Annotated in this window: 56 protein-coding genes, 2 tRNA genes and 1 pseudogene (1 of these 59 cut by a window edge); 36 read left to right on the forward strand and 23 right to left on the reverse strand. The window is 64.0% G+C overall.

Annotated elements, in window-relative coordinates; translation table 11 throughout:
* Together AAIH46_RS20995 and AAIH46_RS21000 are read right to left on the reverse strand one after the other, a co-directional pair.
* Positions 1–658 carry the start of a bifunctional 2',3'-cyclic-nucleotide 2'-phosphodiesterase/3'-nucleotidase gene (locus tag AAIH46_RS20995; protein ID WP_430308085.1) on the reverse strand. 1,316 nt of this gene lie to the left of the window's left edge, so 658 of the gene's 1,974 nt are visible here — the first part of the coding sequence; the start codon lies at positions 656–658; its stop codon lies off the left edge, out of view.
* A 201-nt stretch (positions 659–859) separates the two neighbouring features.
* Positions 860–1,189 (reverse strand): PilZ domain-containing protein, encoded by a 330-nt coding sequence (locus AAIH46_RS21000; RefSeq protein WP_430308016.1) that lies wholly within the window; start codon positions 1,187–1,189, stop codon positions 860–862.
* A gap of 193 nt (positions 1,190–1,382) precedes the next feature.
* Between AAIH46_RS21000 and AAIH46_RS21005 the strand changes: the two genes are divergently transcribed.
* Entirely contained in the window at positions 1,383–2,087 is a 705-nt protein-coding gene (locus AAIH46_RS21005) for a PadR family transcriptional regulator (protein ID WP_430308017.1), read from the forward strand.
* A 61-nt stretch (positions 2,088–2,148) separates the two neighbouring features.
* On the opposite strand, the gene AAIH46_RS21010 is transcribed toward AAIH46_RS21005, so the two are convergent.
* From AAIH46_RS21010 to AAIH46_RS21040, 7 genes and pseudogenes are all read right to left on the reverse strand, one after another.
* Entirely contained in the window at positions 2,149–2,343 is a 195-nt protein-coding gene (locus tag AAIH46_RS21010) for a DUF1203 domain-containing protein (RefSeq protein WP_430308018.1), read from the reverse strand.
* 37 nt (positions 2,344–2,380) lie between these two features.
* Positions 2,381–2,653, reverse strand: a pseudogene (locus tag AAIH46_RS21015) (DUF1203 domain-containing protein); the annotation flags it as partial.
* Between the two features lie 49 nt (positions 2,654–2,702).
* Complete coding sequence (sseA, locus tag AAIH46_RS21020) at positions 2,703–4,127, reverse strand: 3-mercaptopyruvate sulfurtransferase (RefSeq protein WP_430308019.1); 1,425 nt, start codon at positions 4,125–4,127, stop codon at positions 2,703–2,705.
* A gap of 35 nt (positions 4,128–4,162) precedes the next feature.
* Positions 4,163–4,897, reverse strand: coding sequence for an alanyl-tRNA editing protein (locus tag AAIH46_RS21025; protein ID WP_430308020.1), 735 nt, complete (start codon positions 4,895–4,897; stop codon positions 4,163–4,165).
* Positions 4,898–4,907: 10 nt separating this feature from the next.
* On the reverse strand, positions 4,908–5,948 hold the full coding sequence (locus AAIH46_RS21030; RefSeq protein ID WP_430308021.1) for a cysteine synthase A: 1,041 nt from the start codon (positions 5,946–5,948) through the stop codon (positions 4,908–4,910).
* Between the two features lie 260 nt (positions 5,949–6,208).
* Positions 6,209–6,520 (reverse strand): hypothetical protein, encoded by a 312-nt coding sequence (locus AAIH46_RS21035; RefSeq protein WP_430308022.1) that lies wholly within the window; start codon positions 6,518–6,520, stop codon positions 6,209–6,211.
* Positions 6,521–6,663: 143 nt separating this feature from the next.
* Positions 6,664–6,837: a hypothetical protein gene (locus AAIH46_RS21040; RefSeq protein WP_430308023.1), complete on the reverse strand. Its 174-nt coding sequence runs from the start codon at positions 6,835–6,837 to the stop codon at positions 6,664–6,666.
* Positions 6,838–7,080: 243 nt separating this feature from the next.
* Between AAIH46_RS21040 and AAIH46_RS21045 the strand changes: the two genes are divergently transcribed.
* The gene (locus tag AAIH46_RS21045; RefSeq protein ID WP_430308024.1) at positions 7,081–7,611 is read left to right on the forward strand and encodes a DUF4142 domain-containing protein; all 531 of its coding nucleotides are present in this window, start codon (positions 7,081–7,083) and stop codon (positions 7,609–7,611) included.
* A 207-nt stretch (positions 7,612–7,818) separates the two neighbouring features.
* Here AAIH46_RS21045 and AAIH46_RS21050 read toward each other — a convergent pair.
* Positions 7,819–7,893: transfer RNA gene (locus AAIH46_RS21050), tRNA-Asn, on the reverse strand.
* 232 nt (positions 7,894–8,125) lie between these two features.
* Here AAIH46_RS21050 and AAIH46_RS21055 point away from each other — a divergent pair.
* On the forward strand, positions 8,126–8,329 hold the full coding sequence (locus AAIH46_RS21055; protein ID WP_430308086.1) for a hypothetical protein: 204 nt from the start codon (positions 8,126–8,128) through the stop codon (positions 8,327–8,329).
* 33 nt (positions 8,330–8,362) lie between these two features.
* On the opposite strand, the gene AAIH46_RS21060 is transcribed toward AAIH46_RS21055, so the two are convergent.
* Positions 8,363–9,004, reverse strand: a complete 642-nt coding sequence (locus tag AAIH46_RS21060; RefSeq protein WP_430308025.1) for an exopolysaccharide biosynthesis protein — start codon at positions 9,002–9,004, stop codon at positions 8,363–8,365.
* A gap of 397 nt (positions 9,005–9,401) precedes the next feature.
* Between AAIH46_RS21060 and AAIH46_RS21065 the strand changes: the two genes are divergently transcribed.
* Complete coding sequence (locus AAIH46_RS21065; protein WP_430308026.1) at positions 9,402–9,533, forward strand: hypothetical protein; 132 nt, start codon at positions 9,402–9,404, stop codon at positions 9,531–9,533.
* Positions 9,534–9,719: 186 nt separating this feature from the next.
* Entirely contained in the window at positions 9,720–9,914 is a 195-nt protein-coding gene (locus AAIH46_RS21070; RefSeq protein ID WP_430308027.1) for a hypothetical protein, read from the forward strand.
* An 86-nt stretch (positions 9,915–10,000) separates the two neighbouring features.
* Here AAIH46_RS21070 and AAIH46_RS21075 read toward each other — a convergent pair whose 3' ends face one another.
* Entirely contained in the window at positions 10,001–10,360 is a 360-nt protein-coding gene (locus AAIH46_RS21075; RefSeq protein ID WP_430308028.1) for a DUF4189 domain-containing protein, read from the reverse strand.
* Between the two features lie 305 nt (positions 10,361–10,665).
* Here AAIH46_RS21075 and AAIH46_RS21080 point away from each other — a divergent pair, with 305 nt between their 5' ends.
* Complete coding sequence (locus tag AAIH46_RS21080; RefSeq protein ID WP_430308029.1) at positions 10,666–10,908, forward strand: DUF6894 family protein; 243 nt, start codon at positions 10,666–10,668, stop codon at positions 10,906–10,908.
* A gap of 103 nt (positions 10,909–11,011) precedes the next feature.
* On the opposite strand, the gene AAIH46_RS21085 is transcribed toward AAIH46_RS21080, so the two are convergent.
* From AAIH46_RS21085 to AAIH46_RS21095, 3 genes are all read right to left on the reverse strand, one after another.
* Complete coding sequence (locus AAIH46_RS21085) at positions 11,012–11,263, reverse strand: hypothetical protein (protein ID WP_430308087.1); 252 nt, start codon at positions 11,261–11,263, stop codon at positions 11,012–11,014.
* Positions 11,264–11,433: 170 nt separating this feature from the next.
* Positions 11,434–11,507: transfer RNA gene (locus tag AAIH46_RS21090), tRNA-Cys, on the reverse strand.
* Positions 11,508–11,853: 346 nt separating this feature from the next.
* The gene (locus tag AAIH46_RS21095; RefSeq protein WP_430308030.1) at positions 11,854–12,045 is read right to left on the reverse strand and encodes a hypothetical protein; all 192 of its coding nucleotides are present in this window, start codon (positions 12,043–12,045) and stop codon (positions 11,854–11,856) included.
* A gap of 189 nt (positions 12,046–12,234) precedes the next feature.
* On the opposite strand from AAIH46_RS21095, the gene AAIH46_RS21100 reads away from it, so the two are divergent.
* From AAIH46_RS21100 to exoR, 5 genes are all read left to right on the forward strand, one after another.
* On the forward strand, positions 12,235–12,888 hold the full coding sequence (locus tag AAIH46_RS21100) for a protein-L-isoaspartate O-methyltransferase family protein (protein ID WP_430308031.1): 654 nt from the start codon (positions 12,235–12,237) through the stop codon (positions 12,886–12,888).
* 250 nt (positions 12,889–13,138) lie between these two features.
* On the forward strand, positions 13,139–14,179 hold the full coding sequence (locus AAIH46_RS21105; RefSeq protein WP_430308032.1) for a PopZ family protein: 1,041 nt from the start codon (positions 13,139–13,141) through the stop codon (positions 14,177–14,179).
* Positions 14,180–14,294: 115 nt separating this feature from the next.
* Positions 14,295–17,210 carry a valine--tRNA ligase gene (locus tag AAIH46_RS21110; protein ID WP_430308033.1) on the forward strand — a complete coding sequence of 972 codons (2,916 nt, stop codon included), beginning with the start codon at positions 14,295–14,297 and terminating at the stop codon, positions 17,208–17,210.
* 348 nt (positions 17,211–17,558) lie between these two features.
* Positions 17,559–18,806, forward strand: a complete 1,248-nt coding sequence (locus AAIH46_RS21115) for an OmpP1/FadL family transporter (RefSeq protein ID WP_430308034.1) — start codon at positions 17,559–17,561, stop codon at positions 18,804–18,806.
* A gap of 565 nt (positions 18,807–19,371) precedes the next feature.
* A complete protein-coding gene (gene exoR / locus AAIH46_RS21120) occupies positions 19,372–20,157 on the forward strand; it encodes an exopolysaccharide production regulator ExoR (protein WP_430308088.1) in 786 nt (261 codons plus the stop codon).
* 38 nt (positions 20,158–20,195) lie between these two features.
* On the opposite strand, the gene xth is transcribed toward exoR, so the two are convergent.
* Together xth and erpA are read right to left on the reverse strand one after the other, a co-directional pair.
* Positions 20,196–20,993 carry an exodeoxyribonuclease III gene (xth, locus tag AAIH46_RS21125; protein WP_430308035.1) on the reverse strand — a complete coding sequence of 266 codons (798 nt, stop codon included), beginning with the start codon at positions 20,991–20,993 and terminating at the stop codon, positions 20,196–20,198.
* 135 nt (positions 20,994–21,128) lie between these two features.
* Entirely contained in the window at positions 21,129–21,461 is a 333-nt protein-coding gene (gene erpA, locus AAIH46_RS21130; protein WP_430308036.1) for an iron-sulfur cluster insertion protein ErpA, read from the reverse strand.
* A 148-nt stretch (positions 21,462–21,609) separates the two neighbouring features.
* Here erpA and AAIH46_RS21135 point away from each other — a divergent pair, with 148 nt between their 5' ends.
* The 13 genes from AAIH46_RS21135 (at position 21,610) to AAIH46_RS21195 (ending at position 36,950) form a co-directional block, all read left to right on the forward strand.
* On the forward strand, positions 21,610–22,827 hold the full coding sequence (locus AAIH46_RS21135) for a deoxyguanosinetriphosphate triphosphohydrolase (protein WP_430308037.1): 1,218 nt from the start codon (positions 21,610–21,612) through the stop codon (positions 22,825–22,827).
* A 63-nt stretch (positions 22,828–22,890) separates the two neighbouring features.
* Complete coding sequence (gene argS, locus AAIH46_RS21140; RefSeq protein ID WP_430308038.1) at positions 22,891–24,648, forward strand: arginine--tRNA ligase; 1,758 nt, start codon at positions 22,891–22,893, stop codon at positions 24,646–24,648.
* A gap of 66 nt (positions 24,649–24,714) precedes the next feature.
* The gene (locus AAIH46_RS21145) at positions 24,715–27,708 is read left to right on the forward strand and encodes an SPOR domain-containing protein (RefSeq protein ID WP_430308039.1); all 2,994 of its coding nucleotides are present in this window, start codon (positions 24,715–24,717) and stop codon (positions 27,706–27,708) included.
* A 106-nt stretch (positions 27,709–27,814) separates the two neighbouring features.
* The gene (nagZ, locus tag AAIH46_RS21150; RefSeq protein ID WP_430308040.1) at positions 27,815–28,831 is read left to right on the forward strand and encodes a beta-N-acetylhexosaminidase; all 1,017 of its coding nucleotides are present in this window, start codon (positions 27,815–27,817) and stop codon (positions 28,829–28,831) included.
* Positions 28,832–28,869: 38 nt separating this feature from the next.
* Complete coding sequence (locus tag AAIH46_RS21155; RefSeq protein ID WP_430308041.1) at positions 28,870–29,700, forward strand: segregation and condensation protein A; 831 nt, start codon at positions 28,870–28,872, stop codon at positions 29,698–29,700.
* Positions 29,697–30,425 (forward strand): SMC-Scp complex subunit ScpB, encoded by a 729-nt coding sequence (gene scpB, locus AAIH46_RS21160; protein WP_430308042.1) that lies wholly within the window; start codon positions 29,697–29,699, stop codon positions 30,423–30,425. The genes AAIH46_RS21155 and scpB overlap by 4 nt, the downstream gene beginning before the upstream one ends.
* Before the next feature lie 198 nt (positions 30,426–30,623).
* Positions 30,624–30,836, forward strand: a complete 213-nt coding sequence (locus AAIH46_RS21165; RefSeq protein ID WP_430308043.1) for a twin-arginine translocase TatA/TatE family subunit — start codon at positions 30,624–30,626, stop codon at positions 30,834–30,836.
* A 48-nt stretch (positions 30,837–30,884) separates the two neighbouring features.
* Complete coding sequence (tatB, locus tag AAIH46_RS21170) at positions 30,885–31,604, forward strand: Sec-independent protein translocase protein TatB (protein WP_430308044.1); 720 nt, start codon at positions 30,885–30,887, stop codon at positions 31,602–31,604.
* The gene (tatC, locus tag AAIH46_RS21175; RefSeq protein ID WP_430308045.1) at positions 31,601–32,428 is read left to right on the forward strand and encodes a twin-arginine translocase subunit TatC; all 828 of its coding nucleotides are present in this window, start codon (positions 31,601–31,603) and stop codon (positions 32,426–32,428) included. The genes tatB and tatC overlap by 4 nt, the downstream gene beginning before the upstream one ends.
* A gap of 95 nt (positions 32,429–32,523) precedes the next feature.
* A complete protein-coding gene (gene serS, locus AAIH46_RS21180; RefSeq protein ID WP_430308046.1) occupies positions 32,524–33,807 on the forward strand; it encodes a serine--tRNA ligase in 1,284 nt (427 codons plus the stop codon).
* Between the two features lie 7 nt (positions 33,808–33,814).
* Positions 33,815–34,582, forward strand: a complete 768-nt coding sequence (surE, locus tag AAIH46_RS21185) for a 5'/3'-nucleotidase SurE (RefSeq protein ID WP_430308047.1) — start codon at positions 33,815–33,817, stop codon at positions 34,580–34,582.
* Between the two features lie 8 nt (positions 34,583–34,590).
* Positions 34,591–35,232: a protein-L-isoaspartate(D-aspartate) O-methyltransferase gene (locus tag AAIH46_RS21190; protein WP_430308048.1), complete on the forward strand. Its 642-nt coding sequence runs from the start codon at positions 34,591–34,593 to the stop codon at positions 35,230–35,232.
* A gap of 143 nt (positions 35,233–35,375) precedes the next feature.
* On the forward strand, positions 35,376–36,950 hold the full coding sequence (locus AAIH46_RS21195) for a peptidoglycan DD-metalloendopeptidase family protein (RefSeq protein WP_430308049.1): 1,575 nt from the start codon (positions 35,376–35,378) through the stop codon (positions 36,948–36,950).
* A 102-nt stretch (positions 36,951–37,052) separates the two neighbouring features.
* Here the strand turns inward: AAIH46_RS21195 and AAIH46_RS21200 are convergent, their stop codons facing one another.
* Positions 37,053–37,925, reverse strand: a complete 873-nt coding sequence (locus AAIH46_RS21200) for an ATP-binding protein (protein ID WP_430308050.1) — start codon at positions 37,923–37,925, stop codon at positions 37,053–37,055.
* Between the two features lie 199 nt (positions 37,926–38,124).
* Between AAIH46_RS21200 and yajC the strand changes: the two genes are divergently transcribed.
* From yajC to AAIH46_RS21225, 5 genes are all read left to right on the forward strand, one after another.
* Complete coding sequence (yajC, locus tag AAIH46_RS21205) at positions 38,125–38,475, forward strand: preprotein translocase subunit YajC (RefSeq protein ID WP_430308051.1); 351 nt, start codon at positions 38,125–38,127, stop codon at positions 38,473–38,475.
* Between the two features lie 67 nt (positions 38,476–38,542).
* The gene (secDF, locus tag AAIH46_RS21210) at positions 38,543–41,104 is read left to right on the forward strand and encodes a protein translocase subunit SecDF (protein ID WP_430308052.1); all 2,562 of its coding nucleotides are present in this window, start codon (positions 38,543–38,545) and stop codon (positions 41,102–41,104) included.
* Position 41,105: 1 nt separating this feature from the next.
* The gene (locus AAIH46_RS21215; RefSeq protein ID WP_430308053.1) at positions 41,106–41,492 is read left to right on the forward strand and encodes an Mth938-like domain-containing protein; all 387 of its coding nucleotides are present in this window, start codon (positions 41,106–41,108) and stop codon (positions 41,490–41,492) included.
* Between the two features lie 27 nt (positions 41,493–41,519).
* Complete coding sequence (locus AAIH46_RS21220; RefSeq protein ID WP_430308054.1) at positions 41,520–42,374, forward strand: phytoene/squalene synthase family protein; 855 nt, start codon at positions 41,520–41,522, stop codon at positions 42,372–42,374.
* 87 nt (positions 42,375–42,461) lie between these two features.
* Complete coding sequence (locus tag AAIH46_RS21225; RefSeq protein ID WP_430308055.1) at positions 42,462–42,932, forward strand: hypothetical protein; 471 nt, start codon at positions 42,462–42,464, stop codon at positions 42,930–42,932.
* Here AAIH46_RS21225 and trmFO read toward each other — a convergent pair.
* From trmFO to AAIH46_RS21240, 3 genes are all read right to left on the reverse strand, one after another.
* Positions 42,891–44,399 carry a methylenetetrahydrofolate--tRNA-(uracil(54)-C(5))-methyltransferase (FADH(2)-oxidizing) TrmFO gene (trmFO, locus tag AAIH46_RS21230; protein WP_430308056.1) on the reverse strand — a complete coding sequence of 503 codons (1,509 nt, stop codon included), beginning with the start codon at positions 44,397–44,399 and terminating at the stop codon, positions 42,891–42,893. The two genes, AAIH46_RS21225 and trmFO, sit on opposite strands and share 42 nt — an antisense overlap.
* 96 nt (positions 44,400–44,495) lie before the next feature.
* Entirely contained in the window at positions 44,496–45,134 is a 639-nt protein-coding gene (locus AAIH46_RS21235) for a glutathione S-transferase family protein (RefSeq protein ID WP_430308057.1), read from the reverse strand.
* Positions 45,135–45,256: 122 nt separating this feature from the next.
* Positions 45,257–46,471, reverse strand: a complete 1,215-nt coding sequence (locus AAIH46_RS21240; RefSeq protein ID WP_430308058.1) for an NADP-dependent isocitrate dehydrogenase — start codon at positions 46,469–46,471, stop codon at positions 45,257–45,259.
* A gap of 174 nt (positions 46,472–46,645) precedes the next feature.
* Here AAIH46_RS21240 and AAIH46_RS21245 point away from each other — a divergent pair, with 174 nt between their 5' ends.
* The 6 genes from AAIH46_RS21245 to AAIH46_RS21270 all read left to right on the forward strand — a co-directional run bounded on the left by AAIH46_RS21245 (position 46,646) and on the right by AAIH46_RS21270 (position 52,188).
* Positions 46,646–47,182, forward strand: coding sequence for a hypothetical protein (locus AAIH46_RS21245; protein WP_430308059.1), 537 nt, complete (start codon positions 46,646–46,648; stop codon positions 47,180–47,182).
* A 133-nt stretch (positions 47,183–47,315) separates the two neighbouring features.
* Complete coding sequence (locus tag AAIH46_RS21250) at positions 47,316–48,161, forward strand: RNA methyltransferase (RefSeq protein ID WP_430308060.1); 846 nt, start codon at positions 47,316–47,318, stop codon at positions 48,159–48,161.
* Positions 48,145–48,945: a glutamate racemase gene (gene murI, locus AAIH46_RS21255; protein WP_430308061.1), complete on the forward strand. Its 801-nt coding sequence runs from the start codon at positions 48,145–48,147 to the stop codon at positions 48,943–48,945. Before AAIH46_RS21250 ends, murI begins: the two co-directional genes overlap by 17 nt.
* Before the next feature lie 407 nt (positions 48,946–49,352).
* Positions 49,353–49,586 carry a DUF1127 domain-containing protein gene (locus AAIH46_RS21260; protein ID WP_430308062.1) on the forward strand — a complete coding sequence of 78 codons (234 nt, stop codon included), beginning with the start codon at positions 49,353–49,355 and terminating at the stop codon, positions 49,584–49,586.
* A 308-nt stretch (positions 49,587–49,894) separates the two neighbouring features.
* Positions 49,895–50,527, forward strand: coding sequence for a LysE family translocator (locus tag AAIH46_RS21265; protein ID WP_430308063.1), 633 nt, complete (start codon positions 49,895–49,897; stop codon positions 50,525–50,527).
* A 134-nt stretch (positions 50,528–50,661) separates the two neighbouring features.
* Positions 50,662–52,188 carry a helicase HerA domain-containing protein gene (locus tag AAIH46_RS21270; RefSeq protein ID WP_430308064.1) on the forward strand — a complete coding sequence of 509 codons (1,527 nt, stop codon included), beginning with the start codon at positions 50,662–50,664 and terminating at the stop codon, positions 52,186–52,188.
* A gap of 192 nt (positions 52,189–52,380) precedes the next feature.
* Here the strand turns inward: AAIH46_RS21270 and pepT are convergent, their stop codons facing one another.
* Both pepT and AAIH46_RS21280 read right to left on the reverse strand, forming a co-directional pair.
* Positions 52,381–53,622 carry a peptidase T gene (pepT, locus tag AAIH46_RS21275; RefSeq protein WP_430308065.1) on the reverse strand — a complete coding sequence of 414 codons (1,242 nt, stop codon included), beginning with the start codon at positions 53,620–53,622 and terminating at the stop codon, positions 52,381–52,383.
* Between the two features lie 127 nt (positions 53,623–53,749).
* Entirely contained in the window at positions 53,750–54,745 is a 996-nt protein-coding gene (locus AAIH46_RS21280; protein ID WP_430308089.1) for a TerC family protein, read from the reverse strand.
* An 82-nt stretch (positions 54,746–54,827) separates the two neighbouring features.
* Between AAIH46_RS21280 and AAIH46_RS21285 the strand changes: the two genes are divergently transcribed.
* Entirely contained in the window at positions 54,828–55,016 is a 189-nt protein-coding gene (locus AAIH46_RS21285; protein ID WP_430308067.1) for a hypothetical protein, read from the forward strand.
* Positions 55,017–55,151 lie beyond the last annotated feature (135 nt).

Raw genomic sequence — 55,151 nt, forward strand, 5'->3', positions numbered from 1 at the left:
CGCGCGTCTGCGCCTTGCCTTCGAGGTTCTTGGCGTCCCAGACCATGATCTGCGGCGGCACGAAGCCGATGAAGCCGACCTTAACCGGGCTGGTGGCGCCGGAGCCATCACGGATCTGCTTTTCGATGATCACGTAAGGCTTGAAGAACAGCTCATCCTTGCGCGCCTCCGAGGCCAGCTGGCCCTTGGTGAGGTTGGCGCAGACGATCGGGAATTTCGCCCCGTTGAGGACGTTGAACATGAACTCCAGACCGTAGTTGAACTCGTGGTTGCCGAGCGTGCCGCAATCATAGCCGAGCGCGTTCATCGCCTTCATCACCGGGTGCAGGTCGCCTGGCTTGATGCCCTTCTGATAGGCCATGTAATCGCCCATCGGGTTGCCCTGCAGAAGGTCGCCGTTGTCGATCAGCATCGAGTTTCCGGCCTCGGAGCGCACCTGGTCGATGAAGCTTGCGGTCCGCGTCAGTCCCATCGTGTCGTTGGGTTTGTCCGCATAGTAGTCGTAGGGCATGATGTTCACATGGATGTCCGTCGTCTCCATGATCCGCAGATGCGCCTGATTGGCCTGGGCGCGGGCTGCGAACGGATGCAGCATGACGAGCGCGGAGCCTGCAGCGATACCGCCGAGCAGCGAACGGCGCGTCATCGGGCGCGTCATGGAAGGTGGGGTGAACAGGGTTGACATGGACCTCTCCATCAGTCGGTTGCAGCGGAAGTGTAGGAGCTATGTCGCAGCGACGCATCAGGAAAATGACGAACGACGCCGTCGTACACCGCCGGTCAGCCAGGTGATGAAGAGGAACGCCGAGGCGCCCCTGCGAATGAAGGGGTGGGAATCGGGGTGAGGTGATGCAGCCGGTCAGAAACGACCGCCGGCGCGTCCGTGGTAGAAGCGGAAATACGACGACACCTTTGCCCAGGCATTCGAGCTGCGGTCGAACTGGACACCGATCCGAAGCCCCTGGCACCATTGCACCGTACCGTCGATCAGCCCCAACTCCTCGCTCTCGATGCGGATGCGGCTTCCGGTAGCTGCATGCAGCGGACGATCGAGCTGCAGCGCGAGGCCTGCGGCTGAGAGGTCGATCACCCGGCCCTGCGTCTTTTGCAGGCCGTAGCGAACGGTGCCGGTGATGCGCGTGCGCCTGCGTTCGGCGTTGCGGGCCTTGATGCCGGAGAAGGGAAGCATGGCTGGAGCTGATCCTGGTGACGTGCCGGAAGATCATGCACGCAAACCGTTTCCGAGCCCTTACGCCGATCGTTCGGAAGCCACTCCTGGAGCCTGACCAAGACCCATCTTAGATATATCTAAAGACGCTTGACATGCGCTGTGTTCGGCGTAACTTAGATATATCGAAAGACAGTCTCGAAAGGAGCTGAACATGTTCGGACACGAACACGACGCAAGACACGACGGACAGCATGGCGATCACGGACATGGCCGCGATCATCGACACCGCGACTGGGCCGGCCTTTTCGCTGCCCGCGGCGGATTTGGCCGCGGCTTCGGACGTTCTAGCCAGGGTGGCCCGGGTGGACCCGGCGGTCACGGTGACCATGGCGGCGACGATGGGGAAGGCCGGATCGGCCGTTTCCTGCTGCAGGGCGACCTCAGGCTGCTGGTTCTGGCACTGATCGAGAAGGAGCCGCGCCACGGCTACGAGATCATAAGATATATCGAAGATCTCACCTACGGCTTCTACGCGCCAAGCCCTGGCGTCGTCTATCCGACGCTCACCTATCTGGAGGAAGCCGGCTACGTGACCGCGGAAATGGACGGCACCAAAAAGCGCTACTCGATCACCGAAGAGGGGCGCGCCCATCTCGAGGACAATCGCAGCATGGCGGCGACCATCCTCGACCGCCTGTCGCAGCTCGCCGAGCGGATCCGCCAGAAGCAGGAGCGCCGCGGCCGCGGACGGGAAGATGCGCCGCATCTACCGCGCAGCCTCGAGGCCGCGATGCTGAACCTGCACGAGGTCGTGGCGCGGCGCATCCAAGCCGACGAGCGGCAGGCGGGCGAGCTGGTGAAGCAGCTGCTGCAATTTGCCGAGGAACTGGAACGCGGCGGCAACAGCCCCGCCTGAAGGCTGGCATTCCCGTCGACGGCGGCGGTGGCTTGGTCACCGCCGCCGTTTGCCGTTGAGCTCAGCCGCGTTCGATGCGGCACTGGTAGCAATTGTTGCGCGCCGAGCGGACATGCACATAGTCGATCTCCGGCCGGGCCAGCAGATCCTGCGCACGCGCAGCGATCCGGCCGGTCGGGGTGACGGCGCCGGTACCATAAACGATCCGGTTGTCCGACCCGTAGCCGCGCACGATGTAATCGGGGCTCTCCAGCATCGGCGGCAGGATCTCCTCGGCCGCATAGCGCGGGCAGGGGGCCGGCGTGCAGGAAGATCGGCCCGGTCTCGGCGTAGGGCTGGGGAGACGGGAAGGGGCGGTGGGCGAGAACCAGCATCTCTTCGCCCTCCGCGATGAAGCCCAGGCAGTGGCGGCACGGCATTGCGCCGCCCGGAGACAGCATGCGCTCGCAAGGCTGTCCGTTGGCATCCGGCGCGCCGGCCCGCAGGGCTTCAACGGTCTCTGTTGGCAGGGCCTGGAAGCGGATCGACGTCATGGGCATCTCCTTTGGATGGATCGATGCCTGCATTCTGAAGGATCGGATGGTGGTGCCGCCACCCGATCCTTGCCTTCAGGTCTCAGTCGCGCTTCAGCGCCGCCAGCCGTTCCTCGTCCGACATCGGTTCGACCCATGTCTCGACGGTCGCCACCGGCGCAAAGCCCATCATCTGGTAGAGGCTGAGCGCCCGCGGATGGTCGAGCGTGTTGGTCGAAACCGTGACCTTCTTCGGGCTCATCTGCCAGGCCGTGTAGAGCGCCTGCAGCAGGAACCACTTGCCGATGCCGAGCCCCAGCGCATGTTCGAACAGGCCGAAATAGGAGAGCTCGACCTCGTCTTCGCTCTTCTGGAACAGCTCGAAAAAGCCGGCCGGCGCGCCGTTGACGTAAAGCACCATGACGCAGTTGCGCTCGTCGGAGAGGATGTCCGCCAGATCCTCGTTGCTCAGCCGCAGGCGATTGTACCAGTGCCAGCGGCTGCCGACCTGCCGGTAGAGATAGCGGTAGTAGTGGAGCGGGATCGACGGCGCGCGGATGATCGCCGTCTGGATGTTGACCGGGATCGGCACACTGGCGCGCGGCGGCGACGTCATCTCCAGGAACGTGACGCGGGTGCGGATCGGCTCCGGCGGACCCGCGGGCGTGGCGGGCGTCGGCGGGCCGGTGACGACCGGCGTATCCTCAAGGCTGCCCCACTCCGACCACGAGCCGTCGTAAAGCGTCAGATCGGTCGCGCCAAGCGATTCCAGCGCCAGGCTGACCACTGCTGCCGTGACCCCGGAGCCGCAGCTGGTGGTGACGGGCTTGGTGAGGTCGACGCCGGCTTCGTCCATCAGCGTCTTCAGCGTCGCCAGGTCCTTGAAGTGGCCGTTCTCGGCAAACATCGTTGCCGGCATGCTGCGCGCGCCCGGCATATGTCCCGAGCGCATGCCCGGCCGCGGCTCGGCCTCGTCGCCGGAAAACCGGCCGGCACCGCGGGCATCGATCACCTGACGCGATCCCTCGGCGACGATGCGGCGCATTTCGGCAAGGCTGGTCACCGACTTGGCACGCAAGCGGGGCGTGAAGGTGGCCGGCTGCGGCTGTGTCTCGCCGGTCTCCAGCGGCCGGTTCTCCGCCTTCCAGCCGTCAAGGCCACCGTCGAGCACATAGACCTTGTCGACGCCCATGGTACGCAGCATCCACCAGACACGCGGTGCCGAGAAGAAGCCCGGCCCGTCATAGACGACAATCGTATCGTTTTCGGAGAGACCGAGCAGGCCGACGCTTTCGGCGAACTGGTCCGGCGTCGGCAGCGAGTGCGGCAGTCCCGTCGCGTGGTCGGCGATCTCGTCCTGGTCGAAGAACACCGCACCCGGCAGATGGCCGGCGACAAATTCTTCGAGCGGCCGGCGCTTGTGGACCGGCAGATACCACGAGGCATCGACCGGCTTGAAGCCTGCGCTGCCAAGCTGCGCCTCGACCCAGTCTGCCGATACGACGAAACGGCTTTTTTCTGCGTACATTCAAGTCCTCCGATTGAAGCCGGAGAACGGACCATTCACGCAGATTCGGCCGACGTGCCGAAGCGAATGCGAAAGCGCCTGTTCTCCTTGCCCTTCTTTTCGATCTTGGCGATGTGAATCGCACCGACTTCCTGAGTTTCGGAGACATGTGTGCCGCCGCACGGCTGGCTGTCAACGCTGGAGTTCTCGCCGATGGAGACGAGACTGACCCGACCGAGACCGACCGGCGGCCGGACGTTCTTGGATTTGACGATGTCGGGATTGGCGGCGAGCTCTTCGTCGGTGATCCAGGTGACGAACACCGGATGGTTTTCATCGACCAGCCGCATCAGCCGCGCGGTCACCTCGTCCTTGTCGATGACGTCGGTCATGTCGAAATCGACGCGCGATTCGTCCTCGCCCACCGCTGCACCGGTGATCGGGTACTGGCAGACGACCGACAGCAGGTGGCAGGCGGTGTGCATGCGCATCAGCCGGTAGCGGCGCGGCCAGTCGACATGCAGGGTCAGCGTCTCACCGACGTCCGGCCGCACCTCGCCGTCCTGCGGCACGTGTAGGATGATGTCTTTGGTTTCGCCATGGCGGGTCTGGACGAGCATGATCTTCGTGCCGTCGGCCCGCTCCAGGAAGCCTGTATCGCCCGGCTGGCCGCCGGACGTCGCATAGAAGCAGGTCTGGTCGAGCTCGATGGCGCCGTCCTCGTGGACGGCGGTGACCGTGCCCTCCGCCGTGGATAGATAGAAATCGTCGCGGTAGAGGGCTCGGGTCATGCGGGTCTGCTCAGCTGGTCGGCTCGAAAGGGACGGTGATGTCTGTTTTTTCTACCAGCCAGCCGGGGATCGGCAAGCCCTTCGATCGCAGGAAGTCGGGGTTGAACAGCTTTGACTGGTAGCGATTGCCGTAGTCGCAGAGGATCGTCACGATCGTATGGCCGGGGCCGAGATCACGGGCCAGTCGAATGGCGCCGGCAATGTTGATGCCCGACGAGCCGCCGAGGCAGAGCCCCTCCTGCTGCACCAGGTCGAATACAATCGGCAGCGCTTCGGCATCCGAAATGCGATAGGCGAAATCCGGCGTGAAGCCTTCGAGATTGGCGGTGATGCGGCCCTGGCCGATGCCCTCGGTGATCGACGAGCCTTCCGACTTCAGTTCGCCATGCGCATAATATTCGTAGAGGGCGGCACCTTCCGGATCGGCGATGCCGATCTTGACGTCGGGATTGCGCTCCTTCAGCCCCATGCCGGTGCCGGCCAGCGTGCCGCCGGACCCGACGGCGCAGATGAAGCCGTCGACCTTGCCGCCGGTCTGCTCCCAGATTTCCGGCGCGGTCGTTTCCAGATGCGCCTGGCGGTTGGCGACATTGTCGAACTGGTTTGCCCAGATCGCGCCGTTCGGCTCGGTCCTTGCCAGTTGCTCGGCGAGCCTGCCGGACAGTTTTACATAGTTGTTGGGGTTCTTGTAGGGAACCGCGGGGACCTCGACGAGCTCGGCGCCGAGCAACCGCAGCGCATCCTTCTTTTCCTCGCTCTGGGTCTCCGGAATGACGATGACGGTGCGGTAGCCGAGCGCCTTGGCAACCAGCGTCAGGCCGATGCCGGTATTGCCGGCCGTCCCCTCGACGATCACGCCGCCGGGACGCAGCAGGCCGCGCTTTTCCGCATCGCGAATGATGAAGAGCGCGGCACGATCCTTGACCGACTGGCCGGGATTGAGGAACTCGGCCTTGCCGAGGATCTCGCAGCCCGTCAGTTCCGAGGGGCCGTCGAGGCGCACCAGAGGCGTGTTGCCGATGATGCTGAGCACGGACGGATGAATGGTCATGGGGAATGCCTTATCTTGCAAACAAAAGCTGCCCTGCTTTTCCATCCTGCCGAGCCAAAGCGCAAGGAATTCCGTTTCCGATGCGGCCGTCGGCCGGCAAAATCTGAACTGTCGGCGTTTTGGCAAAGTGGTGGAATGCAGAGCGGCGCCACTCGGCGACGATGCGCGCACCCGGCATTCGACGGCGCTAACTCTGCGGACAGGTAATGGAAACGCAAAAAGGCCGGGATGAACCCGGCCTTCCGCTTGGGAGATGAGGATTAGTTCTGGCAGTCGTTGCGAGCGCCCTCGGTCACACCCTGTGAGACCTGGTTCTCATTGGAACCGCCGCAATTGGTGCCTTCGGTCGACGGAGCGTCGCTGGTGCCGGCAATGCTGCCGGTCGAACCCTGGTCGATGCTCGAATTGGAATCCATCGAGCCCGAGCCGGTCATGCTTTGGGATGCGCCGTCGGTGCCCTGTGTCGTCGAGGCGCCGCTGCCGACCGAGCTGCCGCCCGTAGCGGTTTGGGCGAGCGCGCCCGTTGCAAGACCAAGCGACAGGACGGATGCGGTGAGCAGTTTCGATAGCATGTGCTTTCTCCTTGTTTTTCTTAAGGATGGGCCTGTTTTTCGTTACCCGGTGACTGAACCGCGACCACCTGCGTGTTGTTCCGAAAAAAGTTAGATTAGCGCTCGCCGCCGCTCCGTCCCGGCGCCTGCCGAACCTCTCAAGATCAGGAAAGCCGCAGCGGCAACTGCACGCCCTTCGGCACGTAGATCGGCTTGCGGCTGGCGAGTTCGATCCGCTGGAACGTCTTCTTGCGATCTTCCGCTTCCCGCTCGCGGGCAGCTCTGGATGCCGCCACGGCGGCAAGCGCGTTCTGAACGGCCTGTTCTGCACTGGTCATGAGCATCTCCTCATTCGTTCTCTTTTTGTTCTATTCTGTTTTCACCTGTAGGTCAAGAGTCGCGGGCGCCGTTCAGCTGATGTGGCGATGGTCAAGAGGTCTTGCAAGGTTTTACCCAAGGCGGCGTCACGGGCTGAGCGTCCTTGGTTGCAGACGTGTAGCGAGCCAGCGATCCCCCAAGCGTCTGTGCGGGAACCAACTGGGGGGCATCCTTGTTCTCGATCCGCAAAAGGAGACAAGCAGATGAAAAAGATCGCACTCGCAGCCGCCGCGCTGATGGCAGCAACTTCCGCCCTGGCGCAGTCGGCAACGGAATCGACAGGCGTGAACTCGGTCCTGGGCGTCGCGCCGAAGACCGAGGATTTTGTCATGAAGGCCTCCGCCAGCGACATGTTCGAGATCGAATCGAGCAAGCTGGCGCTGCAGAAGGGCAATGATGCGACCAAGACATTCGCCCAGCAGATGATCACCGACCACGAGAAGACGACGATGGAGCTGAAGGGCCTCATCGACGGCGGCAAGGTGAAGGGGGCTCCGGTGACGGCGCTGCCTGAGGACCACCGCGAAGAGGTGGACGACCTGGCCAAGCTGAACGGCGCCGAATTCGACGAGGAATACATCGACGACCAGGTGGATGCCCACGAGGATGCCGTCGATCTCTTCAGGCGCTATGCGGCTGAAGGTGAGAACGCTGACTTGAAGGCCTGGGCCGCAAAGACCCTGCCGGCGCTCGAGCACCACTACAAGATGGCGCAGGAGCTCGACAAGAGCTGACCCCGCACCTGAGCCAGGCTGGCAGCGTTAGGCTGCCGGTTCCGCTCCACAACAAACCCGTCGATCAGCCGATCGGCGGGTTTTTTCGCGTCGCCGCTTCACAGCAAAGCTGTCGGAAGGCTGATCGTTATCGGGTCTGGAGGATGGAGAAGAATGAAAAATGCCCGCTTTCGGATCTCTCGACGAAAGTGGGCATTTCTTCTAAATTGGCTCCCCGGGCCGGATTCGAACCGGCGACCTGTCGATTAACAGTCGAATGCTCTACCGCTGAGCTACCAGGGATCACCGCTTGCCGCGGCGGTGAGCGGGGTAATACTCATGCTGGTTCGATTTGCCAAGCGCTTTTTTCGAAAAAATCGTGGTGCGCTTGCTTTATCCCCATGCGCTCCCCATCTCGCTGCAACACCGAAAATAGCGCAAGGACGTTCGATACGTGGAGAGCAAGGCAGGACAGCGCAGATTTGGCATCGACCCAAGGACCGGCCGCCTGCATGTCGGGTCCTGGCACGTGCCGATGCCGCGCTCGCGGGTCGGGCGGATCGGGATCGGCTCGGCGCTGATTGCCGGCGGCGTGCTGGGTTTCCTGCCGATCCTCGGCTTCTGGATGGTGCCGCTCGGCCTTGTGGTCCTGTCGCAGGATCTGGCCGTGGTACGCCGCAAGCGGCGCCAGCTGGCGGTCTGGTGGATGCGCCGGAAGGCCGATCGCCAGCGGCGCTGACGATCGACCGGACTGCAGTGATCAGGCGTTGCCTCAGCTGAGGAAGGTTGCCAGTCCCTGGCCGGCGGAAAACGCCATCAGCGCCAGCACGGCGAAATAGATGACAGTGATCACCAGGAACAGGTAGCCGCCGACCACCATCAGCCCGTCGCGCTGGATCATGCCTGTTGCCAGCAGCAGGATGGCGATTGCCGGCAGCGTATTGGAAAACGGCACCAGCCCCAGCGGAAACAGCAGCAGCACGCCGCCTGCGGTGATGCCGAGCGCATTGATGCGGTTGACCGCCGAGCCGCGGGTCATCGCCGGCCAGCGCGGCTTCAGGAAGCCATCGATGCGCGACACGATGCGGAGACCCTTTTCCAGCGCTGGTACGAGCTTGCCCGTGTCCAGCCGCCGGTCGAGGATGCGCTTCGGCAACCAGGGAAGGCGGTTGAGGAAGACGGCGATGCCGATCAGGATGATCGCTGCGCCGAACACCGTGCTGACGCCGGGGATAGAGACCGGGATGAGGAAGGGCAGCGAGGCGAGCGCGCAGATCAGCAGGAGACCCTGCTCGCCGACCGACTGCATCAATTCGCGCAGGCTGACGGTCGCGCCGTCAATGCCGTCGATCAGGCTTCGCAGGGTGTCGCTGAGAGGGCGCGACGTATCTTGAAATTCATCCGGTTGCAGCAAGCTCTCGTCTCCGTGCCGTGTGCGTTGGCGCGAAGCAATAGCAGCCTTTGGCCGGAGCTTGAAGTGTGCGTCAGTGCGGTCTGATCAACCAGTCGACCGCGCCGCAGGCAAGCACTGCCGCAAGCACGGCAAGTACGTACGGATTGATGGCGGTGAAAAAGCTCAGATAATGCATGACGGTTCTCCTCCAACCGTTGAACACGCTCTCCCCGCGCTCCTCCGCAGCGAGAACATTCAGCAATTTATCACGGTTTCGTCATGAACGCTACCGCGGGTTGACGCCGAGGCGTGGATGGAAGCGGGCGAAGAAATACGAAGAAAATTTCTGTCGCGCAGAAGTACTTGTGCGCATGGCCCTCTCATGTTGTTATGGCTTTCCATGCTCAGGGAGGTCAATATGAAGGCCGAATTCCTCGTTATGAGTATAATGCTGGCGCTGAGTATCGGCGGAGCCTTGCTGTTCGAGATGTGGAAGGTTTCCCTCTGTCAGTCCGGCGGCCAATCCATCATGCAATGCATCGTCGAATAGCTTTTCGGCGAAGAGCCACGGATAGAACTAGAGGCAGTCTCTGAGGGTGTAGAGAGAATTGTCGGCTGCTGCTGAGCAGGCATGCCAGCTTAGATACCTCCAACCCGTCCTCGGCATCGATTTACTTCCCGCTTGACCAGCGTTTGTGTTGCGCAGATCTTCACTCGGATAACGGGTGGAGGGGATATGAGTACCATTGACGAAAGTTTGCGCTCGATCGTGGAGCGCGTCCGAACACATTCCAGTACGATGGCGACCGAGGAGGCGGTGAAGACGGCGGTGGTGCTGCCTTTCCTGCGTGCCCTGGGCTACGATGTCTTCGATCCAACGGAAGTCGTGCCCGAGTTTACCGCAGATGCCGTCGGCAAGAAGGGCGAGTAATATCTCGAATCCTAGGCTGACTAAGCGCAAAAAAAAGACCCGCCGATTGAACCGGCGGGCCTTCCGTCACATCTGCGCCGTTGCCGTTACTGGCAGTCGGAAACCACCAGCTTGCAGTTCGGGCATTCGTCGAGGGCGGCCTTCTGGGCTGCCTTCTCGGTCGCGCCGATGCCGATCGCATAGTTCACCTTGTCGCCGACGTAAGCGCCGCACTGTTCGAAGGTCAGCATCACCTTGCAGGCCTCGTTACCGGCCGACTTGCATTCGCGCACGGCGTTGGCCGACGCTTCCTTCTTGGTGGTGCCGTAGCCGACGGCATAGCCGGCTTCATCGGCCGACATACCCTGTTCGTCGTTGACGGCGATGGCGCCCGTTGCAAAAGCGGATGTCGAGAAGGCGCAGGTAAGCATCGCTGCGGCGAACGCAGCGCGAAGGGTAGATGTCATGTGAAAAGGTCCCCAAGCCCCAAAAATGGCGGCGCGAGCGACACTATAGAAGGGTTTTGATATTACAAGCGCTGCACTTGGTTAACCTTGGAATTATTTTCGAGCCAAGATTAGCCCCCAGTTTTGCAGTGGATAGTGCAGGGGTGAGCGCTCGGTTGCTGCCCCGGCCCGGTGACTTTGCGGTCTGAGTTCGCCGGACTTTGCTCGTCAGGCATGCGCGACCCACCGGCTTGGCGGTGAAAGCTCGCAGGAACCCTTGCCGACCCGCTCAGTTCTGCCAGCATGGATTGCGGAGGTATTATATTATGCCCAACTACAGGCTTCAGATTTCCGACGGACATTCCGGCGAAACGGCGATCGATGCGCCGAATTCGCACGAGGCGCTGAATTCGGCTCTCAATGCGATGGCGCAGTTCGCCTGCCGCAATTTTCCGCCCCCCGAAAACGTCAGCATCACGGTGACCGAAGCCGATGGCGCGCCCGTCGCTACCCTCAACCTCGCCTTCTCGATCGACTACGCCGAGCGGGTGCGCGAGAGCCTGTCCTAGCCGAGTTCTAGGAACCGGGCCGGGTGAGCCGGACTCTGTTCGATCGACCGCGTGCTGGCATACGGAGGGAGATCAGCGTGGCGGACATTAGGTGTCCAGGCAATCAGTCTTCCGGATAGTTGATCCGCTGACGGTTCACCAGTTTCAGCGAGCGGTCCGGCTGAATGATGTATCGCTCGCTCCACTCCTGGCCGAACTGGTCCTGAAAACGGTTGCCGACGGCGCTGCCGATCGGTGCCTTGCTCAGGTGACCCGCCGGTTGACCGCCATAGGTGATGCTGCCGGGGACCGGCTCCAGTTCGCTCGTCGTGCATCCGGTGATGAAGATCGCGATGGCCGGTAGAAGAATGCGCAGCATGAAAAACTCCCTGAGCTTGCGGGGGCCGAACCATAAGTGGTGGCGGAGGTTCCATGGGCGCCGTGGCGTCACCGGGGTGGGCGATGGCGCGGGGTGGTGGCGTCGCAAACACGAACTGCGGTCGGCAGCTTCGCGCTCAATCGGATCTAGAAGATGAGGGAGAAGGATGGAGGCCTCGCCCGGAATCGAACCGGGGTGCAAGGATTTGCAGTCCTCTGCGTAACCACTCCGCCACGAGGCCATCCGGGTAGTAAGTGCGTGTGGTGACGGGCGTTTAGAACGAATCTTGAAAGCGCGCAAGAGGCGAGAACGGCTGCGGCGACAAATTCACAGGCGGCGCGTTGAGCGAGCGGGGCAGGCGCCAAGTCATGCGCAAGAGTTAAGCGCATTGCCGAGTGGCTGCGCGGCAGCGCCTCTCTATCACCGCGAGACACCCGGAGCACCGAGACCGCAAAATCCCTCAAGTGTCGAGATCGCGCCGCGGCGAACACGACCAAATGCCCGGCACCAAAAAGGCCGCCCCGCGGGACGGCCTTCGACAGCGGGTATATGGAGCCTCAGGTACAGCGGGTATATGGAGCCTCAGGTCAGGCGGCGCCGGCGGGATCACCGATCGGCAGCAGTGCCGGGTTGAGCGTCGGATCGTTGGGGTTCTTCGTGTCGCCCGGATCCTGTGCCGGGGTCAGCGGCGGTTTTTCCTGCGTGCGGTCCGGCACGCCGGGGGCAGGGGTCGGGCCGCGCGGCGTATCCACGGGGTTGTCGGGCAGGTTCGTCGGCATGGTGGCCTCCCTTCGGTTTCGTGTGGTTTCCCAGAAGCAACCCCTCGGCTCCGGCTTTGTTCCGTCATTTGACGTCTCCGGCAGGCCGGAATTGCCGAGCCGCTGCGCGAACCGTCTTGAAAGGTGCAAGCGGCCCCAGTAAGACGAGGGCCAGATAGATGCACAGACGCTTTGACGAGGCGAACCACAATGATCGATTTCGAAGCAGCACGGGTAAAGATGGTCGAGCACCAGGTGCGGACCACGGATGTGACCTCCCATTCGGTGCTGCGGGCCTTCTTTTCCGTGCCACGTGAAGCCTTCGTACCCGAGAAGCAGAAGATCCTCGCCTATGTCGACAACGACATTCAGCTGGCGCCGGGCCGCTTCCTGATGCAGGCCTCGCCGCTGGCAAAGCTTCTGCAGCTTGCCGCAATCACCAAGAACGACGTGGTGCTGGAGATCGGCTGCGGCACCGGCTATGCGACAGCGCTGCTGTCGCAGCTTGCCAGCGCCGTCGTGGCTCTCGAAAGCGATGCCGAGCTGGCAGCCGAGGCCTCCAAGACGCTCGCCGATCTCGGCTGCGACAATGTCGCGGTGGTGAGCGGCGACCTCGAAGCCGGTTATCCCGGCGAGGCGCCCTACGACCTGATCTTCATCAACGGTGCCGTCGAAGACGTGCCGGAGGCCCTGTTTGCGCAGCTGCGCGACGGCGGACGGCTGATGACGGTGGTCGGCTACGGCAATGCCTCCACGGCGCGCGTCTACCTGAAGGAGCACGGCGTCGTGTCGGAAAGCGTCTATTTCAACACCAGCGTCAAGCCGCTCCCCGGCTTCCGCAAGGCCAAGCAATTCGTATTCTGAGAACGCACTAGGGCGGCCACGAGCCGCCCTTTTCGCGACCGCTCGTGCCGCTCCATGCGGTGACGAGATGCGGCAGTTCCGTCGCATCGGCGCCAGGGTCACCGTCCCCATCCTCCGATAAACCTGTGTATGCGCTGCAGCACGCCACCGCCGGCGATTGTGAGGCGGGCGCCGGATCGCGTAGACTGGTCACCGATTCGTCCGTTCGTGCCGCGGCACCGGACGGCCTTAAGGCAGATCGGGGATGAAGATGGCCCAGCCGAGCGTAGCGCGTGAACCCTCCATGGAAGAGATCCTGGCCTCCATCCGCCGGATCATTGAAAGCAATGACCCGATCGGCGAGGGTGAGCTTCACGGACGTCCGCAGCAGGCGGTGTTCGACGAGGAGGACGACGATTTCGAGGTGACCGACACGCTCGACGCGCCCTTCCTGTCGCAGGTACCTGCAAACGACCCAGGTCGTCCCTTTGCTGGCGAAGCCATGAACCTGCGTCCCTCGATCGATCCTCCGACGCGTGCGCCGCAGGAGCCGGCAGCCCCGGCCCGTTACGCTCCGCCGGTCGAGCCTGTGGCTGCTGCTGCGGCGCCGCAGGAGCGGACGCTGTCGCTCGCCGATGTCGCTGCACGCGTGCGGGCCGCCGCCGGCCGTGTTCCGGAGCCGGTGGCGCAGCGCCCGGTGCCGGCCGCCATGGCATCCGCAGATGTGGCTCCGACGAACCTCGCGCCGTCGCGGCAGATGCCGCGCGACCTGCCGCCGCAGCCCTCCGTTCCGCCGCTGGTGCAGCCTGCCGCGCAGACCGGTTTCGAACCTGCGATCGCCACGCCGCCGGCAGCCGTGGTGATGGCCTCCGACCTGCCGCGCGAGCGCTTCGATGTACGGGCATCGGATCTGCAGCCGCGCGCCATGCCCTCATACGAGGCAGAACAGTTCGCGGCCGAGCCTGCCGCTCCAAAGGCGGTGACTGCCGCTGCCGAGCCGATGGCCGCCGAGCCGATGCGCGACGCCGAGCCCGCCGCTGACATGCTGCCGCCGGTCACCGCGATGTCGCTTCCGGCAAAGATCGAGGAGGCGGCGCTGCTGCTGTCGGCCGAGGCAGGCGAACAGGTCGCCCGCTCGTTCAAGGAGCTGGCCGATGTCTTCAACGGCATCGAGCGCCAGTCGCTGGAGGACATGGCCCGCGACATGCTGCAGCCGATGCTGCGCGAGTGGCTGGACGACAACCTGCCGACGCTCGTGGAGCGCCTGGTGCGCGAGGAGATCGAGCGCGTGGCGCGCGGTCCGAACCGCTGAAGCTGCCGGAGGCAGGCATAGTAGGGCCGCTCTTCGGAGCGGCCTTTTTTATTGACTCGCTAGGGTCACTCCTGTTTACACCCAAGCAACGAGAACTCGAGAAACTGGTCGGAAAATGCTCGAAAAAACCTACGATTCCGCCGCCGTCGAACCGAAGATCGCAACCGCCTGGGACGAGGCCGACGCCTTTCGCGCCGGTGCAAATGCCCGGCCCGATGCCGAGACCTTCACCATCGTCATCCCGCCGCCGAACGTTACCGGTTCGCTGCACATGGGCCATGCGCTGAACAACACGCTGCAGGACGTCATGGTGCGCTTCGAGCGGATGCGCGGCAAGGACGTGCTGTGGCAGCCGGGCATGGACCATGCGGGCATCGCCACGCAGATGGTCGTCGAGCGGAAGCTCGCCGAGACCCAGCAGCCCGGCCGTCGGGCGCTCGGGCGCGAGGCGTTCATCGACAAGGTCTGGGAGTGGAAGGACGAGTCCGGCGGGTTGATCTTCAACCAGCTGAAGCGGCTCGGCGCCTCGTGCGACTGGTCGCGCGAACGCTTCACCATGGACGAGGGCCTGTCGAAGGCCGTCCTCGAAGTGTTCGTCACGCTCTACAAGCAGGGCCTGATCTATCGTGGGAAGCGGCTGGTCAACTGGGACCCCAAGTTCGAGACGGCGATCTCCGACATCGAGGTGGAGAACCGCGAAGTCGACGGCCACATGTGGCACTTCAAGTACCCGCTGGCCGGTGGCGAGACCTATACCTATGTCGAGAAGGATGAGGACGGCAACGTCACCTTCCAGGAACAGCGCAATTACATCGCCATCGCCACGACGCGACCCGAGACGATGCTCGGCGACGGCGCGGTTGCCGTCAACCCGAAGGACGAGCGCTATCAGGCCATCGTCGGCAAGCTCTGCGAGATCCCCGTCGGGCCGAAGGAACACCGCCGGCTGATCCCGATCATCGCCGACGAGTACCCGGATCCGGCCTTTGGCTCCGGCGCCGTCAAGATCACCGGCGCCCATGACTTCAACGACTACCAGGTGGCCAAGCGCAACAACATCCCGCTGTACCGGCTGATGGACGGCACCGCGCATCTGCGTGACGACGGCGAGCCCTATGCCGCCTGTGCCGCCCAGGCACTTGCCGTCGCCCGCGGCGGCGAGGTTCCGTCGGAGTCCGAGGTCGACGACATCAACCTGGTTCCGGACGAATATCGCGGCCTCGACCGGCTGGAAGCCCGCAAGCGGATCGTCGATGCGATCAACGCCGAAGGTCTGAGCGTTACCGTCAAGGACGCCGAGGGCAATGACGTCCCTTACGTCGAGAACAAGAAGATCATGCAGCCGTTCGGCGACCGGTCGAACGTCGTCATCGAGCCGATGCTGACCGACCAGTGGTTCGTTGACGCCCAGACGCTGGCCGAGCCGGCGATCGCCTCGGTGCGCGAAGGCCGCACGAAGTTCGTGCCGAAGAACTGGGACAAGACCTATTTCGAGTGGATGGAGAACATCCAGCCCTGGTGCATTTCCCGCCAGCTGTGGTGGGGTCACCAGATCCCAGCCTGGTATGGTCCGGACGGCCAGTGCTTCGTCGAAAAGACCGAGGAAGAGGCGCTCAACGCGGCGATCCAGCATTATCTGGCGCATGAAGGTCCATGGAAGGCCTGGGTGCAGGAAAAGCTCGAAAACTTTGCGCCCGGCGAGATCCTCACGCGCGACGAAGACGTCCTCGACACCTGGTTCTCCTCGGCGCTCTGGCCGTTCTCGACGCTCGGCTGGCCGGACCAGACGCCGGAGCTTGCCCGCTACTATCCGACCAACGTCCTGGTGACCGGCTTCGACATCATCTTCTTCTGGGTTGCCCGGATGATGATGATGGGCCTGCATTTCATGAAGGACGAGAACGGCAACCCCGTAGAACCGTTCAACACCGTCTACGTCCACGCGCTGGTTCGCGACAAGAACGGCCAGAAGATGTCGAAGTCGAAGGGCAACGTCATCGACCCGCTGGAGCTGATCGACGAATACGGCGCCGATGCACTGCGCTTCACGCTGGCGATCATGGCAGCCCAGGGACGCGACGTGAAGCTCGACCCGGCACGTATTGCCGGCTATCGCAACTTCGGCACCAAGCTTTGGAATGCGACGCGCTTTGCCGAGATGAACGGCGTCAAGCGCGATCCGCATTTCGTGCCGGAAGCCGCGACGCTGACCATCAACCGCTGGATCCTCACCGAACTGTCAGCGACGATCCGCGAGGTGACGACCGCCATTGAGACGCAGCGGTTCAACGATGCGGCGAGCAGCCTCTACCGCTTCGTCTGGAACCAGGTCTGCGACTGGTATCTCGAATTCCTGAAGCCGGTGTTTGCCGGCGAAGACGAGGCGGCCAAGGCCGAGGCCCAGGGCTGCGTCGCCTACGTGCTGGAAGAGACCTACAAGCTGCTCCACCCGTTCATGCCGTTCATGACGGAAGAGTTGTGGGCGCACACGGCAGCGCGTGATGGTCTGCTGTGCCATGCCGATTGGCCGCAGCCGGGCTTCGAGGACGATGGTGCGGCAGCCGAGATCAACTGGCTGGTCGATCTGGTGACCGGTCTGCGCTCCGCCCGCTCCGAAATGAACGTGCCGCCGTCGGCGGTCGCGCCGCTGATCGTCGTCGGTGCAACCGCGCTGACGCAAGGACGCCTGCAACGCCATGAGCCGGCGATCAAGCGGCTGGCACGCGTCTCGACCATCGAGCTTGCCGATGCCGCTCCGCGCGGTGCAGCCCAGGTGGTGATCGGCGAGGCGACAGCCTGCCTGCCGCTCGGCAGCCTTATCGACGTGGCGGCCGAAAGGGCGCGAATCGAAAAGGCGCTGGGCAAGGTGGATGCCGACACAGAGCGGACCGAGAAGAAGCTCGGCAACGAGCGGTTCGTCGCCAATGCCGATCCGGAAGTGGTGGCCGCCGAACGTGAGCGGCTGGCCGAGCTTCAGGTGCAGCGCGCAAGCCTTCAGACGGCGCTGCAGCGGATCAACGAAGCCGGTTGAATCACCTGCAATAAACGGACAAGAGAGCGGCCCGCGGGATCCATTCCGCGGGCCGTTTTGCGTCCGGCCGCAAACGGTTCCCGGGGGCAGCAGACCGTGGCGAGAAATGCGCCTATGTGGCCGATGTGCAACGGACCGCGAACTTTGAGTACGTTTTTCTAATGAGCGCACCAGGGCGCAAGCTTGACGCAAAAAACACCAGCCATTCTGCGTCAACGCGCGAGAAGCTGAAGAACTTACGTAACTTTGAGACCTGCATGCTGCGCTGCACCGTTGCTAGCCGGCGTTGTTTTTCAGGCGTGCGTCACTAGGCTGGCCGGGGTCACTTACCTTGGGAGTGGGAGAGATATGGTAAGATACACAATTACGAGCGGCCTTCTGGCCGCGGTCGCGGTCGGCGCGCTTCACACCACGGCGATGGCCGGCGGCCTTGAGCGCGGCGGCTACAACATCGATTTGCTGTTCGATCCGGCCACGGTGGCGGGAGAGGCGTCGGCAACCTTCGTCGCGCCGCAGCGCGAGCTGAAGAACGCCCGCGACATCAACCCGGCGAATGGTCTGGGATCGGATGGCCGCAACGGCGGAACGACGACGGCAAACGATTCCGAGAACTACTGGGTGCCGCGCGTCGGCATCAAGGCCGGCCTTGGCGACAGCGTCGACTGCATGGCCGACTACTCGCAGCCATGGGGAGCACACACGAAGCCCGGCGCCAACTGGCGCGGCGCCAATGAGAACATCGAAACCAAGGTCGAGAGCGACAATTACGCTGTCACCTGTTCCTACCGCTTCGACGCGGGTCCGGGTCAGTTGCGTATCATCGGCGGCGGCTTCTACCAGGAGGTCGAAGGCTTCAAGGAGCGTCTGGTCGTTCCTCCGACCCCCCTTGGGAACGGCGTTGGGCGCCTGGATCTTGAGGACAGCGGCTGGGGCTGGCGCGCCGGCCTTGCCTACGAGATACCGGAATATGCTTTCCGCGCGAGCCTTGTCTACAACAGTGAAGTCAAGCTCGACGACATCACCGGCACGCTCAATCTCACGCAGGTTCCCAGAGCGCTCACACCTGTCGGCGGACGCGTCTACAACGTGTTCGGATCGCAGAGCATGCCCGACAGTGTGGAGCTGAAGTTCCAGACTGGGGTCGCTCCTGGCTGGCTGGTCTTTGGTTCGGCCAAGTGGGTCGACTGGAGCCAGTTGTCGACGATCCCCTTCTGCGTCGCCGGCACCACGTCGAGCTGCACGACCGCGAGCCAGATCACCTCACTCGATCTCGGTTACCGCGACGGCTGGACAGTCACCGGCGGCGTCGGACACAAGTTCGATGAACAATGGAGCGGTGCACTGGCTCTGACCTGGGACCGCGGCACCAGCCAGGGCTTCGGCACGCAGACCGACACCTGGTCGGCGGCAGCGTCGGTCGCCTACACGCCGACGCAGAATGTCGAGTTCCGCCTCACGGGCGTCCTCGGCGTGCTGACCGACGGCTCGTCCGGCCCGGTGACGCTGAACGGCGTCCAGTATGGCGCAGACTCGCGCTACGACTTTGATGACGATCTGGTGGCGGCCATCTCCACCTCGGTCCGCGTGAAGTTCTGATCTCATCCGCGCAATGCCCGAAGGCCCGGATCCGTCCGGGCCTTTTTTCGTGCGCCTCCGGCCTAGCTGGCGCCCGCGATTTTGTGACGATTCGGCAACAGTTTCTTCAGACCATGCGACGTAGTCTCGGTGCCGGCCAATCGGTCTACTTCCCGCCACAAACGGGGCGCAGCGAATGTGTCAATTGAAGTAAGCGAACCTGCGGGGGCGGGGGCGTGTTGGGTGAATATGGGCGAATTCTTCAGTGAAATGCCGTGGATGCGGGGACATTCGACTTTCGTCGATGCCCGTCGCGCGTCGCGACCGCACATTGCAGAGCGGGACCGTAGTCTTGCCGGAAACACGTTCTATCGTGAGGCTGCGATCGGTCGCCGATCGTCGCAGTTCCGCCCAGCCGGTTGTCTGGCAAGCGCGATCGAATGTGTGTTCGGAGTACGTACATGACCTCTTATCAAGGCTCTGGCGAGCTGGCCCTACGGGCCGCGGCGACAGCGACCGTAGCGAAAACCCGTCCCGCATCAAGCACCGGCATGGTTAAGGAAGTCTAAACATGCCTCGCCTCAACATGCTCACTGTCGGGCTCCTGACACTTGGCTTCCTGCCCGGGATGCTGGTCGCGCAATCAGGCTATTGTTTTGACATTACTGCCGGCGTGACGAAGGAATCCGGTCCGTTCGACCTCTTCAAGTTCGGCTTCAAGGCCTACAAGAACGGTCAGAAGAAGGACGCGGTCGAAGCCTATCGCTACGCTGCGGAAAAGGGTCATACCGGTTCGCGCTGGGCGCTTGCCAACATGTACGCCTATGGCGACGGCGTGGCGAAGAACGATTTCGAAGCCTTCAAGATCTACAGTGAGATCGCCAACCAGGGCGTCGAGCCGGGCTCGGAAGACACCGGCTTCTTCGTCAACGCGCTGCTGGCGCTCGCCGACTACTACCGCAACGGGATCGCCAATACCCCGGTCAAGGCCGATCTCGGCCAGGCCCGGCAGATCTACTTCCAGGTCGCATCGACCTTCGGCGTGTCGGAGGCGCAGTTCCAGCTGGCCCGCATGATGCTGATGGGCGAGGGCGGTTCGGCCAATGTGCAGCAGGCGAAGAAATGGCTGAACCAGGCTCGCAAGGCCGGTCATGCGGGTGCCATGGCGGTGTTCGGCGACGTGCTGTTCCAGGAGGGGCAAACCGTCCGTGGTCTCGCTTTCCTGACGGCAGCGCTGGATCGCTGCAACAAGAAGGACTGCCCGTGGATGGAAGAGCTGCAGGAGGACGCCTTCTCGCTGTCCAACGAGCAGGACCGCCGCAGCGCCGTGGCGCTGGCCCAGCAGTTTGGCCAGGGCGACGACGCCGACTGAACGACGTTCCCTGTCGGATCAAATCTTGCTGACTAAGGCTAGAGCCGGCTGTCGAAGTCGAACGTGCCGACCACCGGCACGTGATCCGACGGCTTTTCCCAGGCCCGCACCTGTTTTTCGATCGACGTTGCAACCAGGCGATCGGCCGCTTCCGGCGACAGCATCAGATGATCGATGCGGATGCCGTTGTTCTTCTGCCATGCGCCGGCCTGATAATCCCAAAACGTATAAAGTTTTGTCTGGTCGCTCGTGGCGCGGACGGCATCGGTGAAGCCGAGGTTCTCCAGCCGGCGGAAGGCGGCGCGCGTCTGCGGCAGGAACAGCGCGTCGTTCACCCAGGCGGCGGGATCGAAACAGTCGTGCGGCTCGGGGATGACGTTGTAGTCGCCGGCCAGCACCAGCGGCTCCTCCAGCAGCAGGCGTGCCTGCGCGTGGCGGGCGAGCCGATCCATCCAGGCGAGCTTATAAGGGTATTTGACCGGGTCGTCGGAAGGGTTGCCGTTCGGCAGGTAGATGGACGCGACGCGCAGCACGCCGGATGGGATCGAGAACACAGCCTCGATGTAGCGCGACTGCTCGTCCGTCTCGTCGCCCGGAAGGCCGCGCAGGACATCCTCGGGCTTCAGCTTCGAGAGGATGGCAACGCCGTTGAAGCCCTTCTGGCCATGCGTCTCGACATTATAGCCGAGCGCCTCGATCTCCAGCCGCGGAAAGCCTTCGTCGACCGACTTGATCTCCTGCAGGCAGACGATGTCCGGGCTGAAATCGCTCAGCCACTGCCGCAGGCTGTCGATGCGGGCCTTGACGCCGTTGATGTTCCAGGTGGCGATCTTCATGACTTCCAGTCCTTGCGCTGTCCGCCTCTTTTAGCCGATGGGGCAGGCATTGGAAGCGGCAACTGCCGTCATCCACGCAAGTTGAAGCGATGCTCCGGCCGAGGGCCGGGCGGGTCATTCAGGCCGAGGAAGCCGTCAGATGGAGAAGCTGGTACCGCAACCGCAGCTGGCGACAGCGTTGGGGTTCTTGATCTGGAACGACTGGCCGAGCAGGTTGTCGACGAAGTCGATTTCCGAGCCTGCCATGTAGACGAGCGACAGGCTGTCGATCAGCACCTTGGCCTCACCCTTGGCGATCACCACGTCGTCGGCATCTGCATCGTCGACGAGGTCGAATTTGTAGGAAAAGCCGGAACAGCCGCCGCCTTCGACGGAGACGCGCAGAGCCTGCTTGCCGGTATCGGCGCTGACGATTTCGGCGATCCGCCGCGCAGCTGCATCGGAGAGGGTTACATTGATATCAGTCATCGCTTTTGCCTTCCTGCCGGGTTCAAGGCCCGGAGATTGCGCAACCGGCTATGCGCCGTGTTGCTCTATAGGTATGAAGGCTTAAATCAAGCGTCAATGGTGCTTCGCTGCGCACCTGACCTTCCATGCGTCGAAAACGGAATAGAGCATGTCGATCGATACTCGCAGTCTTGGCTTCGGCTCCGGCGAAAAGTCCGTCTATGCGGCCGACGCCTGGGCGTCGCGCGGCAGGCTGGTGCCCGAGCCATCGTCGCTGACCCGCTCCGAGTTCCAGCGCGACCGCGACCGCATCGTCCACACGACGGCCTTCCGGCGGCTGAAGCACAAGACGCAGGTGTTCATCGGCGTCGACGGCGACCACTACCGCACCCGGCTGACCCATACGATCGAGGTGGCGCAGATCGCCCGAGCCCTGGCCCGGGCGCTGAAGGTCGACGAGGATCTTGCCGAGGGTGTCGCGCTCGTCCACGATTTCGGCCATACGCCGTTCGGCCATACCGGCGAGGACGCGCTGCATGAATGCCTGGGGGCCTACGGCGGCTTCGATCATAACGCCCAGTCGCTGCGCATCGTTACCAAGCTGGAGCGCCGCTACGCCGAGTTCGACGGCATCAACCTGACTTGGGAGAGCCTGGAAGGTCTGGTCAAGCACAACGGACCGCTGATGGATAAGAACGGCATCGGCACCCACGGCCCGGTGCCGCAGCCGATCCTTGACTACTGCGAGATCAACGACTTGGAACTGTCGAGCTATGCAAGTCTTGAGGCGCAGGTCGCGGCGATCGCCGACGACATCGCCTACAACACGCACGACATCGACGACGGGCTGCGCTCCGGATACCTGACCTTTGACATGCTGGAGGACATTCCCTTCCTCGCCTCGATGATGGCCGAGGTGCGCCTCAGATATCCGCATCTGGAGCCTGCGCGCTTCGCCAATGAGATCATGCGCCGTCAGATCACCCACATGGTGGAGGACGTCATCGGCGTGGCGCAGGAGCGGCTGGCGACGCTGCGGCCGCAGAGCGCCGACGATATCCGCGGCCATGACCGCGTCATCGCGACTTTCTCGCCGGAGATGCAGGAGACCGACCGGGCCATCAAGAAGCTGCTGTTCTCGCGTATCTATCGGCACCCCGACATCATGCATATCAGGGCTGGAGCGGCGCAGATCGTCACCGACCTGTTCGGCGCCTACATGGCCGATCCGTCGCAGATGCAGAGCCACTACTGGGTGAGCCACATGGCCGGCCTCAGCGAGGCGGCGAAGGCCCGCCACGTCGGCGATTACCTGGCCGGCATGACCGACACCTATGCGGTGAAGGCGCACCGGCGAATGTTTGACCATACCCCGGATTTGGGCTAGGCACCCCACCAACCGAACCTTGACTGACGGACGCACGCGCCGTCGTTTGCCCGGATGCACCACATGAACCTCTTTGCCGATTTCGAAGTCCGGATCAAAGCCGCTCTCGAAACACTTGATATCGTGAAGGAAAAGCGTGACAGCGTCGATTTCGGCCGGTTGACGATCGAACCGCCCCGCGATCCGTCGCACGGCGACGTGGCAACCAATGCTGCGATGGTGCTGGCAAAGCCGCTTGGCACGAATCCGCGAGCGCTGGCCGATATCATCGCCGCTCGGCTTGAGGAAGACGACGACATCATCGAGGTCACCGTCGCCGGTCCGGGCTTCATCAACATCCGCCTGTCGGTTGCCTACTGGCAGCGGCTGCTGGCCACGGTGATTCGCGAGGGCACGGCCTATGGCCGCTCGGGCGTCGGGCAGGGCAGGAAGGTCAATGTCGAATTCGTCTCGGCCAACCCGACCGGCCCCATGCATGTCGGCCATTGCCGCGGTGCGGTCGTCGGCGATGCACTGGCGAACCTCATGGGCTTTGCCGGCTACGAGGTGACCAAGGAATACTACATCAACGATGCCGGCAGCCAGATCGACGTGCTGGCGCGTTCGGTGTTCCTGCGCTACCGAGAGGCCCTCGGCGAGAATATCGGCGAGATCCCGGCCGGCCTCTACCCGGGCGACTATCTCGTGCCGGTCGGCCAGGCGCTGGCCAAGGAATTCGGCACGCGGCTGCACAACAAGCCGGTGGACGAGTGGATGCCGCTGGTCAAGGAACGCGCAATCGACGCCATGATGGCGATGATCCGCGAGGATCTCGAGGCATTGAACGTCCACCACGACGTGTTCTTCTCCGAGCGCACGCTGCATGCCGATGGCGCTGCCCGTATCCGCCAGGCGATCAACGACCTGACATTCAAGGGACATGTCTACCGCGGCACGCTGCCGCCGCCGAAGGGCCAACTGCCCGAGGATTGGGAAGACCGCGAGCAGACGCTGTTCCGTTCGACCGATGTCGGCGATGACATCGACCGGCCGCTGATCAAGTCCGACGGAAGCTACACCTACTTCGCCGCCGACGTTGCCTATTTCAAGGACAAGTTCGACCGCGGCTACGACGAGATGATCTACGTGCTCGGTGCCGATCATGGCGGCTACGTCAAGCGGCTGGAAGCGGTGGCGCGCGCCGTGTCCGGAGGCGCTGCGAAGCTGACGGTGCTGCTCTGCCAGCTGGTCAAGCTCTACCGCAACGGCGAGCCCGTGAAGATGTCGAAGCGCTCGGGCGATTTCGTCACGCTGCGCGACGTGGTGGAAGAGGTCGGCCGCGATTCGGTCCGTTTCATGATGCTGTACCGGAAGAGCTCGGAGCCGCTGGACTTCGACTTCGCCAAGGTGACGGAACAGTCGAAGGACAATCCGGTCTTCTACGTGCAGTACGCGCATGCCCGCTGCATGTCGGTCTTCCGGCAGGCGAAGGAGGCGTTTCCGGACCTCGACATCGAATCACTCGACCTGGCGGCGGCGGCCGGCGACATCATCGACCCGACCGAAATCCAGCTGGTGGCGAAGCTTGCCGAGTATCCGCGGCTGATCGAGGCCGCGGCACTGTCTCAGGAGCCACACCGGCTTGCTTTTTACCTCTATGATCTGGCAAGCTCCTTCCATGCGCACTGGAATAAGGGCAAAGACAACCCTGACTTACGGTTTGTTAAGGATAACGACCGAAAATCCAGTATCGCCAGGCTTGGGCTGGTGCGCGCCGTCGCGTCTGTTTTGAAATCCGGATTGGCCATAACTGGCACAGCAGCTCCGGACGAGATGCGGTAAAAGCGCCACCATTTACCCATAATGCGCTGGCAATGACTGTGTTAGCGTAGGTAAGTGGACGAGGGTATGGCAGACAACAGCGTTGCACTTGGCCGCAACAGCGGACCGGATTTCTTCGCCGACGACGATCCGTTGGCAGAACTGGCACGCATTGCGGGCTTCGAGGAGCGGCCGGGGAACCGGCCGTATGACGCCGCACCTGCGCGGCGAGAGCCGGCCTTCAATCTCGAAGATGAACTGCTGCACGAGCTGGAGCACTTCGATTCGCCGCACCTCGATCCGGTTGCCGACATTCCCGTTGCTCCGCTATTGCCCGTTGCTCCGCTGGCGCCTGTTGCTGCCCGTGCTGCACCTGTCGCGCCGCCTGTGGAACGTGATCCCTTCGCGGACGACGAGCCGGAAGCTCCCCGCTCGGAGCCGCTGTTCATGGCACGCCCGGCAACGCCGGTGACGCAGGCTCCTGTCCAGCCCGACTATAGCGATCTGTCGAGCCTGTCGGCTGACCGCCAGCCGATGCCGGTTGCTGTCGCTGCACCGCGCGGCGGCTTCGACGTGGACCTGATCTCCGAACTCGAAGGCTCGATTGCCGCGCCCGCCGTCGCGCCGGCACCCAAGTCGGGTCGTCCTCCGGCGCGCGCCTACGAGCCCGGCTTCCGGATGCCGATCGCCAACTTCAACCTCGCCCAGACGCGGGTCGAGCCCGGCATGACCGCATCCGCGGCGTCTTCCGCCCCGTCGATCATGCCCGAATCACCGGCGCTCGCAGCCCAGCTCGCTTCGTCCGTCCAGTCGCTCGGCCCGATGGTGGAGCCGGTTCCGGCCGCCATCCAGGCGCCGCCGCTGTCGGCAGATACGTGGGAGAATGATTTCGATCTCGGTGCGGCGATGGAAGCCGAGCTGAGTGTCGATCAGCCGGCGCCGGTCGTGCAGCCTATCAATGAGCGTCGCGAACCGGTGGCGCCCATGGTGCCCGTTGCCGCGAGATCTGAAGAAGTCGCTCCGGACCAGGCGACTTTCTCGGCGCAGCCGGAGCCCGCCTACGACGTCGACCACTACAGCGTGTCGCAGAAGCCGGCGACGATGTCGGCGCCTGTTATCGGCAATCGGTCCGACGTCATGACTGCGCCAATGCCTGTCGCAGCACCGGTCACGGCGCCAGTCGCAGCAATGGCTCCGCGGCCTGTCGCCGCCGATCTGGCGGATGACGAATTTGAACTTGCCCTGGACGATCTGGAACTCGATTTCTCCGACCTGATGATCGACGAGCCGATGGTCGCCTCTCCGGTGGTCCATCCGGCACCCCGCGCGGTCGAGCCGTCTTACGGGACCGAGCCCGTGACTGCTCCTTCGGTCGCGGTCGAAAAGCCGGCCCCGGTTGCCGCATCGGTCAGCCCGTCGGTTCCGCCGTTCCTCGCCACCGCGCGGTCTGCCGCGCCGGTTGCCGTCGCACAGGCTCCGGCCGCTGCTGCTGCAATAGCCGAGCACCATGTGGTTCCCGATCCTTTCGCTCTGGACAGCGATGCCTTCGATCCGGCGCTGCTGGCGGAAGCCGAAGATATGCCGGAAGCGGTTGCCGATCTCAACGTCCCGGAAATCCCGGTGCACGAGCCCGAGCAGCCGGTCGCGCCGCAGCACGACTACGACCTCGATCTCGACGCGGAGCTAGCGAGCTTCCTTGAGACGGCACTTCCAGCCTCCACGGCTACCTCGGCACCGACGACGCAGCCGGCGCGCGCCACGGCACAGCCGGCGGTGACGGAAACCAAGTCGTTCAATGATGGTCTGGACGAGTTCGAACGGGCGCTGGAGGAAGATTTCCGCCGTAGCCTGTCGACGCCGCTGATGCGCAAGACGCTCGACGAGCAGGTCGAGACAGAGGACGCTTACGCCGCGCCGCGCCGCTCGTTGGGCTCCTGGATGATGCCGCTGTCGGTCGCCGGCTTCGTCGGTATTGCCGGCCTGTCCTTCTACGCCTGGTATGCGAGCGAGGGCGGTCGCCTTGGTGGCGACGGCGCTCCGGTGGTCATCGCCGCCGATACCGATCCGATCAAGGTCGTGCCGGAAAACCCGGGTGGCAAGACCGTGCCCAACCAGGACAAGGCGGTCTACGACCGTGTCGCCAGCGGATCGCTGGGCGATCCGAAGCAGGCGGCGTTGATTTCTTCCGACGAACAGCCGGTCGACGTTGTGCAGAAGACGCTGGTGCCGGAAAGCTTCTCGCTGGAAGGCGAAGACGAAGCAGGCGAGGGCGTGACGCAGGTGGCGGACACGCAGGATCCGCGCCTGATGCCGGACCAGGTGGAAGCATCCGGAAAGCCGGGCGAACATGATCAACTCGCCGTCATGCCGCGCCGCGTAAAGACGATGATCGTCCGTCCGGATGGCACGCTGGTCGAGCAGGTAACCGAGGTTCCGGCCGCAACCGCCGCGACGGCCGCCGTGCGCGCCGAAAAGATACCGGCGGCTCCGACACTCGCCGAGCCGACGCAGACCGCGAGCACTTCGCAGATTGCCACCGTCAGCGATCATCCGGCGACCCAGCTGTCGGATGTCAACGTGGCGAAGACGACGGCGCTGACCGGCGCCGCAGCGCCTGCAGTGACCGCCGGCACGACGACACCGAAGGGCACGCCCGTGCCAAGCGCCCGGCCGGCCGAACAGCCGGTCCGTGTGGTTGCCGCCGTCAGCGAACAGGGCAATGTCCAGAACGGCACGCGTCCGACGGCGCAGGCGCCGCTCGCCCCGGCAGCAGCAGCTCCGGCAGCCGTGCAGACGGCATCGCTCCAGCCGCAGAAGCCTGCCGCAAGCAGCGCGGCCGGTGGCTACTTCATTCAGATCGCCTCGCTTCCCTCGGAAGCCGATGCGCAGAAGTCGTACCGCAACCTGTCGTCGAAGTTCTCCGGCGTCATCGGTGGACGCGGCGTCGATATCGCCAGGGCCGACGTTGCCGGCAAGGGCACCTTCTACCGCGTCCGCATCCCGGCCGGATCCAAGGACGAGGCCGCGGCGATGTGCGAGAAGTACCGCTCGGCCGGTGGCACCTGCCTGATCGCCCGCTGAGGACTGACGACGCTTTTCGAATGGAACGGGGCCTTTGTGCCCCGTTTTTCGTATCGGCCGCAGCGCCTGCTGCAGCCCTAGAGAATGCAGGGGGAATTTCTTCAACATGACCCGGACCAAGGCAATGATCCTCGGCTGCGCAGGCCAGGCCCTGACCGCTGACGAGGTGGCTCTCTATCGCGCCGAACAGCCGTGGGGCTTCATCCTGTTTGCCCGCAATCTCGGTGAGCCGCAGCAGATCCGCGATCTGGTCGCCTCGATGCGCGACAATGTCGGCCGGCCGGATGCGCCGGTGCTCATCGACCAGGAAGGCGGCAGGGTTCAACGCATCCGGCCGCCGATGGTGGAAAAGTATCCGGCTGCCGCCGAACTCGGCGCACTGTTCGCGGCTGACCCGGAGCAGGGGTTGCGCGCCGCCTGGCTGATGTCGCGGTTGCATGCGTTCGATCTGACCCGGCTTGGCATCAACGTCGATTGCCTGCCGGTGCTTGACGTGCTGGTGGAGGGCGCGACGCCGGCGATCGGCAACCGCGCCTATGGCAGCGATCCGCGGCTGGTGACGGCAATGGGACGGGCGGCAGCTGCTGGCCTCAAGGCGGGTGGCATGCTGCCGGTGATGAAGCACATGCCCGGCCACGGCCGGGCGACGGTCGATTCGCATCACGACCTGCCGGTCGTCACCGCTTCCGTCGAAGAACTGGATGCTCATGACTTTGCGCCGTTCCGCGCCATGAAGGACGAGGTGATGACGATGAGTGCCCATATCGTCTTCACCGCCATCGATGCCGAGCGCCCGGCGACCACATCCCGGACTGTCATCGAGGAGATCATCCGCGGCCGGATCGGCTTCGACGGGTTGCTGCTGTCCGACGACAGCTCGATGAACGCTCTGAAGGGCACGCTTGGCGAACGCGCCGCCGATATTGTCGCCGGCGGTTGCGATATTGTCTTGCATTGCAACGGCGTGATGGAGGAAATGAAGCAGGTTGTTGCTGAGGTGCCCGTCCTCGACGGGGAGCGGCTGCGGCGCGTGAAAGCGGTCGAAGCGGCATTCCCCGCACCGGACGACACTTCGGAAGAGGCGGCACGCAGCGAATTCTGGTCCTTGCTGGGCTCCGTCTGAGACGGCGCGCCGCGGGTGATCGCGGACAGGGGCAGGGCATGGCCGTCGATACATCCAAACCTGCCATTCCGATGGACAGGCTCTGGCAGGATAGCGAAGCGCGCGGCGTCACGGAGCCGGCGCTGGTCATCGACGTCGGCGGTTTCGAAGGTCCGCTCGACCTGCTGCTGCATCTTGCCCGCACCCAGAAGGTAGACCTGGCCCGCATTTCGGTACTGGCGCTTGCCGAGCAGTATTTGCAGTTCGTCGACAGCGCCCGACGCGTGCGCATTGAACTTGCCGCCGATTACCTGGTGATGGCGGCGTGGCTTGCCTACCTCAAGTCCAAGCTGCTGATACCCCAGCAGGTGCGTCAGGAGGACGGGCCATCCGGTGAGGAGCTGGCGGCAACGCTTGCCTTCCGGCTGAAGCGGCTGGAAGCGATGCGCGAGGCGGCGACCCGGCTCGTCAACCGCAACCGGCTGGGTCGCGACGTCTTTGCCCGCGGCGCGCCGGAACATATTCCGGAACGCAGCGGCGCGCCGTTCGAGGCGAACCTCTACGATCTGCTCAACGCCTACGCCAACCTGCGCCAGCGCCAGGCGGTCACCCAGGTGACCATCGAGCGCCGCAAGGTATGGTCTCTCGTCGATGCGCGCCAGATGCTGACCGCGATGCTTGGCGAGATCGGCGACTGGACCGCGCTGCAGCACTACCTGCTCGATTATCTGCCGCCCGCCGAACGGGTCACGGCGACCGCCAGCGCCTTTGCGGCCTCCCTCGAACTCGTGCGCGAAGGCCGGCTCGACATGCGCCAGGACGGTGCCTTTCAGCCGCTCTATATGCGCCGCTCCGAGGGCCGTCCGACCGGTCCGGGGGACGAGCAATGACGGCGACAGACATCTCCGGGGACGACACCCGGGGCGATCGGGACGAGGTGGACGGAGATGGGTCGATGGCGACCGTTCTCGAACTGGAAGCCGAACGCACCGCAGAGGCACTGGTGTTTGCTGCCGCCGAACCGGTGTCGGAGGCCTATCTCGCCGAACGCCTGCCGCGCGGCACGGATGTGCGCCGGCTGATGTCGAAGCTCGTCGATCTTTACGCAGGCCGCGGCGTCAATCTCGTCCGGGTGGAGGACCGCTGGGCCTTCCGGACCGCCGCCGACCTATCCTTCGTCATTCGCCACGATGATAGCGAGCAGCGCAAGCTGTCGCGGGCGGCGCTGGAAGTGCTGGCGATCATCGCCTATCACCAGCCGGTGACGCGCGCTGAGATCGAGGAGATCCGCGGCGTCCAGACCTCGCGCGGAACGCTCGACGTGCTGATGGAGGCGGGCTGGGTCCGTTTCCGGGGACGTCGCCGGACGCCGGGAAGACCGGTGACGCTCGGGACGACGCCGCGCTTCCTTGATCACTTCGGCCTGGAGGAGCTGCGCGACCTGCCGGGTCTTGAGGAGCTCAAGGGGGCAGGGCTGCTGTCCGGCCGCATTCCGTCCGATTTTCGCATTCCGATTCCGCTGATGGCCGACGAACTGTCGGAAGACGAAGATCCGATCACCCAGCTGGATCTCGAGGAACTCGGCCTGCTGACGCCGAGTGGCGGCGACGAATAGGCGTCTTCTTGTCGCATGCGGCGAGGACAATCGAAGGTCAATCCAGTCGAAAATCCCGGAGGCAAGCCGCAGACCCATGCGGTGCCGCGAATGTCTCGTGGATGTTACTGTCGTCGGCGGGACGAACGACATTTTGCTGTTTGAAAAAGTCCGCAAACGGCTTACATCGGACGCAACGCGAAATCATGGAGTGGAGTCATGGGTTCTTTTAGTGTGTGGCACTGGCTGATCGTTCTGGTCATCGTGCTCATCTTCTTCGGACGCGGCAAGATCCCCGAGCTCATGGGCGACATGGCAAAGGGCATCAAGAGCTTCAAGCGGGGCATGGCGGACGACGACAATCCGGACAGCACCACGACGACGACGGCGACGGGCAAGACCGTCGATCACAAGCCGGAAGAGACGAAGTAAGCATCCGGTGCCGCGCCCTCGCGGCGCGTCCCCTCAGGAGCGTAGCGTATGTTGGATATCGGCTGGACCGAACTCTTAGTCATCGCGATCGTATTGATCGTCGTCGTCGGTCCGAAGGATCTGCCGCCGATGCTTCGGGCATTCGGCAAGATGACCACCAATCTGCGGAAGATGGCGGGCGACTTCCGGACCCAGTTCGACCAGGCGCTGCGCGAGGCGGACATGGACGACGTTCGTCAGACGATCTCGGATGCGCAGCGGTTTAATCCGGCCAATGCGCTGCGCGAGGCGATCAACCCGCTGCGCGACATGGGCAACGAGATCCGTAATGACCTGCAGAAGGCGACGGCCATGCCGCCCCTGAGCGAGATCGGCAACAAGCCGCAGCAGGGCGATCCGCTGGCCGAGCCGGTACCGGACGCGTCTGCCGTGTCGGCCACCGATCCGGTTTCGCCCGCGCCGCTTGCCACACCGGCACCCGGCGCACCGGCAGCAACTTCACCGGCGGCTGTCGCGACTGCTGCGGCTCCAGCCCCTGTCGCGCAGGCTGGCGATCCGGCGGCGCTGCCGAAGAAACCGGCTCGTGCGCCGCGCAAGGCAGCGGTCGTGAGGCTCGCGGCGACCGAACTTCCGGCGGCTGCGCCTGCGGCACGCCGTAGCCGTACCGCCAAGGCGCTCGACGCGGCGGCAGCAGCCGAACCGCCGGCGAGCAAGAAGCCGGTCGCGCGCGCCCGCAAGAAGCCCGTAACCCCCATGGATGATGCATGACCGGCAATATCGAAGACAAGCCACAGCCGCTCATCGAGCATCTGATGGAACTGCGCACGCGGCTGATCTGGTCGCTTGCCTCCTTCTTCCTGGCCTTCCTGGTCTGCTTCTTCTTTGCCAAGCAGCTCTTCAACGTGCTGGTCGTGCCCTACAAGTGGGCGGTCCTGTGGGCGGGCCTCGATATCAGCAAGTCCGAGCTGATCTATACCGCGCCGCAGGAATTCTTCTTCACGCAGGTGAAGGTGGCCATGTTCGGTGCGCTGGTCATCGCCTTTCCGATCATCGCCTCGCAGCTCTACAAGTTCGTTGCGCCGGGGCTCTACAAGAACGAGCGGGCGGCCTTCCTGCCGTTCCTGATCGCCTCGCCGATCCTCTTCCTTTTGGGCGCGGCGCTCGTCTATTTCTTCTTTACGCCCATGGTCATGTGGTTTTTCCTCGCCATGCAGCAGGCGCCCGTCGATGGCGAAGTCGCCATCTCGCTGATGCCGAAGGTGTCGGAATACCTGTCGCTGATCATGACGCTGGTGATGTCCTTCGGCCTGGTGTTCCAGCTGCCGGTGGTCACCACGCTGCTGGCCCGCGTAGGGCTGCTGACCAGCACCTGGTTGCGCGAAAAGCGCAAGTTCGCAATCGTCATCGCCTTCGTGGTGGCAGCCGTGCTGACCCCTCCCGATCCGATGTCGCAGATCGGTCTTGCACTGCCGACCATCCTTCTCTACGAAATTTCCATCTATGCCGCTCGACTCGTTGAGCGCAAACGCGCCAGCGAGACATTGGCCGAGGCGGAGCCGTCGTCATCCGTGGCGAAGTCCGAAGAGGCGTAGCATCCGTTCATCAGAGACGGATGCCTCGGCCGGCACAACTCTTCGACGGCCGGGCAGAGCCCTACGGCCACAACCGCAGGCGACCTGGAACGACGATGCTCGATATCAAGTGGATACGTGACAACCCCGCTCTCCTCGACGAGGCGCTGCGCAAGCGCGGCGCGGCGCCGCAGGCCGACGCCATCATCGCGCTGGATGAGACGCGCCGTTCCGTCATCCAGAAGCTCCAGGACATGCAGTCGCGTCGTAATGCCGCCTCCAAGGAGATCGGCGCTGCGATGGCGCAGAAGAACACTGAGCTTGCCGAGCGGCTTAAGGCGGAAGTGTCGGATCTCAAGGAAACAATGCCGGCCGTGGAGCAGGACGAGCGCGCCGCGATCGCAGCGCTTGACGACGTTCTGTCGCAGCTTCCCAACATTCCTTTCGACGACGTGCCGGTTGGCAAGGACGAGCACGACAACGTCGTCGCCCGGGTGACCGGCCAGAAGCCGGGCTGGAATCACGCGGCCAAGGAACACTTCGACATCGGCGAAGCGCTCGGCATGATGGACTTCGACCGGGCGTCCAAGCTGTCCGGTAGCCGTTTCACGGTCCTGACCAGCCAGCTCGCACGGCTCGAACGGGCGCTCGGCCAGTTCATGATCGATCTCCACACGCGCGAGCACGGCTACACCGAAGTCTCGTCGCCGCTGATGGTGCGCGACGAGGCGATGTACGGCACGGGCCAGCTGCCCAAGTTTGCCGAAGACCTGTTTCGCACGACGGACGGCCGCTGGCTGATCCCGACGGCGGAGGTGACGCTGACGAACCTCGTCTCGGGCGAAATACTCGACCAGGAAAAGCTGCCGCTGCGGTTTACCGCCCTGACCCCCTCCTTCCGGTCCGAGGCCGGATCGGCGGGCCGTGATACGCGCGGCATGCTGCGCCAGCACCAGTTCTGGAAATGCGAACTCGTGTCGATCACCGATGCCGAAAGCGCGGTGGCCGAGCATGAGCGGATGACTGCCTGCGCCGAAGAAGTGCTGAAGCGACTGGGCCTGCATTTCCGCACCATGGCGCTCTGCACCGGCGACATGGGCTTCAGTGCTCGCAAGACCTACGATCTGGAAGTCTGGCTGCCGGGGCAGAATGCCTACCGTGAAATCTCGTCCTGCTCCGTCTGCGGTGATTTCCAGGCGCGCCGGATGAACGCCCGCTACCGGGTGAAGGACGAGAAGACGCCGCGCTTCGTCCATACGCTGAACGGATCCGGCACGGCCGTTGGCCGCTGCCTGATCGCTGTCCTCGAAAACTACCTGAACGAGGACGGCTCGGTCACCATTCCGGACGTTCTGCTGCCCTACATGAGCGGCCTGACGAAGATCGAGAAAGGCGCCTGACGACACGATGCGGATCCTGCTGACCAACGATGACGGCATTCATGCGGACGGATTGGCAGCGCTGGAGCGCATCGCCCTGACGCTCACCGACGATGTCTGGATCGTGGCGCCGGAGACCGACCAGAGCGGCCTTGCCCATTCGCTGACGCTGTCGGAGCCGCTACGGCTGCGCCAGATCGGCGAGCGGCGGTTCGCACTGCGCGGCACTCCGACCGATTGCGTCATCATGGGCATCCGTCACGTCCTCGACGGCAAGCCGGACCTCATCCTCTCGGGCGTCAATGCCGGCTCGAACATCGCCGACGACGTGACCTATTCCGGGACGGTGGCGGCGGCAATCGAAGGTACGATCCAGGGCGTCCGGTCGCTGGCGCTCAGCCAGGCGGTCCGCATGGAGGACGGCGTGCGGACGCTTCCCTGGGAGGTCGCCGAGACCCATGCACCGGCGCTGATCCAGAAGCTGATGACGCAGGACCTGCCGGCCGACACCTTCTTGAACGTCAACTTCCCTGCCTGTGCCCCGGACGCGGTAGTCGGCTTGTCGGTGACGGCGCAGGGCCGCACGGATTTCGCCCTCGTCGTCGACGAGCGCCAGGACGGTCGCGGCAATCCGTACTTCTGGCTGCGATTCGGCACCCGTACGGGACAGTTCGATGAAGGCAGCGATATTCATGCGGTGCGCGCCGACAGGATCTCGGTGACGCCGTTGAAGCTAGATCTGACCGATCATTCGGTCCGCGACCGGCTGGCCGCTGCCCTGGGAGACCTTGCTTGAAATCAGGCATGATCGAGAGGGAAGGATTTGCGGCACTCGTGCTTCGGCTTCGCGCCGAGGGCATCACCGACCTCGATCTGCTGACCGCCTGCGAGCAGACGCCGCGCTCGCAGTTCGTGCCGCCGCAATTCACGGCCGAAGCCTATTCCAGCCGCAGCATTCCGATCGATTGCGGTTCGTTCATGGAGGGAGCCGATCTTGCCGTGCGAATCCTGTCGCGGCTGCAGGTGAAGCCCGGCCACAGGGTGCTCGAAATCGGCACGGGAAGCGGCTTCATGACCGCCGTCATGGCGCGCACCGCCGAGCGAGTTCTGTCGCTCGACCGCTACCGGACGCTGGTGACGGCAGCGCAGGCGCGCATGGAGGCGCTGGCGCTGCGCAACGTCATCATCCGCCAGGCGGACGGCAGCAATGGTCTGCCGGGCGAGGGGACCTTCGATCGCATCCTGGTGACGGCTGCGTTTCCGGTGATGCCGCGTTTCTATGCCGATCAACTGGTGCATGGCGGCTCGATGGTGGCGCCGCTGATGATCGACGAGGAACACTGCATGATGGTGCGGCTGACCAAGACCGGCAGTCGCTTCGAGCGCGAGGACCTGTTTCAGGCACCCTACCTGCCGCTCGTCACCCACATCGCGGCGCATCTTTGATCTCGGTAATCAGCCGCGTCTCCGGCTCGATTCATGGTTAGCAATTTCTCAAAAAAATGATCGACCTGCCGGCACCTTAACCCGTCGGTAAGACTAACGCGCTTTAATCAGTCTCAATGTGGTTGCGTCTTGTAGGTCGGGTCATGCGTGTAAAAAAAACGTCGAATGTAAGAAAGTCAGCCGTGCGCATCGCCGTGGCGGCTTTGCTGGCAAGTGCCGCAACGGGGTGCAGCTCCGACGCGACCCGGTTCGCAGGTGTCTTCGATCGCGACAACCTGACCACGGCCTCCATTCCGCAACGGCAGGGCGGTGCCGCCTACGGCCAGGCGCCAATGCCGACCGAGGATGTCGGTAACGGCGGCCAGCCGAGCTACGGCGCGGGCCGCAGCCCCGTCGCGCAATCCTATCCTTCGGCCAACTCCGGCAGCTACCCGTCAGCTTCGGCTTCGCCGGCCCGTTCGGCTGCCGCTCCCGTCGCCGTCCAGCGCTCGACGCTGTCGGCACCTGGCTCATCTTCGCTGCCGCCGGTGAGCGAACCGCAGAACCGCCAGCAGGCGATGGCCCAGCCGCTTCCGCCGCGCACTGCAGAGACCGCACCCGTTCGCCGTCCGCCGGCCGTCGATGGCGACAACGTCACCACCGGCTCGACACGCCCGGCCGGCTGGTCGGCTGCCAACGCACCCAAGGTCACGCTTCGTCCCGGTGAAACCGCCGCCACGCTGTCGCGTCGCTACGGCGTGCCGGAAAAGGAAATCCTGCGTGCCAACGGCGGTGCCCTGACCGCCGGCCAGATCGTCGTCATCCCGACCTTCGGCGGCGGCAATGCCGCCAAGATGGCCGCCGGCTCGATCGATCTCTCCAAGGACAGCAATCCGCCAATGCCGGCGCGTGAAAACGGCGACAAGGTCGCGGTGCTTCCCTCGGCCACGGCGCGCGACAAGGCGCAGGCCGAAGGTGCCAAGCTCACGCCGCCCACCGGTGGGAGCGCCGTACCGCCGTCCGCCGGCAGCTATACGGTGAAGGCCGGCGACACGCTGAGCAAGATCGCCCAGGCGACCCGGACGCCGATCGATCGCCTGAAGGCCGACAACGGCCTCAACGACGGCAATCTGCGGATCGGCCAGACGCTGAAGGTTTCCGGCGAGGCCGGCGACCAGATGAAGACGGCGTCGATCGTCCGTCCGGCAGTCGAAAAGCCGGCCGCTCCGATGAAGGCCGAGCCGGTTGTCGCCAAGCCAGATGCCCCGGCACAGGCGGCCGAAGCGCCGAGCGCCCAGTCTGCCAGCCTGACGGACGTCGAGAAGAAGTCGGATGTCAGCGCCGCCGCACCGACGGCGACCGGCATCTCCAAGTATCGCTGGCCGGTAACCGGTGCGGTGACAGCATCCTACGGCCAGAATGTCGACGGCAACCGTAACGACGGCATCAACATCTCGGTGCCCGAGGGCACGCCGATCAAGTCTGCCGAGAATGGCGTCGTCATCTATGCCGGCAACGGGCTGAAGCAGCTCGGCAACACGGTGCTGGTGCGCCACGACGACGGCAAGGTCACCGTCTACGGGCATGCCTCGAACATCTCGGTGTCGCGCGGCCAGAAGGTCCAGCGCGGCCAGACGATCGCAACCTCGGGGATGAGCGGCGACGCCAAGCGTCCGCAGGTGCACTTCGAAGTCCGCAAGGACGCGACGCCGGTCAACCCGATCACCTTCCTCGAATAGGAAGACAAGCAGTTCCGTTCCTCGATCTGTATTGCGTATGAGGAATGCGAAAAAGCCCGGCATCGCGCCGGGCTTTTTTGTGTTCGGCGAATGCCGAGACTATCAGGCCCGCTCGAGCGGCTTTCGCAGGCGCCCGGCGAGATCCTGGATGTACTGCCAGGCGACGCGGCCGGACCGTCCGCCGCGGGTGGTCGCCCATTCCAGCGCCTGGTGATGCAGCGTCTCGCGATCGAGGCCGAGGTCGAAATGCTCTGCGTAGCCATCGATCATCGACAGGTAGTCGTCCTGGCTGCACTTGTGGAAACCGAGCCACAACCCGAATCGGTCCGACAGCGACACCTTTTCCTCCACGGCCTCGGATGGGTTGATCGCCGTCGACTGCTCGTTCTCCATCATGTTGCGCGGCAGCAGGTGCCGGCGGTTGGAGGTAGCGTAGAAAAGCACATTGTCCGGACGACCCTCGATACCTCCGTCGAGCGCCGCCTTCAGCGACTTGTATGCCGTATCGTCGTGGTCGAAGGAAAGGTCGTCGCAGAAGACGATGACCCGGAGGCCCGACGACTTGAGGATGTCGAGAAGCGCCGGCAGAGAGGCGATGTCCTCGCGGTGCACCTCCACCAGTTTCAGCGGCGTCTGCGTGGCGGCCTGGACATCGGCATGCACCGCCTTGACCAGCGACGACTTGCCCATGCCGCGGGCTCCCCAGAGCAGCACGTTGTTGGCGGCGTAGCCGTCGGCGAAGCGCAGCGTGTTCTCGTGGAGGATGTCGCGAACGTGATCGACGCCGCGAATAAGTCCAAGCGCGACGCGGTTTGGGCGGGCGACCGGCTGTAGGTACTGGTTGACCGGCACCCAGACGAAACAATCGGCTGTGGACCAGTCATTTTTGGCCGGAGGAGGGCCCGCCAGCCGCTCCAGCGCATCCGCCAGCCGGCGTACTTCGCTCAGCAAGAGCTCGCTCATATCGGTGGACATCCTCACCTCCGGATTGCCTTGCCACAAGCGTGGCGGATTTCGCTGCGGGTAGCATGGCCTTTTGCCTATCGAAAGGGTAAGAGGCCTTAAATCGGTACTCTCCGGCCGCCGCTGCAGTTGCATCCGCCGTGTTCGCAACTATATCTCGGCGGCCTCTGCGGAGCGTACCTCCGTTCTTGCTTATCTCTGGGAGTTATCCATGTTCGTTACAGAAGCATTTGCCCAAGCCACGGGTGCTGCACCGGCTTCGTCCGCATTCGGATCGGGACTGGAAATGCTTTTCCTCTTCGCGCCGCTGATGGTGGTCTGGTACTTCTTCCTCATCCGCCCGCAGCGCGCTCAGCTGAAGAAGCGGCAGGAGACGCTCGCCAACATCCGTCGCGGCGATCAGGTCGTTCTTGGCGGCGGCATCTCCGGCAAGGTCACCAAGGTCATCGACGATAACGAACTGGAAGTCGAAATCGCCGACGGCGTGAAGGTCCGCGTGCTGCGCAGCTACGTGGCCGAAGTTCGCGTCAAGGGCGAGCCGGTCAAGACCGAAAACGCCTGACACCTGCGACGCCGGCCGGCCGGGCCGGCGCCATCCACCGGATCACCACCGGATCATTGAGAGCGCCATGCTGTATTTTTCTCGCTGGAAGACCCTGCTGATCTGGTGCGTGATCGCCATCAGCACACTCGTTGCGGCCCCCAATTTCTTCAGCAACGACCAGCTGGCGAAACTGCCCGCCTGGTTTCCGGCAAAGAAGGTGACGCTCGGCCTCGACCTGCAGGGCGGGTCGCACATCATGCTCAAGATCGAGCCGGCAGATATCGTCAAGGAACGGCTGGAAACGATCGTTGGTGACGTGCGCAATGTGCTGCGGCAGGCGAATGTCCGCTACACCGGCCTGACCGGAACCGGCCAGCAGATCCAGGTGCGAATCACCGACGTCGCCCAGCTTGCAGCGGCGCGCACGGCCTTGCAGCCGCTGCTGCAGCCGGTCTCTTCCGGCACCTTTGGCGGTACGATCGAGGAGGTCACGCTCGAGGACGCCGGCGAGGGGCTGCTGCGCCTCGACCTGACGGATGCAGGCATCGCCTACCGCCTCTCCGGTGCGGTCAACCAGTCGATCGAGGTCGTGCGCCGTCGCGTCGACGAACTCGGCACGACCGAGCCGCTCATCCAGCGCCAGGGCGACGACCGCATCATCGTCCAGGTTCCGGGCCTCCAGGATCCGCAGCGGCTGAAGGGCCTGCTGAACCAGACCGCCAAGCTCTCCTTCCACATGGTGGATACCAGCGTGCCGGTGCAGGAAGCCGTCAACGGCCGGCCGCCGGCCGCCTCCGAAGTGCTTTACTCGACCGACGATCCGCCGGTGCCCTATCTGGTCGAGCGCCAGGCGCTGGTCTCCGGCGAAAACCTCGTCGATGCGCAGGCAAGCTTCAACCAGCAGAACAACGAACCGGTCGTCACCTTCCGCTTCGACGCACGCGGCGCGCAGCGCTTTGCGCAGGCGACGCAGCAGAACGTCGGCCGGCCCTTCGCCATCGTCCTCGACGACCAGGTGATCTCGGCGCCGGTCATCCGCGAGCCGATCATCGGCGGTTCGGGCCAGATCTCCGGCAACTTCTCTGTTGAGGGCGCCAACGATCTTGCGGTCCTGCTGCGTGCAGGCGCACTGCCGGCGACCCTGACGGTTGTCGAGGAACGAACGGTCGGACCAGGCCTCGGCGCGGACTCGATCCGCGCCGGCGTTGTCGCCAGCGTCATCGGCGCAATTGCGGTGGCCGGCTTCATGTTCGCCTTCTACGGCTTCTTCGGCCTGCTCGCCAACATCGCGCTTGCAGCCAACATCATCATGATCCTCGCTGTGCTCAGCCTCATCGGCTCGACGCTGACACTGCCCGGTATCGCCGGCATCGTGCTGACCATGGGCATGGCGGTGGATTCCAACGTCCTCATCTACGAGCGTATCCGCGAAGAGGTGAAGAGCGGGCGATCGCTGCTGCCGGCCATCGACAGCGGCTTCAAGCGCGCCTTCGGCACCATCGTCGATGCCAACCTGACGACGCTGATCGCAGCCGTCGTGCTCTTCTATCTCGGCTCAGGCCCGGTCCGCGGCTTTGCCGTGACGCTTGCCGTCGGCATCGTCACGACCGTGTTCACGGCGTTCACCTTCACCAGCTGGATGTTTGCGATGTGGGTGCGGCGCGCCCGGCCGAAGCAGCTGCCCAAGGGCATCCGCACCGGCATCTTCGACGGACGCGGCCTGCCGTTCATGTCGATCCGCAAATACACCTTCGCGCTCGCGGCAGCCCTGTCCATCGCATCGGTCATCGGTTTCACCGGGGTCGGCATGAACTTCGGGATCGACTTCCGCGGCGGTTCGATCATCGAGCTGAAAGCGCGTCAGGGCGATGCAGATATCGGCGACATCCGCGCCCGGCTCGATCAGCTGAACCTCGGTGAAGTGCAGGCGCAAGGATTTGGCTCGACGCAGGACGTTCTCGTGCGCGTACAGGCACAGGACGGCGGCGAGAATGCCGAGCAGTCGGCGCTGCAGCGCATACGCAACGACCTGGAGCAGGACTACGAATTCCGCCGTGTCGAGGTCGTCGGACCGGCCGTGTCGAGCGAGTTGTCCTTCACCGCGACGCTCGGCGTGGGTGTCGCGCTGCTGTTCATCCTCATCTACATCTGGGTCCGCTTCGAGTGGCAGTTCGCCGTTGGCGCCATCATCGCCACGATGCATGACGTGATTCTCACCATGGGCCTGTTCGTGCTGACCGGCATCGAGTTCAACCTGACGAGCATCGCGGCCATCCTCACCATCGTCGGCTATTCGCTGAACGATACCGTCGTCGTCTATGACCGGATGCGCGAGAACCTGCGGCGCTACAAGAAGATGCCGCTGTCGGAGCTCATCGACATCTCGATCAACCAGACACTGTCGCGCACGGTGCTCACCAGCCTGACGACCATGATCGCGCTCTCGGCCCTGTACATCTTCGGTGGCGAGGTCATTCGCTCCTTCACCTTCGCCATGCTGTTCGGCGTTGCCGTCGGCACCTTCTCGTCGATCTATATCGCTGCACCTGTGCTGATCGCCTTCCGCCTGCGCAGTGATGCGTTCGGTACCAATGAAGGCGCCGTCAGCCCCGGCACCAGCATCGCCGGCAGCAAGCGGAGAACCTGACATGCCGCGCGTGCCGGATATCCGCGACGCCCACTTTCCGGGCCGCGCACCGATCGATACCTATGGCAATGGCGGCTTCCGCTTTGCCGACATGTCGCATCGCGGATCGCTGCTCTGCCTGCCGTCCGGCATCTACGGCTGGAGCATGGAGGAGGGCGCGCCTCTCGATATCGAGGCCTTCGAGCGGGTGATTGCCGAGGCCGCTGATTTCGAATTCCTGCTCGTCGGAACCGGCCACACCATCCGTCCCCTGCCGGCTGCGCTGAAGGCTGCCTTCCGCGCACGCGGAATATCTGCCGACCCGATGGGAACCGGAGCCGCCATCCGCACGTACAACATCATGCTCGGCGAGCAGCGGCCGGTGGCCGCCGCTCTGATCGCCGTCTGACGTAAGCGGCAAGCGGAGGAAGAGGCTTTGACGGCAACAGCCGCCGATCATTGGGACATCTGCCTGTCGACGCTGCGCGACACGGATCGCGACCGCTACCTTGCCTGCCTTCTGTCGCCGGCGGCCAAGCGCGGTCCGCTCGCTGCCCTCTACGCCTTCAATGCCGAAATCGCCCGGGTGCGCGACGTCGTGCAGCAGCCGCTGGCCGGCGAGATCCGCCTTCAGTGGTGGCGGGATCTGCTGGAGGGCCAGGAGCAGGGCGAGAGCGCTGCCAATCCGGTTGCCGCTGCCCTGCTGGAGACGATTGTCACCTACCAGCTGCCGCGCCGGACGCTGATCGACATGATCGATGGGCGCATCTTCGACCTCTACGACGATCCACTGCCGGACCGCAACGCCCTGGAGGGCTATGCGGGCGAAACCGCTTCCGCCCTCATCCAGCTTGCCGGCCTGGTGCTCGATGCGCCGTCGGCGATGAAGGCGTCGGATATCGCCGGTCACGCAGGCGTCGCTCAGGCCATCGCCGGCCTGCTGCTGCTGATGCCGTCGCATCGCCGCCGCGGGCAGGTCTACGTGCCTCTTGATATCCTGTCGGCGACTGGCCTCGACCGGGATAGGTTTTTGTCTGGAGAGGCGGACGAGCAGGCAGGCCATGCCACTGCAGCGCTGGCCGGCCTCGGCCTCGATCATCTCGCTCGGGCACGGAAGGCCGGGACAATCCCACCGGCCATTCTCGCCGCCTTCCTGCCCGCATCGCTGGCGGAGCCTGTCCTGCGGCGTGCGGCGAGCCTCGGCAGCCGTTTCTTCGACGCACCGCTACAGCCGCCGCAGTGGCGGCGGCAGATGCGCATGGTGCGCACGCTCGCCCTCAAGCGGCTCTGATCCGGCGCGCTACCAAGGTCAAACTCGCACAAGCCTCGCGCACTAATCTCCACGATGCGCTGGCATTGGCTGTGAAGGGGATCAAAAGTGAGCCTGGTGACCTGGTCGATCATTTTTCTGGTGGTCATCCTCATCGCCTATTACGCGACGCGGATGGCGAAGGATCGCGAGGAGGGCAGCCGCCACGATGCGGGTCTGGCGATCATCGAGTTCGGCCGGGCTTTCCCCAACGAGGCGATCCGCAATCTTCATGAGACCGTGGATGGTAACGCCATCTTCGTTCGCCTGCACGACAACAAGGCGGGCGTGATGCGCAATTACGGCCACCACTATGCCTGCCATCTGATCGAGCCGGGACGTGCCCGCGTCACACCGCTGTTCAACGGCCGCGGCTTTGCCGTGGAATTCCTCGACTCGCCGACGCAGAACGGCGAGTTCGTGTTTGCCAGTGCAGCCATTGCGGCGGAAGTGTCGCTCTGGCTGCTCGGCAACTATGTCGCCTCCGGCCTTGCCGGATCAGGCGACGCCGACGCCAAGCGCGACGGCTCCGCCATCTGACGAACCGGCCGGGCTCTCGTCCGACGGTTCGGCCGACACAATGGCCGCCGGAGGAACCGGCTTGCCGAGCCAGCCGGCGCAATCCTCGAGCGCCCGTCGCGCCATCAGCTGCCGCTTCATGATCGTCTTGTCCTTGCCGCGGAAGCGCTTGACGCCTTCCGGCCTGACGATCGATCCGGGAGCGAGCTCGGGGAACAGGCCGAAATTGACGTTCATCGGCTGGAACGAGCGCTTGCCGGGCTCATCATCGGAGACCAGGTGGCCGCCGGTGATGTGGTTGAGGAGAGCTCCGAGCGCAGTCGTGGCCGGCGGCAGCGAGGGTGTCTCGCCGCGTGCCTCGGCGGCAGCGAAACGTCCGGCCAGCAGGCCGATTGCCGCACTTTCCACGTAACCTTCGCAGCCGGTGATCTGGCCGGCAAACCGCAGCGCCGGACGGCTCTTCAGTCGCAGCGTATGATCGAGCAGCGTCGGCGAATGGATGTAGGTGTTGCGGTGCAGGCCGCCGAGGCGAGCGAATTCGGCATTCTGCAGCCCGGGGATCATCCGGAAGATCTCCGCCTGGGCGCCGTATTTCAGCTTCGTTTGGAAGCCGACCATGTTGTAGAGCGTGCCGAGCGCATTGTCCTGGCGCAGCTGCACCACGGCGTAGGCCTTGACGGTCGGATTGTGCGAATTGGTCAGCCCCATCGGCTTCATCGGGCCGTGGCGCAGCGTCTCGCGGCCGCGTTCCGCCATCACCTCGATCGGCAGGCAGCCGTCGAAATAGGGCGTGCCTTCCCATTCCTTGAAGCCGACCGTGTCGCCGGCGATGAGCGCATCGACGAAGGCATCGTACTGATCCTTGTCCATCGGGCAGTTGATGTAGTCCTTGCCGTTGCCGCCCGGCCCGACCTTGTCGTAGCGCGACTGGTACCAGCAGATGTCCATGTCGATCGTGTCGCGATGGACGATCGGTGCGATGGCGTCGAAGAAGGCGAGGGCATCCTCGCCGGTCTGCGCCTGGATCGATTGCGCCAGGGCGGCGGACGTCAGCGGTCCGGTGGCAACGACCGTCAGGCCCCATGTCTCCGGCGGCAGGCCCTGGACCTCTTCGCGGACCACCGTGATCAGCGGATGGCCGGCGATCGCCTCGGTAACGGCTTCGGCAAACCCGTCGCGGTCGACGGCCAGCGCCCCGCCGGCGGGGACCTGGTGGCGATCGGCGCAGGCCATGATCAGCGAGCCGGCGAGCCGCATCTCGGCATGGATGACGCCGACCGCATTGGCAGTCGCATCGTCCGAGCGGAAGGAGTTGGAGCAGACCAGTTCGGCCAGGCTGTCGGTCTTGTGGGCATCGGTGCCGCGCACGCCGCGCATCTCGTGGAGGATGACGGGCACGCCGGCTTCTGCCAGCTGCCAGGCGGCGTCGGAGCCCGCAAGGCCGCCACCGACGACGTGCACGGGTGTAAGGGAAGAGGTGTTTTGCATGGGCCGCTGCATACCACGAGGCAGGCGGCACGCCAAACGGAAAGCAGCCGTGCCGCCGGCAAGCCGGCCGGCGACACGGCATGAAATGCGAAGGCTTCAGGCTTTCGGCTGCATCTCTTCTGCCAGCGCGTCGTCCAGTGCCTGCGCCCGCTTGGCGGCGTCGCGCTGCATCAGCCGCGCGGCATAGGCCTCGAATGCCGGGCGGCGCTCCAGCGTGCCGAACATCATTCCCCACGCCACCTGCGATCCGACATAGACGTCGGCTGCCGTGAACCGTTCGCCTGCGACATAGGCGCGTTCGGACAGCAGCCCGTCCAGCGCCTCAACCACGGCCTCGTAGGAACCGTAGCCGATCATCCGCCGCTTCTCCTCGGGGATCTCGATGCCGAGGCTGCGATTGCTGACGCAGGCTTCCAGCGGTCCGGCCGCGAAGAACAGCCAGCGAAGATAGGCGCCACGCTCGCCCGCCGTCGGCGCAAGACCGGCCTGCGGAAACGTGTCGGCGAGATAGGCGCAGATCGCCGCGCATTCGGTAACGACGGTATCGCCGTGTACCAGGGCCGGAACTTTGCCCATCGGGTTGATGGCGCGGTAGGCGGCATCCTTCATCGCGTCGCCGTAGGCGAGAGGATGGACCGCGTAGGGCTGGCCGATCTCCTCCAGCATCCAGCGGGCAATGCGGCCGCGCGACATCGGGTGGGTATAGAGCGTCAGTTCCACGGCAGTCTCCCTCATCGTTCTCTTTATGTTCTTTCTCTACGACCGTCCGCCGCACCTGACAAGCGTCGACGATCGGCGTCAACAAAAAGCCCGGCGCAAGCGGCCGGGCTTCATGTCTGTCAGCAGTGTCCCTGGGCTCAGGCGCCCATGGCCCTCTGCAGGTTCTCGTCGATCTTGTCGAGGAAGGCGGTGGTCGACAGCCACGGCTGGTCGGGGCCGATCAGCAGGGCGAGGTCCTTGGTCATGTAGCCGCTTTCGACGGTATCGACGCAGACCTTTTCGAGCGTCGAGGCAAAGCGTGCGAGGTCTGCATTGTCGTCGAGCTTGGCGCGATGCGCCAGACCACGTGTCCAGGCGAAGATCGAGGCGATCGAGTTCGTCGAGGTTTCCTGGCCCTTCTGGTGCTGGCGGTAGTGACGCGTCACGGTACCGTGTGCGGCTTCCGCTTCGACCGTCTTGCCGTCCGGGGTCAGCAGGACCGAGGTCATCAGGCCGAGCGAGCCAAAACCCTGTGCGACCGTGTCGGACTGGACGTCGCCGTCGTAGTTCTTGCAGGCCCAGACGTAGCCACCCGACCACTTCAGCGCCGAGGCGACCATGTCGTCGATCAGGCGGTGTTCGTAGATGATGCCGGCATCCTTGAACTGGTCCTTGAACTCGGCTTCGTAGACTTCCTCGAAGATGTCCTTGAAGCGACCGTCATAGGCCTTGAGGATGGTGTTCTTGGTCGACAGATAGACCGGCCACTTGCGCATCAGTCCGTACATCATCGAGGCGCGGGCGAATTCGCGGATCGAGTCGTCGAGGTTGTACATCGCCATGGCGACGCCGGCGCCGGGAGCGTCGAACACTTCCCGCTCGATGACGGTGCCGTCTTCACCGACGAACTTGATGGTCAGCTTGCCCTTGCCGGGGAACTTGAAGTCGGTGGCGCGGTACTGGTCGCCGAAGGCGTGGCGGCCGACGACGATCGGCTGCGTCCAGCCCGGAACCAGGCGCGGAACGTTCTTGCAGATGATCGGCTCGCGGAAGATCACGCCGCCGAGGATGTTGCGGATCGTGCCGTTCGGGCTCTTCCACATCTGCTTGAGGTTGAATTCCTTGACGCGGGCTTCGTCCGGCGTGATCGTCGCGCACTTGATGCCGACGCCGTACTTCTTGATGGCGTTGGCGGCGTCGATGGTCACCTGGTCGTTGGTGGCGTCGCGGTTCTCCACCGAGAGGTCGAAGTAATCGATGTCGAGGTCGAGATATGGATGGATCAGCTTGTCTTTGATGAGCTGCCAAATGATGCGCGTCATTTCATCGCCGTCGAGATCGGCGACGGGGTTGGCGACCTTGATCTTGTTCATATATCTGCCTCTTAGAGATGCGGGATCAGAGGATCCCGGTGGGTGGACTTAAGTCCCGAGCGCTATAGCACCGCCGGAACGGAACGCAAAGCGCAGAGACCAGATTTGCCTTTGCCAAACCGGGGCCGCAGGATAATCTCGCGCATCACTTCAACCAGGGATTCTCACAGCATCATGCGCGTCCTTCCGCTTGCGCTCTTCATCTCCATGGCCGCCTTCCAGGCGTCCGCCGCCGACGTGACGGCACCCGTGCGCGAGGTGATGGACATCACCAAGACCAACTGGGGCACGGTGGACGCCGACTGGAAATACATCTTCGATCCGGCACCGCTGTCGAAGCTTTTCAGCAAGCGGTTCCAGGCCGCCTACAAGGAAGCCGCGAAGCATCCGGCCTACGACACGGAGAACAACGAGCCGGGCGATCCCTTCGGCTACGACGTGGTGACGAACTCGCAGGACGGCTGCCCGTTCGAAAACCTCGAGATTGCCGCCGGTCCCGTCAAGGACGGTCAGACCGATGTCAAAGCGAGCTTCAAGATGTGGACCTGCATCGACGAAGCGGAGATCAAGAACTCCGTCTCCGAGGTGCATTTCGACGTCATCATCGAAGACGGCACGCCGGTGATCGACGACATCCACCGGGCGGCCGACGGCGAGCGCGATTCGGTGCTTGCCGAAATGCAGTCGCTGGCAAAGGGCCAGGGGCAATAGGCCGAAAACCCTGTTCGGCCATCTCCCGGAGATGGCTGTCTGCCGCCGCTGGAGGTGAGGGGCTGCCGACGGCGCTTTGATTTTTCGCCGCGACTGTGCGAGGGAAGCGCCGATTTCGGATGTAGGATTGAACATGGCAGGCACCAACAGCGAGCGGACACTTGTGGCGGAAGGCCCGGCGATCATTCTCGTCGAACCGCAGCTCGGCGAGAACATCGGCATGGTGGCGCGCGCCATGGCCAATTTCGGCCTGGCGGAACTGCGGCTGGTCAATCCGCGCGACGGCTGGCCGAGCGAAAAGGCGCAGGCCGCCGCCGCCAAGGCCGATCACGTGATCGAGGCGACGACGGTGTTTTCGTCGCTCGAAGAGGCGGTAGCCGACCTCAACTTCGTCTTCGCCACCACCGCCCGCAACCGCGACGGCTTCAAGGAAGTGCGCGCCCCGGTGACGGCGGCGGCCATGCTGCGCCAGCGTTTCGTTGGCGGCGAGGGGACCGGTATTCTCTTCGGGCGCGAACGCTGGGGGTTGACCAACGAGGAGGTCGCGCTTGCCGACGAGATCGTTACCTTCCCGGTGAACCCTGCCTTTGCCTCGCTGAACATCGCCCAGGCCGTGCTTCTGATGTCCTATGAATGGATGAAGAGCGGCATGGAGAACGGCGCGACGACACCGTTCCAGAAGGTCGAGCAGAAGCCGGCGAGCAAGCAGCAGCTGATCGGCTTCTTCGATCAGATCGAGGATGCGCTAGGCGCGCGCAACTATTTCCATCCGCCCAACAAGGTGCCGCGGATGATCGACAACCTGCGCTCGGTCTTGTCGCGGCCGGGCTTTACGGAGCCGGAGATCAGCGTGCTGCGCGGGGTGATCTCGTCGCTCGACCGGTTCCAGAGACGCTGGCCCGAGGGCAAGGCACCGGCCGGGTGGACGGCCGGCGGGCCGAACGCGGAGGCCGACGACCGCAATGACGACGGAAAGTGAACTGAAGCCGGTCCTGGTCTTTGATTCCGGCATCGGCGGGCTGACGGTGTTGCGCGAAGTGCGCGTGCTGATGCCGGAGCGACGCTTCGTGTACATCGCCGACGACGCGGCCTTCCCCTATGGAAGCTGGGAGGAGGAGGCGCTGAAGGCGCGGATCCTGTCGCTGTTCGATGAGCTGCTGCAGACGCACCGCCCGGAAGTCTGCGTCATCGCCTGCAATACGGCGTTCACGCTGGCGGGCGCCGCACTGCGCGAAAAGTTCCCGCAGATGACCTTCGTCGGCACGGTGCCGGCGATCAAACCTGCCGCCGAGCGCACCCGCTCGGGCCTCGTTTCGGTGCTAGCCACCCCCGGCACCGTCAAGCGCGCCTATACGCGCGACCTCATCCAGTCGTTTGCCAGCCAGTGCCACGTGCGCCTCGTCGGCTCGGAAAACCTGGCGCGCATGGCCGAATCCTATATCCGCGGAGAAGCTCTTTCAGACGAGAGCGTGCGGGACGAGATCCTGCCGTGTTTTGTCGAGAAGGACGGATCGAAGACGGATATCGTCGTGCTCGCCTGCACGCATTACCCGTTCATGGCCAACCTGTTCCGCCGGCTGGCTCCCTGGCCGGTCGACTGGCTCGATCCGGCGGAAGCCATCGCCCGACAGGCGCGGCGGCTGGTACCGGCAGCCGACGATACCGATCATCCGGACGCGCCGGACGTTGCGCTCTTCACCTCCGGCGCTCCCGACTTCCCGACCCGCCGCCTGATGCAGGGCTTCGGCCTGTCGATCCGCTGACGCAATGGGTGGAGTTGCGTCCTGTTGCCTTTCAGCAACGGATCGGCGCGTTTGTCTGCAATCTTCAATTGCGCTCTTGTCGAGCAGCAAGGCCTGTGTCACCTTGTCGCTATCCGCAACACACAATTGAAAGGAGACGCACCATGACCGATTTTACCACGCTGATGCTTGTCTCCGGCGGACAGCTCGTGATGGCCATGCCATCGTATTCGGATAACACCCGACGAGTAACCTCGCTCGCCTGAGCGGCTTGTTGTGCACTGATTTCCTCAGTTTAGCACATTCTCCTGAACCATGACGTGACCAGCCAACGCCACGACTCCGTCGTGATCCGCCTTGCGCCTGCACCACGTCTTTTCAAACATCGAAAGGACCTGGCTGCCTGGCGGCACCGGGGCAGAATAGCTATGTCGAATATGCAAGTCATGGTTGCCGACGTCGTCGACGACCTTTTCCGGAAATTCGGGTTCTGGCGGGTCGCGCGGGCACTCCTCGTCTCCGCATTCAGGCGCCGCAGCCACGTGAACGACACGCGTCATCTGTCGGATCGCATGCTCCGCGATATCGGCATCCATGTCGAGGACGAGACGCTCAAGCCCCAGCCGTTCTCGCTCTGGAGCATCCGGTTTCCCAACCTCTGACGATCAGGCGGCCGATTACTCGGCCGCCTGAGACGCTTCGTTCGGCGCAGAGGCCCTCGGCCAGATGATTCCCGGGAGGCATCGGGCGGTACCTTCAGCCCCTCTGGCCGAATATCTCGGCTGCTTGTCGCGCACCGGGACCCAAGATTCTGGAGCTTATGGCAAGGCCAGCGATCGAGAGACCGGCTGCGCGACCTGATCTTCCCCTCCATTGCCGACGGCTGTTGCCGGAACTCTCTTTGGTCAACGCTCTTGCCAAGCGGCACGAACGGTGGATTGCTGCAGCCTCTTCAGGAGGAAATACATTCATGTCGATCGAACACTGGCTGGCCTTTGTCGCCGCCTCGGCTGTGCTCTTGGCGATCCCGGGACCGACTATCCTGCTGGTCATTTCCTACGCGCTGTCGCATGGCCGCCGGGCAGCCACCGCAACGGTTGCCGGCGTGGCACTGGGCGATTTCACCGCCATGACGGCGTCTATGCTCGGCCTGGGCGCGCTGCTTGCGACATCCTCCATGCTGTTCACGGGGTTGAAGTGGGCTGGCGCTGCCTACCTCATCTATCTTGGCATCAGGCTCTGGCGAACACCGGTCGGCGAGCCGACGGCGGAGGCGACCGACGTCCCCGCAGCGCGTCCGGTGCGGATCTTCCTGCACACCTACGTGGTGACGGCGCTGAACCCGAAGAGCATCGTCTTCTTCGTGGCCTTCCTGCCGCAGTTCCTCGATCTGACCGAACCACTGTTCTTCCAGATGGCGATCTTCGAGGCGACGTTTCTTGGGCTCGCCATCATCAATGCCGGCCTCTACGGCCTGCTGGCGTCTGCTGCACGAGAGACCATACGCAGGCCGACGGTGCAGCGCATCGTCAACCGCACCGGCGGATCGCTGATGATCGGCGCCGGGCTCCTGACCCTCGGCTTCCGCCGCGCCGCTGCCTGAGCCGTCGCTGAGTGAATTGCCTGTTGATGAGGGCGCCTTTGCCCGAGCCGACTCGGCAGATATTTGCTACAGGGTTGCCGATGGGCGACGTGTAACGATCGACCAGATGATGTGGCGGCAGTCGAGGTAGTGCAGTGCAGGTAGGCATCGATATGGGAACTGTGACCGGCGGGCAGCCGGCCAAGCTCGATATCGAGGAGTTGCTGGCGACCCGTCTTCTGGTGCAGGGCAATTCGGGCTCGGGCAAGTCTCATCTTCTGCGTCGTCTGCTGGAGCAGTCGGCGCCGTGGGTACAGCAGGTCGTCATCGATCCTGAAGGCGATTTCGTCACGCTTGCCGACAAGTACGGCCACGTGGTGGTCGATGGCGAGCGCACCGAGGCGGAACTTGCCGGCATCGCCAACCGCATCCGCAAGAACCGCGTCTCCTGCGTGCTGACGCTGGAAGGTCTCGATCTCGAGGACCAGATGCGTGCCGCCGCCGCCTTCCTCAACGGCATGTTCGATGCCGACCGCGAATACTGGTATCCGGTGCTGGTGGTGGTCGACGAGGCGCAGATGTTCGCACCATCGGTCGGTGGTGACGTTTCCGAAGATGCGCGCAAGATGTCGCTCGGCGCCATGACCAACCTGATGTGCCGTGGCCGAAAGCGCGGTCTTGCCGGGGTCATCGCCACCCAGCGCCTGGCAAAGCTTGCCAAGAATGTCGCCGCCGAAGCCTCGAACTTCCTGATGGGCCGCACCTTTCTCGATATCGACATGGCGCGCGCCGCCGATCTGCTCGGCATGGACCGCCGCCAGGCGGAAATGTTCCGCGATCTGAAGCGCGGCAATTTCGTCGCACTCGGTCCGGCCCTGTCGCGCCGGCCGCTGCCGATCGTCATCGGCAACGTCGAAACCTCGGCGCGCTCCTCCTCGCCGAAGCTCATGCCGCTGCCGGATGCGCCGCAGGATGTGGAAGAGCTGATCTTCACACCCGATCCGGAAGAGTTCACCCGGCCGATTGTCCGCCGCGCGCCGCCGGCGCCGCGTCCGACGACGGATATCCTGGCCGAACTGTCGCGCTCCACGCCGGCCGCCGCACCGATGGCGGCCGATCCCAGCCGACCGGCGCAGCCCGAGCTATCGGCAGAGCAGCGCGAAGAGCGGCTGAACGCGGTGCTCGCGGAAATCATCGACGATCCGCAGGCCGCCTACCGCACCGATTCGGTGCTCTACCAGGACTTTCTCGTGCGCGTCCGCATGCGCCGTCTGCCGGGCCCGCCGATGCCGATGGGCGAATTCCGCCGCCGGGTTGCGATTTCGCGTGCTGGCGTCGACGAGGAAACCGCCGCAACGCCCGGCTGGCAGACGGCGCTGGAGCTTTCGGCGCGTGTGTCCGACGACCTGCAGGGCGTGTTCCTGATGCTCGCCAAGGCAGCTCTGATCGGCGAGCCTTGCCCCTCCGACATGCGGATCGCCAAGGCCTACGGCACCCATTCGGCGCGTCGCGCCCGCCGGCTTCTCGGCTATTTCGAAGAGCAGGGCCTTGTGGTCGTGCATTCGGACTTTTCGGGCAAGCGCATCATTGCCTTCCCGGATCTCGACGTGCAGACGGCACCGGGCCTGCCGGATGCGCAGGACGACGAGCCGGTGAAGCTCGACCGGTTGGCGGCCGAGTAGGGTCACCTTCCGGCATGGACCTTGGTGACCTTATCTATCTAGGCAATCTCGACATTGTTGATGTCTGACAGCGCGTGTGCGTTCGGGCGGCGCCGATCTCATTTTACATCACCACCGGCCAGGGATTTGCGATATCGCGCGGAGACCGAGAGCCGTTGGTCTGGAACCCCGGCTCTCGCAGTCTGGCGTTGATCAGGCGCGTTCTTCCCAGACCTTCACCAGTTCGACGATGGCCCGGACCGACGTCTCCATGTCCTGCACGCTCACCCATTCGAGCGGCGAATGATAGGCGTGGCCGCCGGTGAAGATGTTGGGGCAGGGAAGCCCCATGAACGACAGCCGCGAGCCGTCGGTGCCGCCGCGGATGCTGGTGATCTTTGGCTCGAGGCCGACGCGGCGGGTGGCTTCGATGAGGTTTTCCATGATCTCCGGATGCCGGTCGAGGACGATCCGCATGTTGCGATACTGCTCCTTGACCGTGAAGCTGTAGGTTGAGCCCGGATAGGCGGTGATCACGTCCTCGGCGATGGCCTTCAGCAGGTCTTCCTTCTCGGCCAGTCCGGCATCCTCGAAATCGCGGATGATGAAGCCGATCTTGGCCCCCTCCATCGTGCCGCTGATGCCGACCGGGTGGATGAAGCCCTGGCGGCCTTCGGTGGTCTCCGGTGCCTGGTCCTGCGGCAGCCGGGCGACGATGGCGCTGGCGATCTTGATGGCATTTTCCATCCGGCCCTTGGCGGTGCCGGGATGCATGGCGACGCCGGAAATCTCGATCGTCACGCCGTCGGCCGAAAATGTCTCGTTTTCGATCTCGCCGATGGTCGAGCCGTCGAGCGTATAGCCGAATGTCGCGCCGAGCTTCTTGAGGTCCACCTTGTCGGCGCCGCGGCCGATCTCCTCGTCGGTGGTGAAGAGGATTTTTACCGCGCCGTGCTTCACCTGCGGATTGGCGAGAAGAAACTGCGCAGCGGTCATGATCTCCGCCACGCCCGCCTTGTCGTCGGCGCCGAGCAGCGTCGTGCCGTCTGTGGTGACGATATCGTGGCCGATCTGCGCCTGCAGTTCCGGATGTTCCGCGACGCGGATCACCTGAGCGCTATCGCCGACGAGACGAATGTCGCCGCCCTGGTAGTTCTTGACGATCTGCGGCTTGACGCCGGTGCCGGAAAAATCCGGTGCCGTGTCCATATGACTGCAGAAGCAGATCACCGGCACCGTCTTGGCCGTGTTGGCCGGGATCGTCGCATAGACATTGCCGTGTTCGTCGAGATGCGCGTCCGCAAGACCCAGCGATTTCAGTTCCTGCTCGAGGATCCGGCCGAGGTTCTCCTGCTTTTCCGTCGACGGCTGGCTGGTGGAGGTGGCCTCCGACTGGGTGTCGATGACGACGTAGCGGAGAAAGCGGTCGAGAACGGTATCCGTGGGAAGAGACATACGCAGGCATCCGATTCTGCTGATGGAAAGCAAAATCATAGCCTGCCGCCGACCGGTCGTGAACGCCAAACCGGTGCGCGCAACGAGAAACCGCGCCGGATGTCCGGCGCGGCTGAAGGGGCCGATGTCAGGCGCGCGGCTCGCCGTCGATCTCGGCCGGCGTGTTGCGGGTCGCCCAGAGCGAGCCGACGATGCCGGCGGCCAGGATGGCGAGCGTCACGCCGAGCGAAACCAGCGGCGGGATCTTGGCGAGCCCCAGCATGTCGGCGAGGAAGATCTTCGAGCCGATGAAGATCAGGACGACCGACAGGGCGTACTTGAGATAGGCGAAGCGATGGATAAGCGCCGCCAGCGCAAAATAGAGGGCGCGCAGGCCGAGGATGGCAAAGATGTTCGAGGTGTAGACGATGAACGGGTCGGTGGTGATGGCAAAGATTGCCGGAATCGAGTCCATCGCAAAGATGAGGTCGGCGAACTCGATGAGGATCAGCGCCAGCATCAGTGGCGTCAGGTAGGTCTTGAGCTTGCCGGTGGCGGGATCGGCCTGACGAACGAAGAACCTTTCGCCGTGCAGACGCTCGGTCACCGGCAGGCGCTTGCGCAGCACCTTGAGGATCGGGTTGTTTTCCACATCATAGGGCTCGCTGCTGGAGAACAGCATCTTGATGCCGGTGATGATGAGGAAGGCGGCAAACAGGTAGAGCATCCAGCCATAGTTCTCGACGACGGCTGCTCCGACCGCGATCATGATGCCGCGCAGCACGATCACGCCGAGGATGCCGTAGAGCAGCACCCGGTGCTGGTATTGGCGGGGGATTGAGAAATAGCCGAAGATCATCGCGATGACGAAGATGTTGTCCATCGCGAGGCTCTTCTCGATGACGAAGCCGGTCAGGTATTCAATGCCGGCCTGCTGCCCGAACTGGCTCCACACGAAGGCGGAGAACAGCACGCCGAGCGTCATGTAGAAGCCCGACATCAACAGGCTCTCCCGGATGCCGATCTCCTTGCTGTTCTTGTGAAGAACACCAAGGTCGAGCGCCAGGAGAGCCACGACGATTGCAATAAAGGTGAGCCACATCCACAGGGCAGCGCCCTGGACATCAAACCAGAGGAAATCCATGACATAATCCATGCCGGATCCAGTTGGCTGATGAAGCACCGACATCACGGGTCGATCCGGCAATACACGTCAGAGGGGCCCGGTGCTGGCGATCGAGATGGGAAATACCCGCAAGCCGTTCAAGAGCGTCGTGCCTGAAAAATGCAGCCGGCAGCTGATGATGTCGGTATTGGCGGGCAAGCCACGAAGAGGCCGCCTGTTCAGCCAGCCGATGTTGACAAGCCGGACCGTTCCCCCTAAAGACCCCCAATCGCCGGGCGGCAACGCCTAGCGTTTCAACGACATGTCCCGTGGTTGTCTCCGGACGCTCCGTGAGAAACCTGTCAGAAGCTCCTCAAGCGGGCGCTTCTTAGGAGGGCGTGTTTCCTTAAGCCGGTTTGGCAACAGACCGGCGTAAACCTGTGAA

The organism is Rhizobium sp. 0TCS1.26 (assembly GCF_050455525.1).
Lineage (GTDB): Bacteria > Pseudomonadota > Alphaproteobacteria > Rhizobiales > Rhizobiaceae > Neorhizobium.

Excerpts from the sequence above, each read along its gene's own strand:
- AAIH46_RS21240 (WP_430308058.1), bottom strand. The coding sequence starts at position 46,471 with ATGAACAAGATCAAGGTCGCCAACCCCGTCGCCGATCTCGACGGCGAT.
- AAIH46_RS21005 (WP_430308017.1), top strand. The coding sequence starts at position 1,383 with ATGTTCGGACACGAACACGACGCAAGACACGACGGACAGCATGGCGAT.
- AAIH46_RS21095 (WP_430308030.1), bottom strand. The coding sequence starts at position 12,045 with ATGCCGACGAACCTGCCCGACAACCCCGTGGATACGCCGCGCGGCCCG.
- AAIH46_RS21055 (WP_430308086.1), top strand. The coding sequence starts at position 8,126 with ATGCCGCGCTCGCGGGTCGGGCGGATCGGGATCGGCTCGGCGCTGATT.
- AAIH46_RS21250 (WP_430308060.1), top strand. The coding sequence starts at position 47,316 with ATGGCAGGCACCAACAGCGAGCGGACACTTGTGGCGGAAGGCCCGGCG.
- erpA (WP_430308036.1), bottom strand. The coding sequence starts at position 21,461 with ATGACTGATATCAATGTAACCCTCTCCGATGCAGCTGCGCGGCGGATC.
- tatC (WP_430308045.1), top strand. The coding sequence starts at position 31,601 with ATGACCGGCAATATCGAAGACAAGCCACAGCCGCTCATCGAGCATCTG.
- pepT (WP_430308065.1), bottom strand. The coding sequence starts at position 53,622 with ATGTCTCTTCCCACGGATACCGTTCTCGACCGCTTTCTCCGCTACGTC.
- AAIH46_RS21265 (WP_430308063.1), top strand. The coding sequence starts at position 49,895 with ATGTCGATCGAACACTGGCTGGCCTTTGTCGCCGCCTCGGCTGTGCTC.
- AAIH46_RS21235 (WP_430308057.1), bottom strand. The coding sequence starts at position 45,134 with ATGAGGGAGACTGCCGTGGAACTGACGCTCTATACCCACCCGATGTCG.
- AAIH46_RS21065 (WP_430308026.1), top strand. The coding sequence starts at position 9,402 with ATGAAGGCCGAATTCCTCGTTATGAGTATAATGCTGGCGCTGAGTATC.
- argS (WP_430308038.1), top strand. The coding sequence starts at position 22,891 with ATGAACCTCTTTGCCGATTTCGAAGTCCGGATCAAAGCCGCTCTCGAA.
- AAIH46_RS21025 (WP_430308020.1), bottom strand. The coding sequence starts at position 4,897 with ATGACCCGAGCCCTCTACCGCGACGATTTCTATCTATCCACGGCGGAG.
- AAIH46_RS21030 (WP_430308021.1), bottom strand. The coding sequence starts at position 5,948 with ATGACCATTCATCCGTCCGTGCTCAGCATCATCGGCAACACGCCTCTG.
- AAIH46_RS21215 (WP_430308053.1), top strand. The coding sequence starts at position 41,106 with ATGCCGCGCGTGCCGGATATCCGCGACGCCCACTTTCCGGGCCGCGCA.
- serS (WP_430308046.1), top strand. The coding sequence starts at position 32,524 with ATGCTCGATATCAAGTGGATACGTGACAACCCCGCTCTCCTCGACGAG.
- yajC (WP_430308051.1), top strand. The coding sequence starts at position 38,125 with ATGTTCGTTACAGAAGCATTTGCCCAAGCCACGGGTGCTGCACCGGCT.
- AAIH46_RS21000 (WP_430308016.1), bottom strand. The coding sequence starts at position 1,189 with ATGCTTCCCTTCTCCGGCATCAAGGCCCGCAACGCCGAACGCAGGCGC.
- AAIH46_RS21245 (WP_430308059.1), top strand. The coding sequence starts at position 46,646 with ATGCGCGTCCTTCCGCTTGCGCTCTTCATCTCCATGGCCGCCTTCCAG.
- trmFO (WP_430308056.1), bottom strand. The coding sequence starts at position 44,399 with ATGCAAAACACCTCTTCCCTTACACCCGTGCACGTCGTCGGTGGCGGC.
- xth (WP_430308035.1), bottom strand. The coding sequence starts at position 20,993 with ATGAAGATCGCCACCTGGAACATCAACGGCGTCAAGGCCCGCATCGAC.
- AAIH46_RS21260 (WP_430308062.1), top strand. The coding sequence starts at position 49,353 with ATGTCGAATATGCAAGTCATGGTTGCCGACGTCGTCGACGACCTTTTC.
- AAIH46_RS21075 (WP_430308028.1), bottom strand. The coding sequence starts at position 10,360 with ATGACATCTACCCTTCGCGCTGCGTTCGCCGCAGCGATGCTTACCTGC.
- AAIH46_RS21035 (WP_430308022.1), bottom strand. The coding sequence starts at position 6,520 with ATGCTATCGAAACTGCTCACCGCATCCGTCCTGTCGCTTGGTCTTGCA.
- AAIH46_RS21110 (WP_430308033.1), top strand. The coding sequence starts at position 14,295 with ATGCTCGAAAAAACCTACGATTCCGCCGCCGTCGAACCGAAGATCGCA.
- AAIH46_RS21280 (WP_430308089.1), bottom strand. The coding sequence starts at position 54,745 with ATGGATTTCCTCTGGTTTGATGTCCAGGGCGCTGCCCTGTGGATGTGG.
- AAIH46_RS21010 (WP_430308018.1), bottom strand. The coding sequence starts at position 2,343 with ATGCTGGAGAGCCCCGATTACATCGTGCGCGGCTACGGGTCGGACAAC.
- secDF (WP_430308052.1), top strand. The coding sequence starts at position 38,543 with ATGCTGTATTTTTCTCGCTGGAAGACCCTGCTGATCTGGTGCGTGATC.
- AAIH46_RS21190 (WP_430308048.1), top strand. The coding sequence starts at position 34,591 with ATGATCGAGAGGGAAGGATTTGCGGCACTCGTGCTTCGGCTTCGCGCC.
- AAIH46_RS21040 (WP_430308023.1), bottom strand. The coding sequence starts at position 6,837 with ATGACCAGTGCAGAACAGGCCGTTCAGAACGCGCTTGCCGCCGTGGCG.
- AAIH46_RS21100 (WP_430308031.1), top strand. The coding sequence starts at position 12,235 with ATGATCGATTTCGAAGCAGCACGGGTAAAGATGGTCGAGCACCAGGTG.
- sseA (WP_430308019.1), bottom strand. The coding sequence starts at position 4,127 with ATGTACGCAGAAAAAAGCCGTTTCGTCGTATCGGCAGACTGGGTCGAG.
- scpB (WP_430308042.1), top strand. The coding sequence starts at position 29,697 with ATGACGGCGACAGACATCTCCGGGGACGACACCCGGGGCGATCGGGAC.
- AAIH46_RS21115 (WP_430308034.1), top strand. The coding sequence starts at position 17,559 with ATGGTAAGATACACAATTACGAGCGGCCTTCTGGCCGCGGTCGCGGTC.
- exoR (WP_430308088.1), top strand. The coding sequence starts at position 19,372 with ATGCTCACTGTCGGGCTCCTGACACTTGGCTTCCTGCCCGGGATGCTG.
- nagZ (WP_430308040.1), top strand. The coding sequence starts at position 27,815 with ATGACCCGGACCAAGGCAATGATCCTCGGCTGCGCAGGCCAGGCCCTG.
- surE (WP_430308047.1), top strand. The coding sequence starts at position 33,815 with ATGCGGATCCTGCTGACCAACGATGACGGCATTCATGCGGACGGATTG.
- AAIH46_RS21200 (WP_430308050.1), bottom strand. The coding sequence starts at position 37,925 with ATGTCCACCGATATGAGCGAGCTCTTGCTGAGCGAAGTACGCCGGCTG.
- AAIH46_RS21145 (WP_430308039.1), top strand. The coding sequence starts at position 24,715 with ATGGCAGACAACAGCGTTGCACTTGGCCGCAACAGCGGACCGGATTTC.
- AAIH46_RS21070 (WP_430308027.1), top strand. The coding sequence starts at position 9,720 with ATGAGTACCATTGACGAAAGTTTGCGCTCGATCGTGGAGCGCGTCCGA.
- AAIH46_RS21135 (WP_430308037.1), top strand. The coding sequence starts at position 21,610 with ATGTCGATCGATACTCGCAGTCTTGGCTTCGGCTCCGGCGAAAAGTCC.
- AAIH46_RS21195 (WP_430308049.1), top strand. The coding sequence starts at position 35,376 with ATGCGTGTAAAAAAAACGTCGAATGTAAGAAAGTCAGCCGTGCGCATC.
- AAIH46_RS21045 (WP_430308024.1), top strand. The coding sequence starts at position 7,081 with ATGAAAAAGATCGCACTCGCAGCCGCCGCGCTGATGGCAGCAACTTCC.
- AAIH46_RS21155 (WP_430308041.1), top strand. The coding sequence starts at position 28,870 with ATGGCCGTCGATACATCCAAACCTGCCATTCCGATGGACAGGCTCTGG.
- murI (WP_430308061.1), top strand. The coding sequence starts at position 48,145 with ATGACGACGGAAAGTGAACTGAAGCCGGTCCTGGTCTTTGATTCCGGC.
- AAIH46_RS21105 (WP_430308032.1), top strand. The coding sequence starts at position 13,139 with ATGGCCCAGCCGAGCGTAGCGCGTGAACCCTCCATGGAAGAGATCCTG.
- AAIH46_RS21165 (WP_430308043.1), top strand. The coding sequence starts at position 30,624 with ATGGGTTCTTTTAGTGTGTGGCACTGGCTGATCGTTCTGGTCATCGTG.
- AAIH46_RS21080 (WP_430308029.1), top strand. The coding sequence starts at position 10,666 with ATGCCCAACTACAGGCTTCAGATTTCCGACGGACATTCCGGCGAAACG.
- tatB (WP_430308044.1), top strand. The coding sequence starts at position 30,885 with ATGTTGGATATCGGCTGGACCGAACTCTTAGTCATCGCGATCGTATTG.